The sequence below is a fragment of the Puia sp. genome, assembly GCF_036500295.1.
Lineage (GTDB): Bacteria > Bacteroidota > Bacteroidia > Chitinophagales > Chitinophagaceae > Puia.
Genome location: NZ_DASYCH010000071.1, coordinates 1 through 49,780, shown reverse-complemented (window position 1 = coordinate 49,780; position 49,780 = coordinate 1). Strand labels below are relative to the sequence as shown.

The 49,780-nt window shown below is 57.1% G+C and carries 40 protein-coding genes; 30 read left to right on the top strand and 10 right to left on the bottom strand.

What is annotated here, in order from left to right:
• The 4 genes from VGM48_RS14560 to VGM48_RS14545 all read left to right on the top strand — a co-directional run.
• Positions 1-786: NIPSNAP family protein (locus VGM48_RS14560; protein WP_331580315.1), on the top strand; the 786-nt coding region annotated here is incomplete at its 5' end.
• A gap of 16 nt (positions 787-802) precedes the next feature.
• Positions 803-3,556: an MG2 domain-containing protein gene (locus VGM48_RS14555; RefSeq protein ID WP_331580313.1), complete on the top strand. Its 2,754-nt coding sequence runs from the start codon at positions 803-805 to the stop codon at positions 3,554-3,556.
• 135 nt (positions 3,557-3,691) lie between these two features.
• Positions 3,692-6,151 (top strand): ABC transporter permease, encoded by a 2,460-nt coding sequence (locus VGM48_RS14550; RefSeq protein WP_331580312.1) that lies wholly within the window; start codon positions 3,692-3,694, stop codon positions 6,149-6,151.
• A gap of 70 nt (positions 6,152-6,221) precedes the next feature.
• A complete protein-coding gene (locus VGM48_RS14545) occupies positions 6,222-6,959 on the top strand; it encodes an ROK family protein (RefSeq protein WP_331580310.1) in 738 nt (245 codons plus the stop codon).
• A 26-nt stretch (positions 6,960-6,985) separates the two neighbouring features.
• Here VGM48_RS14545 and VGM48_RS14540 read toward each other — a convergent pair whose 3' ends face one another.
• Positions 6,986-7,879, bottom strand: coding sequence for a sugar phosphate isomerase/epimerase family protein (locus VGM48_RS14540; RefSeq protein ID WP_331580308.1), 894 nt, complete (start codon positions 7,877-7,879; stop codon positions 6,986-6,988).
• A gap of 73 nt (positions 7,880-7,952) precedes the next feature.
• On the opposite strand from VGM48_RS14540, the gene VGM48_RS14535 reads away from it, so the two are divergent.
• The 8 genes from VGM48_RS14535 (at position 7,953) to VGM48_RS14500 (ending at position 17,031) form a co-directional block, all read left to right on the top strand.
• Complete coding sequence (locus VGM48_RS14535) at positions 7,953-8,423, top strand: RidA family protein (RefSeq protein WP_331580306.1); 471 nt, start codon at positions 7,953-7,955, stop codon at positions 8,421-8,423.
• Positions 8,424-8,427: 4 nt separating this feature from the next.
• Complete coding sequence (locus VGM48_RS14530) at positions 8,428-9,519, top strand: D-TA family PLP-dependent enzyme (RefSeq protein WP_331580304.1); 1,092 nt, start codon at positions 8,428-8,430, stop codon at positions 9,517-9,519.
• A gap of 241 nt (positions 9,520-9,760) precedes the next feature.
• On the top strand, positions 9,761-11,077 hold the full coding sequence (locus tag VGM48_RS14525) for an inositol-3-phosphate synthase (protein ID WP_331580303.1): 1,317 nt from the start codon (positions 9,761-9,763) through the stop codon (positions 11,075-11,077).
• The gene (locus tag VGM48_RS14520) at positions 11,077-11,544 is read left to right on the top strand and encodes a phosphatidylglycerophosphatase A (RefSeq protein WP_331580302.1); all 468 of its coding nucleotides are present in this window, start codon (positions 11,077-11,079) and stop codon (positions 11,542-11,544) included. The genes VGM48_RS14525 and VGM48_RS14520 overlap by 1 nt, the downstream gene beginning before the upstream one ends.
• A 10-nt stretch (positions 11,545-11,554) precedes the next feature.
• Complete coding sequence (locus tag VGM48_RS14515) at positions 11,555-11,926, top strand: GtrA family protein (RefSeq protein ID WP_331580301.1); 372 nt, start codon at positions 11,555-11,557, stop codon at positions 11,924-11,926.
• 57 nt (positions 11,927-11,983) lie between these two features.
• Complete coding sequence (locus VGM48_RS14510; protein ID WP_331580299.1) at positions 11,984-14,476, top strand: DUF5686 family protein; 2,493 nt, start codon at positions 11,984-11,986, stop codon at positions 14,474-14,476.
• A gap of 24 nt (positions 14,477-14,500) precedes the next feature.
• The gene (locus VGM48_RS14505) at positions 14,501-15,973 is read left to right on the top strand and encodes a DUF4833 domain-containing protein (RefSeq protein WP_331580297.1); all 1,473 of its coding nucleotides are present in this window, start codon (positions 14,501-14,503) and stop codon (positions 15,971-15,973) included.
• A 5-nt stretch (positions 15,974-15,978) separates the two neighbouring features.
• Positions 15,979-17,031: a phosphatase PAP2 family protein gene (locus tag VGM48_RS14500; RefSeq protein WP_331580295.1), complete on the top strand. Its 1,053-nt coding sequence runs from the start codon at positions 15,979-15,981 to the stop codon at positions 17,029-17,031.
• 16 nt (positions 17,032-17,047) lie between these two features.
• On the opposite strand, the gene VGM48_RS14495 is transcribed toward VGM48_RS14500, so the two are convergent.
• Positions 17,048-17,650, bottom strand: coding sequence for a TetR/AcrR family transcriptional regulator (locus VGM48_RS14495; protein WP_331580293.1), 603 nt, complete (start codon positions 17,648-17,650; stop codon positions 17,048-17,050).
• A 146-nt stretch (positions 17,651-17,796) separates the two neighbouring features.
• On the opposite strand from VGM48_RS14495, the gene VGM48_RS14490 reads away from it, so the two are divergent.
• Complete coding sequence (locus VGM48_RS14490; protein ID WP_331580292.1) at positions 17,797-18,198, top strand: response regulator; 402 nt, start codon at positions 17,797-17,799, stop codon at positions 18,196-18,198.
• Positions 18,199-18,295: 97 nt separating this feature from the next.
• Here VGM48_RS14490 and VGM48_RS14485 read toward each other — a convergent pair whose 3' ends face one another.
• Complete coding sequence (locus VGM48_RS14485; protein ID WP_331580290.1) at positions 18,296-18,730, bottom strand: CBS domain-containing protein; 435 nt, start codon at positions 18,728-18,730, stop codon at positions 18,296-18,298.
• A 90-nt stretch (positions 18,731-18,820) separates the two neighbouring features.
• On the opposite strand from VGM48_RS14485, the gene VGM48_RS14480 reads away from it, so the two are divergent.
• Positions 18,821-20,695 carry a glycoside hydrolase family 9 protein gene (locus VGM48_RS14480; protein ID WP_331580288.1) on the top strand — a complete coding sequence of 625 codons (1,875 nt, stop codon included), beginning with the start codon at positions 18,821-18,823 and terminating at the stop codon, positions 20,693-20,695.
• A gap of 131 nt (positions 20,696-20,826) precedes the next feature.
• On the opposite strand, the gene VGM48_RS14475 is transcribed toward VGM48_RS14480, so the two are convergent.
• Positions 20,827-23,250, bottom strand: a complete 2,424-nt coding sequence (locus tag VGM48_RS14475) for an FtsX-like permease family protein (RefSeq protein WP_331580286.1) — start codon at positions 23,248-23,250, stop codon at positions 20,827-20,829.
• A gap of 225 nt (positions 23,251-23,475) precedes the next feature.
• Here VGM48_RS14475 and VGM48_RS14470 point away from each other — a divergent pair, with 225 nt between their 5' ends.
• From VGM48_RS14470 to VGM48_RS14460, 3 genes are all read left to right on the top strand, one after another.
• Positions 23,476-25,857, top strand: coding sequence for an ABC transporter permease (locus tag VGM48_RS14470; RefSeq protein WP_331580284.1), 2,382 nt, complete (start codon positions 23,476-23,478; stop codon positions 25,855-25,857).
• A 10-nt stretch (positions 25,858-25,867) separates the two neighbouring features.
• Positions 25,868-28,288, top strand: a complete 2,421-nt coding sequence (locus tag VGM48_RS14465) for an ABC transporter permease (RefSeq protein WP_331580282.1) — start codon at positions 25,868-25,870, stop codon at positions 28,286-28,288.
• Positions 28,289-28,723: 435 nt separating this feature from the next.
• Positions 28,724-29,608 carry a hypothetical protein gene (locus VGM48_RS14460; RefSeq protein ID WP_331580280.1) on the top strand — a complete coding sequence of 295 codons (885 nt, stop codon included), beginning with the start codon at positions 28,724-28,726 and terminating at the stop codon, positions 29,606-29,608.
• Positions 29,609-29,654: 46 nt separating this feature from the next.
• Here the strand turns inward: VGM48_RS14460 and VGM48_RS14455 are convergent, their stop codons facing one another.
• Positions 29,655-30,470: a DUF1080 domain-containing protein gene (locus tag VGM48_RS14455; RefSeq protein ID WP_331580278.1), complete on the bottom strand. Its 816-nt coding sequence runs from the start codon at positions 30,468-30,470 to the stop codon at positions 29,655-29,657.
• Positions 30,471-30,540: 70 nt separating this feature from the next.
• Between VGM48_RS14455 and VGM48_RS14450 the strand changes: the two genes are divergently transcribed.
• From VGM48_RS14450 to VGM48_RS14430, 5 genes are all read left to right on the top strand, one after another.
• Entirely contained in the window at positions 30,541-31,512 is a 972-nt protein-coding gene (locus VGM48_RS14450) for a class I SAM-dependent methyltransferase (RefSeq protein WP_331580276.1), read from the top strand.
• A gap of 211 nt (positions 31,513-31,723) precedes the next feature.
• Positions 31,724-32,515 (top strand): SDR family oxidoreductase, encoded by a 792-nt coding sequence (locus VGM48_RS14445; RefSeq protein WP_331580274.1) that lies wholly within the window; start codon positions 31,724-31,726, stop codon positions 32,513-32,515.
• 19 nt (positions 32,516-32,534) lie between these two features.
• Positions 32,535-33,251: an SDR family NAD(P)-dependent oxidoreductase gene (locus VGM48_RS14440; RefSeq protein WP_331580272.1), complete on the top strand. Its 717-nt coding sequence runs from the start codon at positions 32,535-32,537 to the stop codon at positions 33,249-33,251.
• 31 nt (positions 33,252-33,282) lie between these two features.
• Entirely contained in the window at positions 33,283-34,026 is a 744-nt protein-coding gene (locus VGM48_RS14435) for an isocitrate lyase/phosphoenolpyruvate mutase family protein (RefSeq protein ID WP_331580270.1), read from the top strand.
• A 48-nt stretch (positions 34,027-34,074) separates the two neighbouring features.
• Complete coding sequence (locus tag VGM48_RS14430) at positions 34,075-35,706, top strand: carboxylesterase/lipase family protein (protein WP_331580268.1); 1,632 nt, start codon at positions 34,075-34,077, stop codon at positions 35,704-35,706.
• A 48-nt stretch (positions 35,707-35,754) separates the two neighbouring features.
• Here the strand turns inward: VGM48_RS14430 and purE are convergent, their stop codons facing one another.
• Together purE and VGM48_RS14420 are read right to left on the bottom strand one after the other, a co-directional pair.
• Positions 35,755-36,273 carry a 5-(carboxyamino)imidazole ribonucleotide mutase gene (gene purE / locus VGM48_RS14425; protein ID WP_331580266.1) on the bottom strand — a complete coding sequence of 173 codons (519 nt, stop codon included), beginning with the start codon at positions 36,271-36,273 and terminating at the stop codon, positions 35,755-35,757.
• 24 nt (positions 36,274-36,297) lie between these two features.
• Entirely contained in the window at positions 36,298-37,509 is a 1,212-nt protein-coding gene (locus VGM48_RS14420; protein ID WP_331580264.1) for a 5-(carboxyamino)imidazole ribonucleotide synthase, read from the bottom strand.
• 379 nt (positions 37,510-37,888) lie between these two features.
• On the opposite strand from VGM48_RS14420, the gene hppD reads away from it, so the two are divergent.
• Positions 37,889-39,022, top strand: a complete 1,134-nt coding sequence (hppD, locus tag VGM48_RS14415) for a 4-hydroxyphenylpyruvate dioxygenase (protein WP_331580262.1) — start codon at positions 37,889-37,891, stop codon at positions 39,020-39,022.
• A 267-nt stretch (positions 39,023-39,289) separates the two neighbouring features.
• Positions 39,290-40,378 carry a L,D-transpeptidase family protein gene (locus tag VGM48_RS14410; RefSeq protein ID WP_331580260.1) on the top strand — a complete coding sequence of 363 codons (1,089 nt, stop codon included), beginning with the start codon at positions 39,290-39,292 and terminating at the stop codon, positions 40,376-40,378.
• A gap of 16 nt (positions 40,379-40,394) precedes the next feature.
• Here VGM48_RS14410 and VGM48_RS14405 read toward each other — a convergent pair whose 3' ends face one another.
• Positions 40,395-41,657 carry an aspartate kinase gene (locus VGM48_RS14405; RefSeq protein ID WP_331580258.1) on the bottom strand — a complete coding sequence of 421 codons (1,263 nt, stop codon included), beginning with the start codon at positions 41,655-41,657 and terminating at the stop codon, positions 40,395-40,397.
• Positions 41,658-41,714: 57 nt separating this feature from the next.
• Between VGM48_RS14405 and fbp the strand changes: the two genes are divergently transcribed.
• Positions 41,715-42,725, top strand: a complete 1,011-nt coding sequence (gene fbp / locus VGM48_RS14400) for a class 1 fructose-bisphosphatase (protein ID WP_331580256.1) — start codon at positions 41,715-41,717, stop codon at positions 42,723-42,725.
• A 117-nt stretch (positions 42,726-42,842) separates the two neighbouring features.
• Here the strand turns inward: fbp and VGM48_RS14395 are convergent, their stop codons facing one another.
• On the bottom strand, positions 42,843-43,523 hold the full coding sequence (locus VGM48_RS14395; RefSeq protein ID WP_331580255.1) for a GNAT family N-acetyltransferase: 681 nt from the start codon (positions 43,521-43,523) through the stop codon (positions 42,843-42,845).
• Between the two features lie 68 nt (positions 43,524-43,591).
• On the opposite strand from VGM48_RS14395, the gene VGM48_RS14390 reads away from it, so the two are divergent.
• The 5 genes from VGM48_RS14390 (at position 43,592) to VGM48_RS14370 (ending at position 48,750) form a co-directional block, all read left to right on the top strand.
• Positions 43,592-44,197 carry a CAP domain-containing protein gene (locus tag VGM48_RS14390; RefSeq protein WP_331580253.1) on the top strand — a complete coding sequence of 202 codons (606 nt, stop codon included), beginning with the start codon at positions 43,592-43,594 and terminating at the stop codon, positions 44,195-44,197.
• A 14-nt stretch (positions 44,198-44,211) separates the two neighbouring features.
• Positions 44,212-44,976 (top strand): ABC transporter ATP-binding protein, encoded by a 765-nt coding sequence (locus tag VGM48_RS14385; RefSeq protein WP_331580251.1) that lies wholly within the window; start codon positions 44,212-44,214, stop codon positions 44,974-44,976.
• Positions 44,977-44,992: 16 nt separating this feature from the next.
• A complete protein-coding gene (locus VGM48_RS14380) occupies positions 44,993-45,529 on the top strand; it encodes a YfiT family bacillithiol transferase (protein WP_331580249.1) in 537 nt (178 codons plus the stop codon).
• 56 nt (positions 45,530-45,585) lie between these two features.
• Positions 45,586-46,143, top strand: a complete 558-nt coding sequence (locus tag VGM48_RS14375) for an NUDIX hydrolase (RefSeq protein WP_331580247.1) — start codon at positions 45,586-45,588, stop codon at positions 46,141-46,143.
• 174 nt (positions 46,144-46,317) lie between these two features.
• Positions 46,318-48,750 (top strand): ABC transporter permease, encoded by a 2,433-nt coding sequence (locus tag VGM48_RS14370; protein ID WP_331580246.1) that lies wholly within the window; start codon positions 46,318-46,320, stop codon positions 48,748-48,750.
• A gap of 28 nt (positions 48,751-48,778) precedes the next feature.
• On the opposite strand, the gene VGM48_RS14365 is transcribed toward VGM48_RS14370, so the two are convergent.
• On the bottom strand, positions 48,779-49,780 hold a 1,002-nt coding region (locus tag VGM48_RS14365; protein ID WP_331580244.1), incomplete at its 5' end, for a bifunctional folylpolyglutamate synthase/dihydrofolate synthase.

Here is a 49,780-nt window from a genome sequence, read left to right as displayed (position 1 = left end):
AGCAACATGGACAATACCCGCGGCTCAAAACAACAATGGTACGAGCTCCGTACCTATACCTTCGCCGAAAACGCGCAGCGCGATCTCACCACCGCCTATCTCGAAAAAGCCCTGCTCCCCGCCCTCAACCGCGCCGGCTGCACCAACATCGGCGTCTTCAGCGAACTCCCCCCGCAACCCACTGCCCCGCAACCCGCCTCCGCCCAACCCGCCGCTCCGCAACCCGCCCAGCCCGAGTCGGCCATCGCGAAAATCTATCTCCTCATCCCCTTCAACTCCATCGACGACTTCACCGGCATCGCCCAAAAGCTCACCCGCGACACGGCCTACACCGAAGCCGCCGCCGCTTATCTCGACGCCCCGGCCACCGCCCCCGCCTACCAACGCATCGAAAGCTCCCTCTTCAAAGCCTTCGCCCATATGCCCGTCATCGAACCCCCCGCGAGGAAACCCCGGCTCTTCGAACTCCGCCGCTATGAAAGCCCGGGCGAAGCCGCCGGACAAAAGAAGATCGAAATGTTCAACGACGCCGGCGAGATCGACATCTTCAAAAGGGTAGGGGCCCGCCCCGTCTTCTTCGGCGAAGCCCTCATCGGCCAATATCGCCCCAACCTCACGTACATGCTCACCTTCGACGATATGGCCGACCACGATGCCCGCTGGAAAGCCTTCGGCAGCGACCCCGACTGGAAAACCATCAGCAAAAAACCCGAATACTCCGACGCCCGCCTCATCTCAAAAATTACTCGTATCTTCCTCACACCTGCCGCTTTTTCGCAGGTATAGCTCAAACAACCCGGTCATGGGTACAAAACTGCTTTTCACGGGCCTCCTTCTCGGCAGCCTCGGCATCCTGCCCCTCAAACACACCGTCCTGCCCGACACCGCCCGCATCGACAATGCACTGAGCGAATTCTATCATAAATACCCCCCGGAAAAAGTAGTCCTGCTCACCGATCGCGAAGCGTATAGCCCCGGCGAGACCATCTGGTTCAGCGGATATATTACCTGCCTGGGCAAGCCTTCCCCCGTCAGCAAAATACTTTATGTCCAACTCCTGGACCCCACCGGCCTCATCCTCCAACGGCTGACCCTTCCGGCCGAAACCGGCGCCGCCGCCGGCAGCCTCGCGCTGCCCGGCGATCTTTCCAACGGCCGCTACCATCTCCGCGCCTACACCAACTGGATGCTTAACTTCGATCCGCTGTTATTCTTCTACCAGGAGGTCCGCATCGATGATCCCACTGTCTCAACCCCCGGCACCGCCACGTCTCCAGTCGCCGCGTCTCCCGGCACCCCCGCGTCTCCCGTCGCCGCGTCTCCCGCCTCCGCGTCCGCCGGCGATTACCACCTCGACTTCTTCCCCGAAGGCGGCAACCTCGTCACCGGCCTCACCAGCAGGGTCGCCTTCCGCGCCCGCGGAGCGGACAACCTCCCCGTCGCCATCCACGGCATCCTCATCGATAGCTCCGGCAAACCGGTCCACCCATTCACCACCCTCCACGACGGCATGGGCAGCTTCGTCATCCACCCCGCCCCCGGCAACCCCTACACCGCCCGCATCGAATTCCCCGGCGGGATCAAAAAAGACTTCCCCCTGCCCACCCCTCAGCCCTCCGGCGTAGTCCTTTATGTAAATCATTTCCTCGCGCCCAACGGCGACGACAGCATCTACTTCCGCCTGTCCCGCAGCATCGCGGCAAAGGAAAAATACCAGCACCTCATCCTCTGCGCCGAGATGCAGGGAAAGGTCGACTATACGTATGTCAACTTCGACAACGACTTCGCCGGCAACTACAGCAACACCGTCCTCTCCGCGCCAAGCCCCCTCTCCCTCGACGGCTTCCCCGCAGGGGTCCTCCACCTCACCGTCTTCAATGACGCCGAGGAACCGCTGGCCCAACGCCTCGTCTATCTCCAGCGCACCCGCGGACAGCTATCCCCGACGCTTATCCGCGATACCGCGTCCACCCAACCGCGGGGCAGGAACAGCTTCCGCCTCAGCCTCCCCGGCGACGCCGGCGGCTCCTACACCGTCTGCGTCACCCATCAACCCACAAACTCCCCCGCAACCAACTCACCCGCCGCAAACTCCCCCGCAACCAACTCTCCCGCAAACTCTCCCGCAACCAACTCCCCCGCCGCAAACTCCGCAAACTCCGCGGGCAACCTCCTGTCCACCCTTCTCCTCTCCTCCGATATCCGCAACGACATAAAAGCCGGGTCCTGGTATTGCCGCAACGCAGACCCCGAAACCGTAGCCGCCCTCGACCTCCTCCTGCTCACCAGCCGCTGGGCCCGCTTCGACTGGCAAAAGATCCTCAACAACGAATACCCGCCCATCCGCTACTATGCCGAGCAATCCCTCACCCTCAAGGGCCAGGCCTTCTGGGGCAGCGGAACGAACAAAAAACCCATGCGCAACGGCGAATTCTCGTTGATGATAAAAGCCCCGCACGATTCCCTGTTCGATATGATAAAAGTCCCCGTCGACAGCGAAGGCCGCTTCTCCCTCATCAACCTCAACTTCCACGATACGGCCGCGGTCTATGTGCAGAACAACAATACAAAAAAGGGTAGGGAAGTGACGGTCCTCTTCGAACGCGATCCCCTCGATACCATCCACTTCGCCGCCTTCCCCGACGCCGCCGATCCATCCCATATCTTCACGCCATCCGCCAACACCACCACGCTCCGCGCCCGCGAAAACAACATGCGCACCGGCCTCCCCCCACTCGCCGGCCAGCGCAAACAAAAGGACACGACCATCCTCAGCACCGCCCTCGTCCGCGCCCATCGCAAAACAAGAGAAGACAGTGTCCTCGAAAACTATGCGACCGGGATGTTCGCCAATCCCAATGCCTGGGCCAAGACCCTCGACCTCACCCAGGACAGGTCCACCGATAATCTCTATGGCCTCAATGTCATCGACTACCTCGCGGGAAAGGTCGCCGGGCTCCTGGTCAACACCAGCTCGGCAAACGGCCTCCCGCTGGTCGCCTGGCGCATCTCCAACGGCCGGTTCATCGCCGGTACCGATATGGCAAAACTCTACCGGATGAATGCCCCCGCTTTCTTCCTCGACGAACAACTGCTCAGCGAGAACAGCGACAACTATGAATCGGCCATGTACCTGCTCACGGAGATCCCCATCGCCCAGGTGGCGATGATCCGCGTCTTCGAACCCGGTACCTTCGCCGGCGTCAGCGGCATGGCCCCCCACGGCGTGATCGCCATCTATACAAAGAACGGCAGCGAAGGCCGGCTCAGGAACATCCCGTCCAATTTCAACAAAACAAAAAAAACCGGCTATTCCCTCACCCAGCCCTTCCCCGCACCCGACTACGATCACCCGAAACCGCTCTCGCAAAACGCTCAACCCCCGCGCAGTCGCAAGACCCTCTACTGGGACCCCGCCCTGATCCCCGATTCCACCACGCACACCGCCACCTTCTCCTTCTTCAACGACGACCAGCCCGGCCCCTTCCATGTCTCCATCCAGGGACTCGACCGCAACGGCCGCCTCCTTCATATCGATACCGTCTTCTCAAAATAACCGGACAACACCCGTATCGAAACCGAACAGCGGCAAGGCCGCCATCGTCACCAACCCATTAAAGATCAAGGCGCAGAAAATCCGGCATCCTCTTGGCAGCAACCCTCTCAACAAAACCGCGTCAACAAAACCGCCATGCTGACAACATACCTTACCAACGCTACCCGCGTCTTCCGCCGCAGCCGGCTCTTCACCTTCATCAACATCCTCGGCCTCTCCATCGGCATCAGCGCCGCACTGGTAATCTTCTGGATCGCCGATTATGAACTTTCTTTCGATCGGTTTGAACCTGCCCGCGAGCGCATTTATAAGGTCGTCATGGAAGGCTCCTTCGACGGCAACATCGCCCATGCCTCCGCCGTCCCCGCCCCCCTCGGCGCTGCCGTGCAAACCGAAGGCACCGGTTTCCAACTCACCGTACCCTACTTCGGCTATCAGCGCGACGGCACCGCAAAAGTCACCGTCCCCGGGAACTCCCCCGCCGCAAACTCCGCCGCAAACACCAAACCAACGATCTACAATAAACAACCCCATATCATCTACGTCACCCCCGACTATTTCCGTCTCGTCCCCCACCAATGGCTCGTCGGCTCCCCACAAAGCTCGATGACCAACCCCTTCACCGTCGTCCTCACCGAAAGCCGCGCGCATCTGTACTTTCCCAACGAATCCCTCCCCGCCGTTGTCGGCCGCCAACTAACCTACGACAATACACCCATGACGGTCTCGGGTATCGTAAAAGACGAACGCGAACACACCGACCTCGGCGGCGCCGAATTCATCTCCCACGCGACCATCGCAAAGACGTGGCTGCAGGAAAATTTCATGATGACGGAATGGAACGACTGGATGGCCTACTCTAACCTGTTCCTCAAACTCGCTCCGGGCACCACCCCCGCCCGCGCCGAAGCCCAACTGAACGCCATCTATAAAAAATACTCAAAACCCCAACCAAATAACAAGGGCGGCTGGCAGATCAAACTCCTCCCGCTGAGCGACCTCCATTTTAACTCACTCTATCACACCTTTGGCCAACGCGTCGCCTCGAAGCCCACGCTGTATGGCCTGCTGGCCATCGCCGCCTTTCTGCTCCTGCTCGCTACCATCAACTTCGTCAACCTCTCCACCGCCCAGGCTACGCGCCGCGCAAAAGAGATCGGCGTTCGCAAGACGATGGGCGGCTCCCGTGGGCGCCTCATCCGCCAGTTCCTCGGCGAGACCTTCTTCGTCGTCCTGATCGCCACGTTGCTCTCCATGGCCCTCACACCCGTGCTCATGGAAGCCTTCGCGGGCTTCATCCCGGCCGATCTTCATGCCGACTGGTTTCACCACCCCGGCAGCCTCCTCTTCCTCGCGCTGCTGATCCCCATCCTCACCCTACTCGCCGGCGCCTGGCCCGCCTTCCTCCTCTCCGGCTTCAACCCCGTAAAGGTCCTCAAGGATCAACACTATACTCCCGGCAGCAACACCAGCGGCGCCCGCCTGCGCCGGACCCTCACCGTCGGGCAATTCGTCATCGCCCAATTCTTCGTCATCGCCACGCTGCTCGTCGCCAAACAGATCCATTTCGGTCTCACCCAGGACCTCGGCTTCCGTCGCACGGCCATCCTCAATTTCGAAACCCCCTGGGATAGCGTCAACGTCCACAAACAGCGGTTGCTCGATGACGTTAAATCCATCCCCGGGGTGGAAATGGCCAGCCGCGGGTTCTTCCCTCCCGGCGGCGAAGGTGGCGCATTCGGCGACATCAGCTTCAAACCCCGGCCCGATATCAAAGCCGGCGTCGTGACCCGCTGGGGCGACAGCAACTATCTCAGGCTTTATGATATAAAACTCCTCGCCGGCCGCAACGTCCGGGGCGGCGACACCATCAGCGAAGTGCTGATCAACAATACCTACGCCCGCCTCCTCGGCTTTGACGATCCCGCGGCGGCGCTCGGCAAGCGGCTCACCTATTATGGCAAAAAGGAGGTCCCGATCGTCGGTGTCATGGCCGACTTCCATGAAGAATCCATGCACGAGGCCATCCAACCGCTGGCATTCGCGGGTCAAAAAGGCGATATCTTCCATATCCGGCTCACCTCGCCAACGGTCGCCGCCGGCGTCATCGACAAACTGCAAAAAGCCTTTCACGCCGTCTATCCCGAGGCCGATTGGGAATATACCTTCCTCGATGACCGGATCGCCAACTGGTACAAAGCCGAACAGGATATCATGCACCTGCTCTACTGGGCCACCGCCCTCACCATCGGCATCAGCTGCCTCGGGCTGCTGGGACTCGTCGTCTATACCACCAACAGCCGCACAAAAGAGATCGGCATCCGCAAGGTCCTCGGCGCCACCGTCGGCAGCATCGTTCGCATCCTGTCAACGGAATTCCTGCGCCTCGTCCTCCTCGCCTCCGCCATCGCCATTCCCGTCGCCTGGTGGGCCGCCGACCGCTGGCTCAGCAACTTCGCCTATCGCACCCCGATGAGTGCATGGGTATTCGTAGCCGGCGGCGCACTGCTGCTGCTGGTCGCCCTCTTCACCCTCAGCTTCCAAACCATCAAAACCGCCCTCGCCAACCCGGTAAAGAGTCTTCGAACCGAATAACCAACGAATTGGGCCGCCCGAGGGGCGGCCCAATTGTTGCAAACCCGTACCTTTAAAAAAAAGTAAAAGCATGGACGGCAATATCCTCGCTATCGACATCGGCGGCTCTCATATCAAAGGCACCATCCTCAACGCCGCCGGCGACCCGCAAACCGAATACAAAAAGATCGTCACCCCGCCGCAGGCAACCGCCCCCATCGTCATCGACATCGTCCGGCAACTCGCCAAAGACATGCCCGCATACGACAAAGTCTCCGTCGGCTTCCCCGGCTATGTCCGCAACGGCATCGTATACACCGCTCCCAATCTCTTTCCCACCATCTCCGGCGAGATCCCCCTCGGCCAGCAGATTGCCGACCAACTGAAAAAACCCGTTCGCCTCGTCAACGACGCCGACCAGCTCGGCCTCGGCGTCGTCAGCGGCAAAGGCTTCGAACTCGCCGTCACCCTCGGCACCGGCTTCGGCACCGCCCTCCTCATCGACGGCTACCTCCTCCCGCATCTCGAACTCGCCCATCACCCCATCAGCAAGGGCCGGGACTATGATGTCTACATCGGAGCAAAAGCATTGACAAAGGCGGGAAAAAAGAAATGGAACAAACGGATGGTCAAAGTCCTCGCCGTACTAAAAACGGTGTTCAACTACGACCGGCTCTATATCGGCGGCGGCAATATCGACAAGCTCGAGATCCCCCTCGAAAACAACATCATCCGCTTCTCCAACCGCGACGGCATAAAAGGCGGCGCCCGCCTCTGGCAGCTCGATGATAAATATCATATTTCGACCAATCATCCCGCCGGCCATTAACCCCCGAACCGTGCGGCAAGCGTGGTTTATAATGCGCGAATATATTTTGCACTCCCCTCAAACGTCTCCCAATCCATCTCTACAAAGAAATTCTTCACCCCGCCGGTCTTCGCCGCGGAAAAGAATTCCTTCCAGTCGATAACGCCCTTACCGATCGGCACTTCTTTCTTATCCGCCGTCCAATCGCTTAAATGCGAAGAAATAAACCGGCCCGGATATTTATTGAAATAGGTCGCGGCCTTATATCCAAGATTGATCACCTCCGTCTGGAATTGCATCTTCACCAGCTTCGGATCGAAGGTCTTCATCAGCGCGTCATAGATCAACGAGCCGTCAAGCGTCGCAAACTCAAAATCATGGTTGTGAAAGCCGGCCTGCATCCCCGCCGCCCGGATCTTCTCCGCGGCCTTGTTCAGCTTCTCCGCCGAATCGGTATAATCCTTCAGCGTGCTCGTCTTCGGCAACCAGAACGTCGAACAGATCATCTGGCTAAGGCCAAGCGCATGCGCAAACTCGATGCTCTTGTCGATCTTGTCGGGCGCCAGCTCCCCAAACCCATAGTGACAACTCGGACATTCAAGCCCCGCATCGTTGATGATCGACTTGATCTCCTGCCCTGTCTTCCCTTTGAGAAAACCAAAGCCGATGGTCTCATACCCCACCGGCGAACAGAGCTCCGTCAGCCGGTATCCAAACCCGGCCATCGTCTTTAAGGTCCCCGGAAAATCCTTTCCCAGCCGGTCGCGGATCGGAAAGGTCTGAAAGCCCAGCGGGATATTCAGGAAGGCCGCAGCCTCCATCATGCGGGCCGCCTCATCGCCCGATATTCCTGCCATCGCGGAAATACGCCCCAGGCCAAACGCCGCACCAAGCGTCAGCGCCGTGCGGGAAATAAAAATTCTGCGGGATGTCTTTTTCATATGTTACAGCGTTATAGTTAGTGTCACTAAATATACTACATTCGCCTCCATTTTTTGGCACAATCCAGATAACATGAGCAACAACACACCCGAACAGAATTTCGCGGCCCTCAACCTGACCCTTCCCCCCGCCCCGACACCCATGGGCGTCTACAAACCCTGTCTCATCGACGGAAAATATTTATATGTCTCCGGTCACGGCCCGCTCCGCGACGACAAGACCCTCATCGTCGGCCGCGTCGGCCAGGACCTCGATGCCGAAGCCGGCAAACAAGCAGCCCGCCAGGTCGGCCTGGCCATTCTCGCAACGGTAAAGTCCCACCTGGGTAGCCTCGACAAGGTCCGCCGCGTGATCAAAACCCTCGGCATGGTCGGCTGCACCCCCGATTTCGAAAAACATCCCTACGTGATCAACGGCTGCAGCGAACTCTTCGCACAGGTATGGGGAACTGATAACGGCGTCGGTGTCCGCAGCGCCGTCGGCATGGGCTCACTGCCGGGTAACATCCCCGTCGAAATAGAAGTTATTTTTGAACTACATTAGTGGTATGGATTGGTATCATCTCACGCAGCCCGAAACGCTGGACACCCCGGCGCTGATCGTCTTCCCCGAAAGAGTAAAGGAGAATATCCGCCTGGCCATCGAAAGGGTCGGCAGCCCCGCACGGCTGCGCCCCCATGTCAAGACGCACAAAAGCCCCGACTGCACCCGCCTCCAGCTGGCCGCCGGGATCACCCGCTTCAAATGCGCCACCATCGCAGAGGCCGAAATGCTGGCCCTCGAAGCCGCGCCCGACGTGCTGCTCGCCTACCAGCCGATCGGCCCCAAGACCGCACGCCTCGCACAGCTGATAAAGAAATATCCCAACACCACCTTCTCCTGCCTCATCGATAATCCGCAGGCCGCCACCGCAATGGCCGCCACCTTTGCCGCCGCCGGCCTCACCGTTCCGGTTTATCTCGATATCAATGTCGGCATGGACCGCACCGGCATCGCTCCCGGTGACGAGGCCCTGCAGTTGTATAAGCTGGCCGCCCAAACGCCGGGTATCAACCCCATAGGCCTGCATGGCTACGACGGCCATATCCGCGACGCCGACCTCGCCGAACGCACCCGCAAATGCGACGAAGGGTTTGATTTAATCACCAGATTAAATCAAACCCTTGGCTTGCCCATCATCGCCGGCGGCTCCCCAACCTTCCCCATCCACGCAAAACGCGCAGCCGATATTCAATGCAGCCCCGGCACCTTCGTCTACTGGGACAAAGGCTACGCCGACGGCTTCCCCGATCAACCCTTCCAGCCCGCAGCCCTCGTCGTCACCCGCGTCATCTCCCTGCGCGGCGACACCCGCCTCTGCCTCGACCTCGGTCACAAATCCATCGCCCCCGAGAACGACCTCCCCCGCCGCGTCTCCTTCCTCAACGGCCCCCATCTAAATGCCGTCGGCCAAAGCGAAGAACATCTCGTCGTCGAAGCCGGCCCTAACCACGGATTCAGGATCGGCGACATTTTCTATGGCATCCCCTTCCACGTCTGCCCCACCATCGCCCTCTATGACCGTGCGCTCACGGTCGAGGCCGGCCGCATCACCGGGGCCTGGAAAAACACCGCCCGCGACCGCAGCATCTCCCTCTGATCCCGCGCCCCCCGCTGACCACCGGCCCCACCCGCGCGTTTGTCACCAAAAACCGGCCGTTCACCGACTTTAACTATCTTCGCTGCCCCGCTCCAATTATCTTGTGACCTACCCGATTGCCGGCCAGTGAACAAACATTTTAGCAAACTTTTCGACCAAAAAACAATTTTGTTCGAAAATTGATTATTTCGATAATTTTGTTCATTCAACTCTGCATTACTCAATCTAAAAACCAAGAAACATGGAAGTAAAAGAAGCGACTGGGCGTTTAGGCGTATTGCTCCCAGGCATGGGCGCAGTAGCAACTACCCTCATCGCAGGCGTAGAAGCCATTAAGAAAGGCATTGCACAACCGATCGGCTCTCTCACTCAAATGGGCAACATTCATTTGAATCGGAAATCAGGTAACAACTATCCAAAAATTAAGGAATTCGTTCCTCTCGCCGGTCTCAACGACCTTGTTTTTGGCGGTTGGGATGTATATGAAGAGAATGTATATGAGGCCGCAAGCCGCGCCAAGGTCCTCGAACCCGGCACCCTGTTCGCACTGAAAGCCGAACTCGAAGCCATCAAACCGATGAAGGCCGTCTTCGACAAATCGTATATCAAGAACCTCGACGGCACCCATATCAAACAGGCCGATACAAAAATGGCCCTGGCAAAAGCCGTCATGGACGATATGCTCAACTTCCAGGAGTCCCGCGGATGCGACCGCCTGGTCATCGTCTGGTGTGGCAGCACGGAAAAGTACATCGAGACCTCCAGCGTACACGAAACCCTGGCCGCCTTTGAAAAAGGCCTGAAGGAGAACGATCCGCGCATCGCCCCCAGCATGATCTATGCCTACGCCGCCCTGAAACTGGGTGTGCCCTTCCTCAATGGCGCCCCCAACCTGACGGTGGATATCCCCGCCCTGGTGGAACTCGCCGCACAGACCCAGGCCCCCATCGGCGGGAAAGACTTCAAGACGGGCCAGACCCTCATGAAGACGATCCTCGCCCCCGGTCTCCAGGCCCGCGCATTGGGTGTAAAAGGCTGGTTCAGTACCAACATCCTCGGCAACCGCGACGGCTATGTGCTCGACGAACCCGATAATTTCCGCACCAAGGAAGTCTCCAAACTCAGCGTCCTGGAAGACATCCTCCGCCCCGACCTCAGCCCCGACCTCTATGGCCAACTGTATCACAAGATCCGCATCAACTATTACCCGCCCCACGGCGATAATAAGGAATCCTGGGATAATATCGACATCTTCGGCTGGCTCGGCTACTCGATGCAGATAAAGATCAATTTCCTCTGCCGCGACTCGATCCTGGCAGCCCCCCTCGTTCTCGACCTGGCCCTGTTTGGCGACCTGGCCAAACGTTCAGGCCTCAGCGGCGTTCAGGAATGGCTGTCGTTCTACTTCAAGTCACCGCAGACCGCGCCCGGATTCCGTACCGAGCATGACATTTTCAAACAATTGACCGTACTGCAGAACGCCCTGCGAAAACTCATGGGTGAAGAATTGGTGAATCCCGAGGGCCTCACCTACGCGGAAGAAGAAATCACCGCCTGATGGGGTTGATCCATAGACTCATTTCCACTTGCCTGGGAATAGGCTATACTCCAAAAGGCGGGGGAACAATTGCCGCTGCCGTCTGTTGTATAGCCTGGTATTTTGCCTGGGCGGGTGGAAATGAGTATTTTAATATAGGGGCCGGGCAGTTGGGCGTCACCATCGTCCTGCTGATCATCGGCATCTGGAGTGCAAATAAAGTGGAAGCAGAGTGGGGGGAAGATAGCTACAGAGTTGTTATTGATGAGGTTGCCGGTATGTGCCTGACCCTTTGCTTCGTACCCGTTCGCTGGCCCTATATAATCGTCGGACTGGTTTTTTTTAGATTTTTTGATATCGTTAAACCATTGGGTATCCGCAAGATGGAACAGTTGAGAAGCGGATGGGGCGTTATGATGGACGATATGCTGGCAGGAGTGTATGCCAACCTTCTGCTGCAGATCGTCGTATTTATCAAGCCTTGGTAGTGTAGTATATATGATCACATTCACGAAAGCGCAGATCGCTTCCCTGCTGGCCACCGGTGTGGATTTCCTGGTGACTTTCCTGCTGGTCCGGCTTGCCGGAGCACCAATTGTGGCCGGCGGTGCAACGGGAACCATCTGTGGCGGTGTCACCCATTTTATGATCAGCCGTAATTGGGTATTTAGTGCACAGGAAGGAAAATGGGCAGCCCAGGTCAACCGTTATGTGTTGGTTTGGATCGGTAATTTCCTGCTCAACGTATCCGGGCTCTGGTTATTCACACATTACACGGAAATAAAAGATTTGTTGGCCAAGGTCATCGTAGCGGTGGCGGTGGCCGTATGTTATAACTACGTACTGCAGAAAAGATTTGTATTTAAATAAAAAAGGATGACACAGCCTGGATGTAGATTAAAAGCCTGGACCTTAATCTTGTTGATCATGACCTTCGCCTGGCGAACGCAGGCGCAGGACATCACATTGCGCGGAATTGTCAAAGACTCCGCAACCCAAACAGCCATCACCAACGCCAGCATCTCCATAAAAGGACTGCGCGGCGGCGCCCGCTCCAATCAGGAAGGCCGTTTTCGCATTCCCACGACCCAGCACGCCGCTGTCGTCACCGTCACCAGCGTCGGCTATAACTCGAAGACGATCCACCTCGATTCCATCCCCAATGCGGAGATCAGCTTCTCCCTCTCCCGGTCCTTCAAATCCCTTCAGGAAGCCCGCGTAACCAACAAGCGACAACGCTACCGCAACAAAGGCAACCCGGCAGTCGAACTCATCCGGCTCGTCATCGACCACAAGGACTCCAACCGCATGGAAGCCTACTCCTTCGCCACCTACCAGAAATATGAGAAACTGGTGGTCTCCGTGGATAAGGTCAACGACAAACTGTCGAAGAACAGCCTGCTCAAACCCTACCACTTTCTGGTCGAGAACAGCGATACCACCAAACTCGAAGGTCGCCGCCTTTCCCCCGTCTACCTCGAAGAAACCTATTCCAACAACTTCTACCGCAAAAGCCCGGAGAAGATCAAGTCGGTCATCACCGGCAAGCGAAATGTCGACTATGGCGAACTGATTGACATGAAAGGCATCAGTATGTACCTGAACCGCCTCTATCAGGACTTCAACATCTACGATAACAATATCTCCGTCTTCACCAATCTCTTTCTAAGTCCCATCGCCGAGTCGGCGCCCACCTTCTACATGTATTTCATCGAGGATACCACCCAGGTGGACAGCCAGAAACTGGTCCGGCTCAGCTTCCGCCCCCGGAACCCCAACGATCTGCTGTTCCGCGGGACCATGTGGATCACCCTCGACGGCCACTATGCCATCCAGAAATTGCGGCTCCTGGTCAGCAAAAGTATCAACTTCAACTTCGTCCGGGCGATGAACATCAACCAGGACTTCACCCGCCAGCCCGACGGGCGCTATCTGCTGACCAAGAGCGATGTCCTCGGGGACTTCGGCATCACAAAAGCAGGCACGGGCCTCTATGGAGAGCGGGAGGTCTCCTTCGTCAACTTCCAGGCCAATACCGCACTTTCGGATAGTCTGTTCAAAGGACCGCCAACCGAGATCCTCGACAGCGCCGAAACCCAGGCCGACTCATTCTGGGTCGTTCACCGCGCCGATACGCTGACCAAATACGAGAACAAAGTATACGCCAACGTGGACAGCCTGCGGAAAATGAAGTCCTTCCGCCGCCTCGTCGACTGGTCCACCTTCCTGCTGGCAGGATACAAACAGGCCGGCCCCATCGAGATCGGCCCCGCCAGCACCTTCTACAGCTTCAACCCCGTCGAAGGCTTCCGGCTTCGCCTCGGCGGCAGAACGACCACCCACTTCAGCACCCGCTATTATTCGGAAGCCTATGCAGCCTATGGATTTGGCGACCAGAAATGGAAATACTTCCTCAGCGGCACCTATTCGCTGAATAATAAATCGGTCTACGGCTTTCCCCAGCACTATATCCGCGCCTCCTATCAGAAAGAGACGCAGATCCCCGGACAGGCGCTGCAATTCGTACAGGAAGATAACTTCCTGCTTTCCTTCAAACGCGGCAACAACGACAAGTGGTTGTATAATGATAACTTCCGGCTAAACTACCTGCACGAACTGCGTAATCACCTCTCCTACGCCTTCGGCTTCCGCTGGTGGGAGCAAACCCCTGCGGGGACGATCTCTTACGTCGCAAAGAATGGCACTGACACCATCCGGCAGATCACCACCACGGAATTCTCCGGCGAGATCCGCTGGGCCCCCCATGAGCAATTCTATATCGGCAAGTTGTACCGGGTACCCATTATCAATAAATACCCCATCATCGACTTCTCCGTCACCCAGGGCGTAAAGAACGTCTTCCGGGGACAGTACAACTATACAAACCTCGACCTTAATTTTTACAAACGGTTTTACGAATCCTTCCTTGGCTATACCGATATCACCTTTGACTTCGGGTACGTCATCGGCAAGGTCCCGTTCCCCCTGCTCGACGTCCACCACGCCAACCAGAGCTATGCGTATCAACTGCAGTCGTACAATTTGATGAACTTCCTCGAATTCGTTAGCGACCACTACGCTACGGCCTATATCGACCACTATTTCAACGGCTTCTTTTTTAACAAGATCCCCCTGCTGAAAAAACTCAAATGGCGGGAAGTGGTCGAAGGCAAGATCCTGTTCGGCGGCGTCCGCAGCGAGAACGACCCCACCAAGAATCCGCAACTCGTAAAATATCCGATGACCAATGGCCAGATCGAAACATTCTCCCTCTCCAATACCCCGTATATCGAGGCAGGTTTCGGCATCGCCAATATTTTTAAACTGGTGCGCATCGATTTTATCAAGCGGTTCACCTATCTCAACCACCCCGAGATCCCCATGTGGGGAATCAGGGTACGGTCCAAATTTGATTTTTAAGTAAATTTGCCCGGTAACTGACCAATGAGCACTCGAAAAAAACTACAACTAGGCATCTATAAGGTCATCAATCCGCTTGTGCGGTTGTTGATCCGGATGGGGTTGACGCCCAATATGGTTACCACCATCGGGCTCATCCTCAACATCGGCGTGGCCATCATCTTCATCAGCGGAGCCGAAGAAGGTCGTCGCGGCGATCTCTCCTATGTCGGCTGGGCCGGCGCGCTCATCCTGTTCGCCGGACTCTTCGATATGCTCGATGGCCAGGTGGCCCGCCTCGGCAACATGAGCTCGCAATTCGGCGCCCTCTATGATTCCGTCCTCGATCGCTATAGCGAACTCATCCTCTTCCTGGGTATCTGCTACTACCTGGTCGCCCATCACTATTTCGTGAGCAGCCTGTTCGCCTTCATCGGCCTCATCGGCAGCATGATGGTCAGCTATACCCGCGCCCGCGCCGAAGGCCTCGGCATCGAATGCAAGGACGGCCTCATGCAACGGCCCGAACGCGTCATCATCATCGGCGTCTCCGCATTGGCCTGCGGCATCGCCTCCCGCTGGATGGGCGGTGACTATAAGATCGCCTGGCCCAATACCAACTTCCCGGTCTTCGAGACGATCTCCATCTTTACCATCCCGATCACCGTCATGGCCTTCCTCGCCAACGGCACCGCCATCGGCCGCCTCCGCGACGCAAAAAAGACCCTCGACGCCCGCGCCACCGCCAACGCAAACGCCGCCTCCGCCGCGAAACCCTCCAGCAACGGCAATGCCGCCTCCGGCAATGCCGCCTCCGGCAATGTTGCCCCCGGCCCCGCGACCACCCCCAATCCGGCCCCCACCAGTGCCCCCGCATCCCCAAAAAAACCTTCCCTGCCCGGCACAACGGTAATCCTCATTCTTATCGCCTCCCTCGTCGCCGGCCTCCCGACCGGCGCCCAAACCGCATCTGCCGCCGGTCACCCCATGATGTCCGTAAACTCACCCGGCGTCCTGCACTCCCGGCCGGCCGTCATCAGCGATCCGGTCGATACCTTCCCGATCCCGCCGAGCAATGTCAACTCATTATTTTATCTGCAACGCACCCCCAACGCCAATACCATCATCTGCGAACTCAACCTGAAGGATGGCATCCTCGACACCGACGAACCGGTAAAGGTCCTCTGGATCCGCTACACCGAACAACACCAACGGCAGGAACTCTCCTTCATCCAACGGCATTTCGCCTATGGCCTCAAAGAACGCGACCTCGGCAACGGCACCTTCGAACTCCGCTTCGTCTCCTATAAGAAAGTGCCCATGTACCTCATGCGGTCCCCCGTCGACAACCGGCATCACGTGTATGTAAATATCGACGGCCGCCAGGCGATCCTCAGCCGCGTATATATTCGCATCGACCCCGGCGGCACCTTCTGGTCCCCCAATGTCAAGTACCTCGAACTCAAAGGCGTCGACGTCCAAACCGGTAAAGAACTCACCCAACGGTTAAAAGTCTAACGGCCATGGATACCGCTCCGAATTCTCCCGGCGCCTCCCAGCCCGCCAACCCTGCCTCCCAGCCCGTCCCCGGCGCCTCTCGCCCCGCAGCCTCTCGCCCCGTCCCCCCAACCGGCACCCCACTCACCCTTCGCACCGCGCTGACCGCCCTCGGCATCTCCGCCGCCTACCTCCTGCTGGCCCGCTGGCTCCTCGGCTACAAACCCGACCAACTCTTCCTCGTCGGCCTGTTCAACATCCTCTTCTTCCTCTCAGGCCCCACCCGCCGCTTCATCCTCGGGTTTACCGTGTTCATCGTGTTCTGGGTGCTCTTCGATTCCATGAAACTCTTCCCCAACTATCGCTATAACCCGGTCCATATCGAAGGCCTCTACCACCTCGAAAAAAGCCTCTTCGGCATAAAAGGCGCCGCCGGCGCCGTCCTCACCCCAAACGAATTCTGGTTCGTCCACCGCAACACGTTCCTCGACATCCTCGCCGGCTGCTTCTATCTCTGCTGGATCCCGCTCCCCCTGGCCTTCGCCGGCTATCTGTTCTATAAGAACAAGGAAGCCTTCTTTCAATTCACCCTCAGCTTCCTCCTGGTGAACCTCGTCGGCTTCGTCGTCTACTATGCCTGTCCCGCCGCTCCCCCCTGGTATGTCCAATATCATGGGTTCGCCTTCAACGCCCATACCCCCGGTAATACCGCCGGACTGGGCCGCTGGGACGATTACTTCCATTTGCATGTCTTCGCCGGCCTCTATGCCAAAAGCTCAAACGTTTTTGCAGCCATGCCCTCCCTGCATGCCGCCTATCCGCTCACCGTTCTTGTCTATGGGTTGAAGTACCGGCTGCGCTGGATCAATCTCCTCTTCGCCACCATCACCGTCGGTATCTGGTTCTCCGCCGTCTATAGCAGCCACCACTACGTGCTGGACGTCCTCGCCGGCATCACCTGCGGCATCATCGGCATCAGCCTCTTTCAATATTTGTTTCGGAATGTCGGGTGGTTTACCCGTTTTGTGAAGCGCTATACCCGCGCCGTCGAGGCGCCTCAATCGCAAGTCGCCACGTAACCCCCGGCCCCGGCGGTCAGCGCCCAATCCCCTCAACCATGATATCCACGATCGAATCGATCTGCAGATCCAGCCTCGGGCTCCGGTTCTGACTCACCATCAACGGCACCGCCAAACCCCGGAAACTGCTCACCATCAGATAGGCGATCAGCTCGATATTATCCTCGTTTATCTTCTTGAATTCGCCATTGTGGATCCCCTCCGCCAATATCCCCTTCACAAGCTCTACGTGCGTCGTATCGAACCGGCTTTTCATCTCCGCCATAACGCAGTGCAACTCAGCAATTTCACTCTTCAGCGCATCGCTTAGATTGCAAAGCTGGCTCAACTTCTCCAGCCGGCACCGGCAATACGCCGTTAGTTTTTCCTTCGAACTCCTCGCCTTGGCCAGCGCACAGTGGATCTCATCCAGCAATTCGTCCATTTCGGCATAGATCACTGCCTCGAAAATGTCCTCCTTGCTGGGATAGTAATAGTATAAGGAACTCTTCGCCTTGCCCAGGCTCCTCGCAATGTCCCCCATCGTCGTTTTCTTGAACCCCGATTTCTTAAAAAGGGCCCTGGCCGTATCCACGATCTCCTTTACTATGATCTCATCCCGTTGAAGCGTTTCAGCCATAGGGGCAAATTTACACGTTTTCCGTCCTAAACCTGGTTAATAACTCGTGAATCTTGCATCTCTGCCCGACAATTGATACATTTGCAATACCCCTTCTGCCGCAGGCAAGACGACCCCGCCATTCTTCCATTCAACCCCTGTAAAACATGAGTATTCTACTTGACTGTATTCTCCTCATCGACGACGATGAACCAACCAATTTTCTAAACAAGATGACCCTCGAGCAGGCCGGCTGCAGCCGCCAGGTCCACGTCGCACAAAGCGGCCTCGAGGCCCTCGCCTTTCTCCAGGATACCACCATCCGCCCCGACCTCATCTTTCTCGACATCAATATGCCCGCCATGGACGGCTGGGAATTCCTCGAAAGATATCGCAACCTTCCACCCGCCCGCAAAGCCGATATCGTCCTCATCATGCTCACTACCTCACTCAATCCCGACGACGAAAAACGCACCCGGGCCATCCCCGAAGTAGCCGGCTTCGAGAACAAACCCCTCAGCCAGGAACAACTCGATTTCCTGCTGAAAAAATACTTCAGTGAAAGCTAGATGGCGAACCCCGCAATTCCCCGATCCCATGGCTGGCCCGCGAAAATGACTCGCCGTTGATCCGGCCGCCGCTGTGCCGTCCCGCGATAAATGCCCCCTACATCCCCGAATGTAAATAATCCTTCAAATGGGTGATCGTCTCCTCATGCCTCCGGATCGTCTCCCTGACGACATCGTTGATCGAAACGATCCCGCATAACCGCTCATTCTCGAAAACCGGCAGATAGCGGATGTTCTTGTCCGACATCAACTCCATGCAAAACTCCACCGTGTCGTTCGGCGACACACTCGGGAAATTCGTCGACATGATCTCGGCAACCGGGGTGTCCGTGGATGACTTCCCCTTGAGGATAACCTTCCGCGAATAATCCCGTTCCGTCATGATCCCAAGATATTGGGTGCCCTCCAATACCATCACGGAACCCATATTCTGATCGGCCATGATGCGAAGCGCTTCCAGTACCGTAGTCTGAGGGCCAACTGAAACGATGCGGGCTCCTTTGTGCGCGAGGATATCTGCTACTCTGTTCATATTTGCCTGGTTTTAGTCCATATATTTCAATTTACGAAATATTTACAAATTCCACGGCAATTCTATCTTTGCCTCCATTAACCACTTCCCATGCGCAAAGTCCTGTTGGTCCTTCTGTTGCTCCCAAATCTCCTTCTGCTGCTCCCAAACCTCCTTCCCGCCCAAACCCCGTCACCCGCCGCCGCGTCACCCGCCGCCGCGTCAACCGCGCCCCCTGCTGCCGTCCCGCCGCCGGCCATCGTTCTCAACCAATTAGGCTTTTATCCAAACGCCCCCAAGCAGGCCATCATCACCGGCCTCACCCTGAAAGATGTATTCTATCTCATTTCCATTGCCGATAACGCACCCTCCTGGCAAGGCCGCGTCGACACCGTCTTCTTTGGCCACCTCGGCCCCGTCACCCCCTCCGGCAACTCGTCGGTCACCACGCGACTGGCCGATTTTAGCGCCTTCCACCGCCCCGGCATCTATCGCCTCGTCGTTCCCAACCTTCCCAATAGCTATCCTTTCACCATCGGCGCCAACGCCTTCAGCCCCCTCGTGGCCGCCGCGTTGAAAGGCTACTACTACCAACGTTCCGATATCGCCCTCACCCCCGGCTATGCCGGCGCCTGGGCCCGTCCCGCCGGTCATCCGGATACCGTCGTCCTGATCCATCCTTCCGCCGCCAGCGCCCAACGGCCCGCCGGAAGCCACATCTCCTCTCCGGGCGGCTGGTACGACGCCGGGGATTATAACAAATACATCGTCAACTCCGGGATCACCATGGGAACCCTCTTCGACGCCTGGGAAGACTTTCCCCATCTTTTCGACACCCTCCGCACCAATATCCCGGCCCTCCCCATGCCCCCCGGCGCCCGCGACCGGGCCTCACATGTACCCTCACTCCTGAACGAAGCCCTCTATAACCTCCGTTGGATGCTTACCATGCAGGACCCCAACGACGGCGGAGTATATCATAAATGCACAAACGCCGTCTTCGATGGCATGGTGATGCCCGGCGTCACAAAAGCCCCCCGCTATGTCGTACAGAAAAGCACCGCCGCCGCCCTCGACTTCGCCGCCGTCACCGCTCAGGCCGCCCGCATCCTGCAAAAATTCAACCGCCAGCTGCCCGGCCTCGCCGACTCCTGCCGCCGCGCCGCCATCGCCGCATTTGCCTGGGCGCGGCAAAACCCGGACATCCTCTACGACCAGGAGGCGATGAACAAAGCGTTTACCCCCGCCGTTACCACCGGCGCCTACGGCGACCGCCATCCCGAAGACGAATTCTTCTGGGCCGCTGCCGAACTCCTGATCACCACGGCCGATACCCAATATCTCCCCACAGTCCGCCAACAACTCGGCATCCCCCTGACCCTGCCCGCCTGGGCCCATGTGGGAATGATGGGCGATTACTCCCTGCTTCGCCATCGCAAAAGCCTGCCCCAAACCCTCCAGCCCGCCCTCGACGCCCTCAAACAACAACTGCTGACGATGGCCGACGGGTATATAAAAAATTGGCCCACCACGGCTTTTCATACCGTCATGGGCCACACGCCAAATGACTTTATCTGGGGAAGTAATTCCGTGGCCGCCAACCAGGGCATGCTGCTGATCAATGCCTGGCTGCAGAAACAGGACCCGCTCTATCTCGCGGGAGCACTCGCCAACCTCGACTATCTCCTCGGCCGCAATGCACTGAATATATGTTTCGTAACGGGGATGGGCACCAGCTCGACCGGGCACCCGCATCATCGCCCCTCCATCGCCGACGGCATCGACGCCCCCGTACCCGGCCTCCTCGCCGGCGGACCCAACCCCGGCCGCCAGGATCATCAGAACTATCTCTATACCGAACCCGAAACCGCCTACCTCGACCAAAACGCAGCCTACGCCTCCAACGAGATCGCCATCAACTGGAACGCCCCGCTCGTCTATCTCGCCGCCGCCCTCGAAGCCTTACAATCGAATTTCGCGAAATAACCGCAGTAGGGTAGGGCGCCCCCTTCGGGCCGGGCTTTTCGCTTCAAGTCCTCGCCTCGCGGCTCCGGGCTTACCGCTGCAATCCCCGGCGCTGCTCATTCCGACCGCAACGCCTGGAGCCGCGGAGCGGCTCACTCGCTACGCAAAGCGGCAACCGGATTCTGCCGCGCGGCCCGCACCGTATTAAACCCGATCGTCACCAGCGCGAACCCGATCGCCACCACCCCAACCAACAAAAAATCCCCAAAGGTGACCCCGATCCGGTACGGGTAATGCTGGATCCAGCTATGTATCGCAAACCACGCGATCGGTGTCGCGATCACCACTGCCAACCCCACCAATCCGACAAACTCCCGCGACACGAGCAAAGAAATACTCCCTACACTGGCTCCCAGCACCTTCCGCACCCCGATCTCCTTCACCCGCTGCTGGATGATCAGCAACACCATCGCCAGCAGCCCGCTGCACGAAAGCAGGATGGCAATTCCCGCCGCGATACTAAAGATCATTGACGCCCCACGCTCATCCGAATACCAATCATTAACATTGTCATCCACAAAGCTGCCCTTGAATTCCTGCCCCGGCTCCAACTGCGCCATCTCCCGCTTCACGGCATCCATCGTCCCGATCAGATCCCTGCCGCTCGTCTTGATAAAGACATAGGGGATCTCGTCATTCAAATTTATCGTCAGCGTAAGCGGCTCCACCGCCTCCGCCATGGTATACAAATGATAATCCGGGAATACCCCCACCACATGCCACCCGGAATGCTTTGCACTGTCCAGCACGATCGTCTTGCCAACGATATCCTTCTCCTGTAATTGCTTCGCCATACTCTCCGAGATAACGACATTGTTCACCGTATCCGTGGCATACCCGGGTGCAAAATCCCGCCCGTCCAATAACTTCACGCCGATCGTTTTTAAATAGTCATAGTCCACCATCGCCCGCAGCGTATTAACGTCCCGGCCCTTATAGGTAAACCCGGTGCCGATATGCACGGTCCGGTGATCCGTTCCGCGTCCCAGGTTGATGTTGGCGCCGCTGACCGAAAGAATGCGCGGATCAACCGCCAGTCTCGTACGCAACTTCGCGATAACCTCATGGCCTTTTTCCGGAAAATGTAACGGAACGCTTATGACACCCTCCTTCACCATACCCAGATCGGCATGCCTTAAATATTGATACTGCTGGTACATGATGTAGGTACAGCTGATCATCACACAGGCGATGACAAACTGCAGCACGATCAAACTGCTGCGCAGCCCGCTCTTCCGGCTCAGGCTGACCCGCCCTTTCAGCGTTTCCACCGCCTTGAACCGGATCATTACCAGCGAAGGATAGCCGCCGGCCGCCAGCGAAACAAAAAGCAACAAGCCCAGCATCAGCGCGATAAATCCCGGCCGGAGGCGAATACTCTCCAACCCAAGCCGCGCCACCCGGAACGCGTCGACGGTATGCAACAGGATATTCACCAGCAACAGGCTGATGCCAAAGGCCACCACACAGACCATCAGGCTCTCACCCCAAAGCTGCAAAAAAAGCCTTCCCCTGCCCGCACCCAGGCATTTCCGCACCCCAACCTCCCTGCTCCGCGTGAAGGCACTGGCCAGGCTGATATTGACAAAATTGAAACAGGCGATCAGGATGATGAATAATCCCACCGACATCGAGAGCAGGATCTCCGACATCGGCTTGGCGCGATGGCCATTCACCTCGGTAGAAAAAGGCACTTCCTTCATCGGCAACAATCTCGTCGCCCAAAGATCCCCATAGACATCGGCCTTCGCTCCCTTCTTCGCCATATCCGTATATCGGTCAGGAACATGTTTCCGATCGATCTCCTTTAGCTGCAGCTCAGCCTGTCGCTGACTTGCCCCTTCCCTCAACTCGACATACAGCGAAAGGCCGCGGTCATCCCAACCCTTGTTCCTCGCCGCATAATCCGGTACGTTCTCCAGGCGGTACAGCAACCCGAACTTGACCGAACTATTCAGCGGATCCTTCACAACGGCCGATACCACCAGCTCCTGCAGCCGGGACCCGGCACTGACCCGGATATGCTTACCGATCGGATCCTCGTTGCCAAAGATCGTCTTCGCCGTTTCCTCGGTCACCACCGCATCGGTGAGTTCGCGCAACGCATCCGCCCCCCGGCCCTTCACCGACGGCACCGTAAACATCGAAAGAAAGTCGGCATCCACCGTCGTCACCGGGATGGTCAGCATCCGCCCTTTGTACTCCACCTGGTTGCCCCCGTCGCCGATCCGCGTCATTCTCTCTACAAGCGGCGCCTCCGCCTTATAGGCCGGCCCCGGTCCGAAAGCAAATGAATTGTCATAATGGTCCCCACCCGGGTTGTGAAAGACATCATACACCTCATACAGGCGCTTGCCGTTTACGTGCTGACTATTCACAGTAAGTTGCAGGTAAGTAATGAACAGCGTGGCGATCCCGATCGTAAATCCAATGATGAGCCCGCCGATATTGACGGCCGAATGCAGTTTATTGCGAAACAGATTCCGCCAGGCGATCTTCAGATAGTTTTGCAGCATAGACGTAGTGTTGAAGGCTCACGATCCTAAAACGATGCCTAATTGGTAGGCGGCTAAAAACCAACCGCTTATCCGCAGCTCCTCACCCCGCATTGTCCGTTTCCGATACACCCCCTGGTCGCAACCGTACAACCTACGAAAGCTCTGGTAGTGCAAGATGCTGAGCGCCAATTTGATAAATAATTGGTATCATCTTTAGTGCAACACCCCATACAACCAACCCGCATGCTCAAAAACTTCTTCACCATCGCCTGGCGCAACGTCCGGAAGAATAAGGTGTACGCCGGCATCAATATCCTCGGTCTTTCCCTCGGCATCGCCTGCAGCCTGCTCATTTTCGCCCTGGTCCACTTCCAACTCAGTTTCGACACCTTCCATCCTGATAAGGACCGGATCAGTCGCATCGTCACCGAATGGCACGATGAGATTGCCGATTCGTCGCAAGGGACGCCCACACCCCTTGGCAGAGCGGTCCGCAAAGATCTCGTGGGCCTGGAGCAGACAGCGCGCATTATCGATTACGACGGGCTGATCACCCTGCAGGGTAAAGCCGCAGCAACAAAATTCCAGGAAGGCTACGCTTTTGTCGAACCTTCCTTCTTCGACATCTTCCAATTCCCGCTGCTGCTTGGCGACAAATCCACCGCCCTCCACGCCCCTAACCAGGCGCTGCTCACTGAAAAACTCGCAAAGAAATATTTCGGCAGCGCCGCCACTGCCATGAGCAAGACCATCCGGGTAAACAACAAGTCCGACTTCCAGGTCGTCGGCATCCTGCGGGATATTCCCATCAATACGGATAGACGCCAGGAACTCTATCTCTCCTACGACAACCGGGTAGACCGCGACCCCCGCATGGCCGGTGACAGCAATTGGGGCAGCGTCTACAGTCAGGCCATGACCTTCGTCAAATTAAGATCCGGCGTAACACCCGCCCAAATCAACAAGGGACTGTCCATCATCAGCAAGAAATACCAGAAGGGTAGGGATGCCCAGACCGTCGTCTTCCGCCTCCAGCCTCTTGCCGATATCCACTTCAATGGCGGTTTCGACGGTTCAGCGGACAGGAAATACCTCTGGGCCCTGTCCTTCATCGGCCTGTTCATCATCATCACGGCCTGTGTCAACTTCATCAATCTCGCCACCGCTCAGGCGCTCAACCGCGGCACGGAAGTAGGCATCCGCAAGGTCCTCGGCGGCCTGAGCCGACAACTCTTCTGGCAATTCATCACCGAGACGGCCCTCATCGCTCTCTTTGCGATCATCGTCGGGTATATCCTCGCCACCATGTTCCTGCCCGCGATGAACAACCTGTTCCAAACGAAGATCGGCCTCCAGTTCCTCACCGACCCCGCAGCCATCGGCTTCAGTATCGGGCTACTGGTCCTCGTGATCCTCTTGTCTGGCTCCTGGCCCGGTCTTGTTCTGTCACGTTTCCGGCCCGTTGAGGCGCTTAAAAGCCGGATATCCCAAAAACAGGTGGGCGGCTTCTCCCTGCGTCGCATCCTCGTCGTCAGCCAGTTCGCGATTTCCCAGATGCTGATCATCGGCGCCATCGTCGTAGCCAGCCAACTGAATTTTGTCCGCAACACCGACCTCGGATTTGAAAAGGACGCCATTATCCTGCTTCCCCTCCCGCAAAATACCACTGGCAAACTCAGCACCTTAACTGCCCGCCTCCGCGAGATACCCGGCGTTGGGAACCTGTCCTTCTGCCAGAGTCCGCCGGCATCCATTGCCAATAACTCCACAAATGTCCACTTCGACAATCGCCCCAACGACGAACACTGGGAGGTCAATACCAAGATCGGCGACGACAAATATCTCAGCACCTTTGGTCTGAGACTCGTCACCGGCCGCAACTTTTTCGCAAGCGATTCCCTGGGGGCGTTCGTCGTAAATGAGACGATGGTTCGCCGTCTCGGCCTACGGTTTCCCGCCGAGACCGTAGGACATCAACTAACGGTCGCCGGCATCACCGGTCCGGTAATCGGGGTAGTCAGGGATTTCCACAACAATTCCCTTCACGAGACGATCAGCCCCATTGCCATCTTCGCAAAACCAAGCCGGTACACTACCTGCGCGGTGAAGATAAACCCTGCGCATATCCATGCAGACCTCGCTGCTATCGAAAAGGTCTGGACCGGGACCTTTCCCGATTACCTCTATTCCCATAGTTTTCTCGACGAAAGAATCGCCAGATTCTATCAGACCGATACCTCACTGCTCCGTGTCATCGAAGCCTTCGCCGTCATCGCCGTCTTCATCGGCTGTCTCGGTCTCTATGGCCTCACCTCGTTCATGGCCGTCCGCAAGACAAAAGAGATCGGCGTGCGGAAGGTGCTCGGCGCCGGTATCCCGGGTATCCTCTGGCTCTTCGGCCGCGAGTTCACCCGGCTGGTGGTCATCGCCTTTATCATCGCCGCACCCCTTGCCGGCTGGACGATGCACCGCTACCTCCAGGATTTCAAATACCGTATCCCCATCGGCCCGGGTATCTTCCTGCTCTCCATCGCCGCCACGGCCCTCATCGTGCTGCTGACGGTAAGCTATCAGTCCATCCGGTCCGCCTTCGCCAACCCCGTAAAAAGCCTTCGTTCCGAATAAAAACTGTCTTATGATAAAAAATTATCTAAAAACCGCCCTCCGCTTCCTGCGGAACAACAAGACCTTCACCTTTATCAATATCATCGGTCTCTCGCTCGGCACGCTCTGCTGTCTGTATATCCTGCTCTATATCCAACAGCAGTACAGCTACGACAAACACGAAGCCGGCGCCGCCGATATCTACCGCATCACCACCGATATGAAAATCGCGGGCTCTCGCCTGCACACCTCCTGGTCCTCCCCACCCATCGCCCCGGCAATGAAAAAGGACTTCCCCGAAGTGCTGCAGGTCACCCGGGCCTTCGATGCCTCCATCTTCGGCGCGGAGCAGCATCTGCTCATCTACAAAAAGCGGTCCTTCTTCGAAAAGGAAACCCTCTTCGTCGACTCCAACTTCTTCGACATCTTTACCTGCCATTTCCTGCAGGGCGATCCCGCCACGGCCCTGAGCCAACCGCGTACCATCGTGCTTAATAAAACCACCGCGGTCAAATTATTCGGCAGCGAAGATCCCCTCGGCAAGACCATCCGCATCAGCAACAAGGCCGGCGACGAAATGCTAAAGGTCACCGGCGTCGTCGATGAAAGTCTCGGCAGATCGCATTTGCAGGCAAACGCCTTCATCACGATGAACACCGGCCTCGTCGGGGACATCATCCTGCACCGGATGACCAACTGGGCCGGTGGTAATTTGATTTGGAGCTATGTAAAACTTCGGCCCGGCGCGGACGCCAAAGCACTGGCCGCCAAACTACCCGCCTTCCTCACCCGTCACGGTGGCCAGGACCTGAAGAATCTCGGGATCGAAAAGCAGCTCGGCCTCCAGCCCATCGCCAAAATTCACACGACAGCCGGCTTTGACCACGAACTAAAGGCGCCGGTGAGCCCCGCCTTTCTCGGTCTGCTCTTGCTCATCGCCGTTCTTATCCAGGTTATCGCCTGTATCAACTTCATGAACCTGTCGACTGCCCGCGCCTCCAAGCGGGCAAAGGAGGTCGGCGTTCGCAAGGTCATCGGCGCGGCGCGGGGCAATCTCATCCGCCAGTTTCTGGGTGAGTCCTTCCTGCTCTCCCTCATCGGTATCGCACTGGCCTTGCCGTTGCTGATCGGCTGCCTGCCATATCTCAATAGCGTCACTCATGCCGACATCACCGCATCCGCAATAAAGGACGGCCGTATCCTCCTGCTGCTCGCCGCTCTCGTCATCGGCACTGGGCTCCTGTCCGGCGGCTATCCCGCGTTCTATCTTTCGGCCTTCAACACCGTGAAGGTCATCAAGGGGAATTTCACCAATCGCGTCTCGGCCAGCGGCATCCGCCGCGCGCTGGTCGTCTTCCAATTCTCGCTCTCCATCATTCTGATCACCGGCATCGTCATCATCTACAGCCAGCTCAATTATATAAAGAATAGGGACCTCGGCTACAACACGAAGCAGATGCTCGTCTTCAACTCCTATGCGATGGGTGCCGACCTGAATGCCTTCTCCAATGGCCTCCGCGGCCTTTCCGGTATAAAGGATGTTTCCCGCACCGCGAGCGAACTCGGCAAACGTCCCATCCAGGACCAGGCCGTCTACCTCTACGGCAAGACCAGGGCGGATGAACAGATCGCCCAGAATTATGTCACCGACAAATATTTCCTTCGCACCACGGGTATCCAGCTGCTCGCCGGCCGCGACTTCCGCGACAACGATTCCGGTCGCATCCTCATCAATGCCACCCTCGCCTCGCGCCTCGGCATCGATCCGGCGAAGGCCCCCGGCATGAGACTCCATTCCAGTTATGATACGGCCACAACTTTTGAGATCGTCGGCGTAGTAAAGGATTTCAACTTCAGTTCCCTGCACGATGCCGTTAGCCCGTTTTTGCTCATCTACAACCCCGGCTTTTCCGGCAATTGCACCGTCACGGCCAGCTGCAACACCTCCGACTACCGGTCGCTGTTGACCCAAGTAGCCGCCATCTGGCATAATACCATGGGCGACGCCCCCTTCGAATATACTTTCCTCGACGATACGGTCCAGAAACAATACGAGGCCGAGATCACCCTGGCCAATATTATAAATGTCTTCACCTCGCTGGCGATCCTCATCTCCTCCCTCGGCCTCTTCGGTCTGGCCGCCTTCAGCGCCGAACAGCGCAGCAAGGAGATCGGCGTTCGCAAGGTCCTCGGCGCCACCGTCACCAGCGTCGTCCGTCTTCTCAGCGCCGACTTCCTCAAACTCGTCGCCCTCGCCCTGCTCATCTCCGTTCCCGTCTCCTGGTGGGCGATGCATAAATGGCTCCAGGGCTTCGCCTACCGAACCCCGATCCAATGGTGGATGTTCGCCCTCTCCGGCGCCCTCGCCGTTCTCATCGCCTTCCTGACCGTCAGCTTCCACACCATCCGCGCCGCCAACGCCAACCCCGTCCGCAGCCTTCGTTCCGAATAACAGGGCGGGCCGGAAGCCTTGCCACGAGAACTGGGAGAATATGCAGCCCGCTGAAAAAGGCCGCCATTGCATGGCCTGTCAGAAAACAGTCGTCGACTTCACCGGCATGAACGATGGCGACATCCTGCGGCATTTGAAAAGGGTAAGGGCCCACCGACCCGACACGCAGATCTGCGGCCGCTTCATGCCCGATCAGCTCAATCGCCAACTCATCCCGCCGCCGCCACCCCGGCCGACCCCAACCCTATACTGCCGAATTGATGGTCCGATAGAGCATAAAAAAGATCCCCCGCGTCAGCGGGGATTTTTTTTATTTATGTATCTTTACACCCTCTCTCCGCTGTTCCGTTTAACCAATCTAAAATAGGTTGTAGCAAAGATTCTCTCTCTTCATGGCCGGTGGATCAGGTAAATCAGTTACTAAAGTCCGGGCGCATGAAGCAGAGGAAAAGCGATAGTCTTTGGAAAGTAGTTATGGAGGATGTATTTCCCGATCTGTTAAGGTTCATCTTCCCCGACGCCGACGAAGTGTACAATATGGAACGAGGCTTCGAATTCCTTGATAAAGAACTGGCGGAACTGCATCCGCATCCCGACGAGGAAAAGGATTCCCGTTTTGCCGACAAACTCGTAAAGGTATATCACAGGGATGCAACGGAAGAGTGGGTGCTGTTACACATCGAGGTCCAGGGAGATAGCGACGGAAGAGAAGCCTTTGCCGAGCGGATGTTCACGTACTTCTATCGGATACGCGATCGCTACCATAAACCTGTTTCTGCTATAGCTATTTTCACCGGACGCGATGGCAAGAAAATGCCCAAGCTCTATTCATATGAATATCGGCACACACGGTTGATATATGAATATTCAGCGATTTCTATCCTGGATTATTCGGATGAAGAATTGGCCGCCAGTAACAATCCTTTCGCTCAGATCATCGCCGCCGCAAAACTCAGGTTGATGGAGGGAAAAGTGTTGGAAACTGAATTGATGAGTACTAAATTGTTGCTGGCCAAAAAGTTGCAATCCAAAGGATTTGAGGCAAAGAAGATCAGGGCGGTCTTTAACTTTTTACGCAACTACGTCCTTTTTGACAGTGCCGAGATGAATTGTAAATTTGATTCGTTATCTAAACAAACCAATAAAACGCCCATTATGAATACCGATGAATGGTTGAAAATGGAAGGTAGGGAAGAAGCCACCGAATCCATTGTCGAAAATCTCTTAAAAGGTACCGATTTCACTATCGAGAAGATCGCTTCTCTCACAAACGCCACGGTCGAATTCGTAAATGAAATTAGCGACAACTTAAAGAGATAAAAAAATCCCCCGCGTCAGCGGAGGATTTTTTTATCTATCGAAAAAACTATTTCAACGCCTCCAGCGGCCGCACCCAGATATTCCTAAAACTGATCGGCTCACTCTTATCCCCATGCGCCTGCAGCTTTATCGGCGAAGGCCCGTGCATCTTATAATACGGTTTCCCGATATACCGCGTCTGTCCCTTCAGCTCAAATCCGTTTTGTACCAGAACGCCGTTCAGAAAGGCCGTCACCTTCGCAGGTGAAGCCAGCGTTCCATCGCTGTTGAATACCGGCGCCGTCCAGACGACATCATAACTGGACCATTCGCCCGGTTTGCGGCTGGGATTGGCCAGCGGCACACTTTGCTTGTATACGCTTCCCACTTGCCCGTTAGTATAGGTCTTGTTGTTGTAGTTGTCGAGTATCTGCAACTCATATCCATCATCACCCTTACCCGTCGACGCAAGGAACAACCCGCTGTTCCCCCTTGCCTGATCCTCACCCGTTATACTGGCCGGGATCCGGAACTCCAGGTGCAACTGGTAGTTCGTAAAACTTTGTTTGGTCTGGATATTCCCCGCTTTCTTATTGACGGTAAGAATTCCATCGGAAACTACCCAGTCTGCCGGGGCGCCGTCGGCAACCCTTTCCCAGGCGTTCTCGTTCTTACCATCGAAGAGGATCACCGCATCGGAAGGCGGGGCGCCGACACTCGCAGCCGGTGACACCACCGGTGGGACGGGACTGTAAATTTCAGTAGCTCGGTGGTCGGTAGAATCGTACTGGGTCTGCGCCATCACCAGGGTAGTGCCCACCAGCAGGCTCATCGGCAACAGGACAAGCGCCTTGGTCAAAGAGGGACAAGCAAAATGAGTCATAAAAATCAAATATGGTTAAGAATGAATGGACAATTTAGGATAAAATTTTCACATTAACTTCCGGGGCCCAATGACAAGATCAGCCATCTCCCACGCCCTTCCCAACTGCCCCCTCTGCGGCAGCAAGCGGACAAAGGCCCGGTTCTTCCTCCCCGGAGGCGGTGTGGTTAACCGTTGCCGCGACTGTACCGTCGAGTTCCTCTCTCCCCAACCCGACGACACCCGGCTAAACCAGATCTATTCCGAAAGCTACTATGCCGCCTGGGGCCTCAGCGGACAGCAGGACAACGACGCCACGAGATCGATGAAACGAGCCACCTTCCGCCTCCGCCTCAACCTCATCCGCCGCCACCTCCAACCCGCCGCGGCATCCGCCACCAACTCCCCCGCCGCAACCTCCTCCGCCAGGCAGTCGTCCCCCGATCCCGCCACCCGCCCCCGCATCCTCGACGTCGGCTGCGCCACCGGCTACTTCCTCGAACTCGCCGAAGAAGAAGGCTTCCAACCTTTCGGTGTCGAATACTCCGCCTATGCCGCCGCCCGCGCGTCCCTGCGATTCGGCGCCGGCGCTATCTTTCAGGGAACCCTCGAGCAATCTTCCTTTCCCGCCGCATCCTTCTCCGCCATCGCGATGTCCGATCTCCTCGAGCACGTCCGCTCCCCGCTCACCACCCTCACCTGCGCCGAAACCCTGCTCACCCCCGGCGGCATCCTGCTGATCATGACCCCCGACACCTCCTCCCGCTCACGATGGCTCATGGGCCACCGCTGGACCCATTACAAACCCGAGCATCTTTTTTATTTCAACCGCCGCTGCCTCACCTGGCTCGCAAACCGCGCCGGCCTCCGCCTCACCCACTTCGAACGCTCCAAAAAAGCCCTCAATCTCGCCTATCTCTATACGCAGTTCTCCGTCTACCGGCACTGGCTCCTGACCCCCCTCGTCACCCTTGCCCATCGCCTCGCACCCAATGGCCTCCGCAACCGGAACTTCTATTTTAGCATCGGCGAAATGGTCGTCATCCTGGAAAAAAAGGCCTGATCTCCCCCGCAGCAAACTCCCCCCGCAAACTCCCCCGCGGCCCGTCTCCCCCCGCAGCAAACTTCCCGTCGCAAACTCCTTCGCAGCCCATCTCCGCCCGCGCACCCCCCGTCGCAAACTCCCCATGTCCAAAAATCCCCCTCAGAAAGTCCATTTCACATCCCTCGAGGGTGTTATTTAGACAATACCTTTGAGGTCCAAATAGCCACGAATGAAAAAATTAGCAAATAAAGTAGCCGTCATATACGGAGACGGCGCCACCGGCTCCGCCATAGCAAAAAAGTTCGCACGCGAAGGCGCAAACGTATTTTTCACCGGCCGTACAACATCAAAATTGAAAACCCTCGCCGATGAGATATTGTCCGGTGGCGGAACCATCGAGACCGCCCGTTTAGACGCCCTTGACGAGCAGGCAGTGGAAGCACATATGGAAGACGTCATCGGCAAAGCCGGCCGCATCGACATTTCTTATAACGCCATCGGCATTCCCCAAACAGGTGTCCAGGGCGTCACATTGACCCAACTGTCCTTAGAAGGTTTCCTGCGGCCATTTACCATCTATCCCCAGGCTCATTTTATCACGACGAAAGCCGCAGCCAAACGAATGATCGGGCAGGGGAGTGGAGTAATGATCATGCAAACCCCCACCCCAAGCAGGATAAGTCAGCCATTCATGGGCGGCATCGGCCCAACCTGGGCCGCATTGGAGGCGCTTTATCGCTCACTGTCGGTGGAATATGGCCGATATGGGGTAAGGTCGGTTTGCCTGCACACCACGGCAGTGCCCGAAACCCCGCTCATCGATGAGGTGTATGAGATCCACGGGAGTTCACATGGCACATCCTATGAGCAATTCAATGCCGTCATGGAAGGCAGAACACATCGCGGGCGGCTGACCACACTGGACGAACTGACCAACGCTGCCGTATTCGTGGCCTCCGATGAAGGCAGTGCTATCACCGGGACCATACTCAACCTGACGGCCGGGATGATCGTCGAATAAAACTCAAAAAAAAAAGAAAATGAAAAATAAGATCACAGGAAAGGTATTGTTAATAACCGGCGCAAATCGCGGCATCGGCCAGGCATTGGTAGAAGAAGCTCTAAGAAGAGGCGCGAAGCGTGTATACGCAGGAACCCGCGTTCCGATGTCTCACCCCGATCAGCGCGTCGTGCCGTTGATATTGGACATCACCCGCCCCGACCAGATCCGGCTGGCTGCAGAAAAGGCCGGCCAACTGGATATCCTCATCAACAATGCAGGCGTAGCATTCTATGACGATCTGGCCGACAGCTCGATCCTCGAACGACATCTTGCCGTCAACCTGTACGGCACTCAAAACATCACAAATGCCTTCCTCCCTGCGCTGAAAACCTCCCACGGAACCGTAGTCAACATCCTCTCCATACTCGCCCTCGCCCCACTACCACCCATCGCATCTTACTGTATCTCAAAGGCAGCCGCTTTCTCCATGACCCAATCCTTGCGCGCTTTTCTAAAAGGTCGCAACGTCAGCGTTCATGCGGTTTTGACCGGCCCCGTCGACACGGAAATGAGCCGCGGCCTGACCATACCCAAGGCCTCACCCGAATCGGTGGCTCACAACATCTTCGAAGGGGTGGAAAACAACCGCGAAGAAATCTTCCCCGACCCCATGTCGGCTTCCATGGAACAAAACTGGTACGACAGCGCCGCCAAGACTATGCAACGCCAGAACGCCCTGTCCATCCCCGAATAAATAGCATAACATTACATTCAAATAGCCGAATATGGATCAGTATAAAAATTTCGTCGACCTCCACCACCAGGACACCCCCCTCATCATCGCCAATGTATGGAACGTCAAAAGTGCCCAGCTAATGCAAACCAACGGCTATAACGCCATCGCAACCTCAAGCGGCGCCATCGCCCATTCACTCGGCTATGAAGACGGTGAAAAGATACCGTTTAGCCAACTCCTCTACATCATCCAGCGAATCAAATCGTGTACCACTATCCCACTGTCCGTCGACCTCGAAACCGGCTACTCCAACGATCTCCCCCAACTAAATGACAATATCCAAAAATTGATCGATATCGGTGTCGTGGGCATCAACATCGAAGACTCCCAGGGCGAAGAAATATACCTAAAGAAGCTAAACAGTATCAAGACGCATCTGACAAAAACCAATCAGCAGCTTTTTATCAACGCCCGAACAGATGGCTTCCTGCAAAAACTCGACTCCCCATTGGAAACTACGCTAAAAAGAGCAACGCTCTATAAGGATGCAGGCGCCGACGGACTCTTCGTCACAGCCGTTCAGGATCCCGCCGTCATCAAAACGATCACCTCCGCCGTCGCGCTTCCGATAAATGTGGTCGGCGTGCCGAAACTCGCATCCATCAGGACCCTGGCGGAATGCGGCGTAAAGCGGATCAGTATGGCCGTCTTCCTGTTCCGGGCAGCTTATAACCACCTGGATGCCGTTGCCAGGGCCGTTCAAAGCGAACAGTCATTTTCGCCATTGTATTAAATTCCTGAAAAAAACGCTTAAATTGGGATTACACCAAATATCCCGCACATGAGACGGCTTGCATTGGTTTCCCTCACCCTGCTGTGTACAGCAGCCTATCTTTCGTCTCCCGCTCAACCCTCCGCCGCGCAAACTCCCCCGGCGCAGTCGTCTCCCGCGCAAACTGCCGCGCCGTCTTCCGGAACGCAGTCGTCCGCGTCGCAAACCGCGCCGTCCCCCCGCGTAAAAGTCTCCGGCGGCATCCTCGAAGGCCTCACCGAACCAAGCGGCGTCCGCTCCTATAAAGGGATCCCCTTCGCAGCCCCGCCCATCGGCAACCTCCGCTGGCGCGAACCCCATCCCGCCGCAAGCTGGACCGGCGTCCGTAAAGCCGACCACTTCGCCGCAAAAGCCATGCAACTCCCGATCTACAGCGACATGCAATTCCGCGCCTCCGGCACCAGCGAAGACTGTCTCTATCTCAACGTCTGGCAACCCCTCGAAACCGGAAAGCAACTCCTTCCCGTCCTCGTATACTTTTATGGCGGCGGCTATGTCGCCGGCGACGGCTCCGAATACCGCTATGACGGCGAAAGCATGGCGACAAAGGGCATCGTCACCATTACCGTCAACTATCGTCTCGGCATCTTCGGCTTCTTCAGCCATCCCGAACTGACAAAAGAATCCCCCCATCACGCCTCCGGCAACTACGGCCTCCTCGACCAGGCCGCGGCCATAAAATGGGTGCAGGAAAATAGTAGGGCCTTCGGCGGCGATCCGCAGAAGATCACCATCGCCGGTGAATCCGCCGGCTCCACTTCCGTCTCCGCGCAGATGGCTTCCCCCTTGTCCCGCAAGCTCATCGCCGGCGCGATAGGGGAGAGCGGCTCCCTCCTCGGAACCCTTACCCCCATTCCCCTCGCCAGGGCCGAAGAGAACGGTGAAGCATTCGCAAAAAGCGCAGGCGTCAGCAACCTCGCCGGCCTCCGCGCCATGACGCCGGAGCAGATCTTCGATATCCTGAAAAAAGAGAAAAACTTTCGTTTCTCCGTCGACGTCGACGGCTACTTCTTTCCAAAAAGTCCCTATGCCATCTTCTCCGCCGGCGAGCAGGCGCATGTTCCGCTCCTGGCCGGATGGAACGCCGAAGAAGGCAACTATCGCTCTATTATCGGCGCCGACGCACAGCCCACCCGCGCAGGTTTCGAAAGCGGCGTCAGAAGACTGTATGGCCCCGCCGCCGACTCTATCCTCGAAGTGTATAATCCCGCCGGCGATGGCGATGTCCCCGCCGTCGGCAACGACCTCGCATCCGATCGGTTCATCGCCTTCAGCACCTGGAAGTGGACCGATCTGCAAATAAAAACCGGTGGAGGAAAACCCGTGTATCGGTATCACTATGAACGCGCCCGTCCCGGCGCCGCCGCATCGCATTCCGCGGAGATCGAATATGCGCTGGGCAACCTTCCCACCAACAAAGTCTATAACTGGACCCCCGACGACTACAAGGTCTCGGCGACCATGCAGGGCTTCTTCGCCAACTTCGTAAAAACCGGCAACCCCAATGGCCCCGGCCTCCCCGAATGGCCCGCGGCCAACAACGCCGGCACGCCCGTCATGCACATCGACGTCGATAGCAAGGCGCGTCCCGAAGTACACCGCGACCGGTATCTCTTACTCGACAGCCGCGTCGGCTGGTGATAAAATTCTCAAATTCATCCGCGTGCAAAATCGCTCATTGGCGGCAGCCTATACATCAAACCCATTCCCCCATCCCGATTCCTTCAGCTTATCCACCTTCGCCAACACCTCCTGCTCCAGCAGCTTCTTGTAAGCGGTTACCTTCGCACTGACGAGCGGATCGAAGGCCCCGAGGATCTCCGCCGCCAGGATCCCCGCATTCTTTCCCCCGTTCAATGCAACCGTCGCCACCGGCACCCCGCCCGGCATCTGCAGGATCGAAAGGATCGAATCCCAGCCGTCGATCGAGTTGGCTGACTTCACCGGCACGCCGATCACCGGCAACGCCGTCAACGCAGCCACCATCCCCGGCAAATGCGCAGCCCCGCCGGCCCCGGCAATAATAACCTTCAGCCCCCGGTCCGCAGCCTGGACGGCATATTGCACCATCCGCAGCGGCGTCCGATGCGCCGAAACCACCGTCAATTCAAAGGGAATTCCAAACTCTTCCAGCATGTCGCCAGCCGGCTTCATCACCTGCAGATCGCTGTCGCTGCCCATTATAATACCTATCAAAGGATTGCTCATAATATTTTTTTTTGGCGTTCCCCTCTACCGTCCCCCGGACGTCAACGCCCTCGCATCCCTCGCCTCCTCCTCACTCCTCGTCACCGCATCCGCCGCCAACTGCGCCGCCGCCGCCTTATTGATCACCTTCATCGTGTTCTTGATCTTATGCGCCTTATAGATAAGGTCCTGCTTCTCCCGGCTGATGATCGTCACATGCCCCATCTTCCGCCCCGGCTTCGTCTCCTTCTTGCCATAGATATGCACAAACACATTATCCATCTGCAACACCTCCTCCAACCCCTCATAATGTACCTCCCCCTCACAACCCGCCGCACCGATCAGATTGACGATCGCCGCAGGAAGTATCGCCTCGGTATTCCCCAGCGGATAACCCAGGATGACCCTCCACAGCATATCAAACTGTGAACTGTAATTCCCCTCGATCGTATGATGCCCGCTATTGTGAACCCGCGGCGCCGTTTCATTCACATATACCTCACCCCCCTTCGTCACCAGCAACTCCACCGCAAAGATCCCCGGACTCTTCAGCTCCTTGACCGCCCGCAGCGAAATAGCCTCCACCTTCCACATCAGGTTCTGCGGCAACTCCGCCGGCGCGATCTGATAGTCCAGCAGGTTCAGCCGCTGATCGAAGACCATATCCACCGGCGGATAGATCGCCGTCTCCCCCTTCTCACCGATCGCAATGATCTGCGCGATCTCCTTGTCGATGACGATCATCTTCTCCAACACCCCCGGCTGATCAAATCCCTTCTCGATGTCTTCCTTCGTCCGGATCATCTGCACCCCCTTGCCATCGTACCCTCCCTGTCCAATCTTATGCACCGCCGGAAGCAGATCCTGCCTTCCCCTCACTCCATCCAGATTTTGCGTCACGATATACTCCGCCGTCGGAATACTATGCTCCGTGTAATACTGTTTTTGCGTGATCTTATTCTTGATCGTCCGCAACGCCGAAGTCCGCGGATACACCTTCACCCCCTCCGCCTCCAATCGCTCCAACGCCTCCTCATTGACCGACTCGATCTCGATCGTCAGCGCATCCAACCCCTTCCCAAACCGGTAGACGTCATCAAAATTGCGGATATCACCCTTAACAAACGTGTGACACAGATGTCCCGCCGGGCATTCCTCATCGTTCTCCATCACAAACGTCTCCACAGGGTAGTTGGCCGCTGCCTGCAATAACATCCTTCCTAACTGGCCTCCGCCTAAGATACCTACCTTTAACATGGGTCATCCGTTTGTTGAAAATCGAAGATAGACAAAACTCGTTTCCCAATTCCGAAAACCCAGCGTCCCATCGTAAAAACCCTCGACCCGACCGGAAAAATACGGTTTTGGTCCCGCCCCCCGGGGCCCCGTCCAAAAAACCGCAAGGTTCATCCACCCCCATTGACAATTGTCAAAATAAAGATTACCTTTAGTTGCAATAATCATGCGCCCGGATTACTCGCATAAAATTTTCGGAGACAAGCGATTGCGTTACTTCTTCCAAATGGAGGCACTGACCCGTACCCGTTCCTGAACACCCATACCCCCACGCTCTTTACCCCGATCCGCCCAAGGACCTTATCCTCCATTACTTAAATCACCTAAATTCGTTCTCACCATGTCTATCGCCCCCGCTTCAGACATTCGCAAACCGGCCGCCGCCGCGGACTTCCTGCCCCTTCAGGGTACCGATTATGTCGAATTTTATGTAGGCAACGCCAAACAGGCCGCACACTTCTACAAGACCGCATTCGGATTCCAGTCCCTCGCATATAGCGGCCCTGAAACCGGCAACAAGGAAAAGGTCAGCTATGTCGTCCGCCAGAACAAACTCACCTTCGTATTCACCACCGCCCTGCGGCCCGAACACCCCATCGCCGAACACACCCACCTCCATGGAGACGGCATCAAGGTCATCGCCCTGCGCGTCGACGACGCCGCCGGCGCCTGGCGCGAAACCACCTCGCGAGGCGGCACAAGCTATATGGAACCGATCTCCATCGCCGACAAATGGGGCGACGTCACCCTCAGCGGGATCCACACCTACGGCGAGACCGTCCACCTTTTTATCGAACGCAATAACTACCGCGGCGCCTTCATGCCCGGCTTCCGCGAATGGCCTTCGAATTACAACCCGCCATCCACCGGCCTGCTCTATGTCGATCATTGCGTCGGCAACGTCGGCTGGAACCAGATGAACCCCTGGGTCGGCTTCTACGAGAACGTCATGGGCTTCAGCAACATCCTCTCCTTCGACGATAAGGACATCTCCACCGAATACTCGGCCCTCATGAGCAAGGTCATGAGCAACGGCAACGGATTCGTAAAATTCCCCATCAACGAACCCGCCGAAGGAAAGAAAAAATCCCAGGTCGAAGAATACCTCGAATTCTATAAAGGAGAAGGCGTCCAGCACGTCGCGCTCGCCACCGCCGATATCATCGATACCGTGACCCAGCTGCGCGACCGCGGCGTCGAATTCCTCCAGGTCCCCCCCAGCTACTATGAAGAACTGCTCGGCAGGGTAGGGGCGATAGACGAAGATCTCCAACCACTCAGGCAGCTCGGCATCCTCGTCGACCGGGATGAGGAAGGGTACCTGTTGCAAATTTTCACCAAACCCGTGGAAGACCGGCCCACCGTCTTCTTCGAGATCATCCAGCGCAAGGGCGCAAAAAGCTTTGGAAAAGGAAATTTCAAGGCGCTCTTCGAAGCCATCGAACGCGAACAATCCGCAAGGGGAAACCTATAGGCCCGCTGGGTAACAACCGCAGAACACCCGCGGCAAACCCGTATACGACTACCAAAAAATCGTTATTGTCACCTGCCATACTATAAAATATGGCAGGTTTTTTGTTTCTTGCAAGTACCCTATTGTATGTATGTAAAAAATCACTTCGTCGCACTACTGTTGATAGTTCTCGCAGGTTTGTTCCCGGCTGGCCCGCTTGACGCCCAAAATTCCGCCTCCCAGATTCATTTTATTGATTACCAGCGGTCTATTCCGAAAATCGGCGACATGCTCCGCCGCAAGGAAGACACCCTGATGAAACAGTTCAAAGAGAAAGGTCTCGCCTGGCCCGCCCGATTTATATATATCCGCAGCTTCAAATATGATAGCCAGCTGGAAGTCTGGATAAAGAATACAAAAGAACAACGGTATAAGCTCTTCAAGACCTATAAGATCTGCGCCCTCGCCGGAACCCTCGGCCCGAAGCGGATGGCCGGCGACTTCCAGGTGCCGGAAGGATTTTACTACATCAACGAATTCAACCCGCGCAGCGAATATCATCTGTCGCTTGGCCTCAATTATCCCAATGCGTCGGATCGCATCCTCAGCGACTCGCTGCAACCCGGAAAGGATATCTATATCCATGGAAGTTGCGTGACGACAGGCTGCATACCCATTACGGACACCCAGATTGAAGAACTGTATATTCTCGCTGCCCACGCCAAAGACCTGGGCGAGGACTTTATCCCGGTGCATATCTTCCCGGTCAACTTCAACAACAACCGCAGCGTTGAATACCTCAACAAATACCTGCAAACCTTCTCGGAATATACGCCCTTCGCCAAAAGCATGCGCAACGCTTTTTACTATTTCGAAAAATACCGCGAAGTGCCCTTTGTCATGGTCAATGGAAAAGGGGAATATGTCACCGAAGAGGTGGCCCCCGCCGAAGCCCTGGTAAAGATCCCCAATGTCGAGCCCGTGCTGACAGCATCCCCCGCGACGGTCCGGACGCATGTGTCCACCCGCCCCGTTCGCGTCAACCCGATCCCTGAGGAAGCCCTCGCGCATTCGGTGGATCATCTCCCGGTGTATCCCGGCGGCAACGATGCGTTCCAGGTCTTTCTGAATAAGTTAGGGAAAGACGAAGTAAAAGATCTCGACCAGGGGCAGACAAAGGCCTTTATCATGGTCGAATACGTCATCGACTCGGTCGGCAAACCCGTTTATGCCAGGGTCATCCGCGGCGGCAACGACGGCCTCAATACAAAGATCGAAGACGCCTTCCTCGGCATGCCGCAATGGTCTCCCGCCGCCCACTCCGGCGTCCGCGTCCCCATCCGCCTCAAACAAACGGTGATGATCGGGATTAATTAGTCGGCCACCAAAGCCGTCAGTGCATCAGGATCTGCACCGTCTCCATCGTCTGCTGTCTCAGCACTTCCTTTCGTCCCGTCGTCAGCCGCCCCAGCACCGCCGCATCATAATGCCGGATCGTCAGCAGCGTCAATCCGCGTTCCACTACGACGTCAAAAAGATCGGCCGCCGCCAGCGCCAGCCGCTCGACCTTCGCCGGCCGGTCATCCAGGCAAACCTGGATACTCACCGCTCCACTCTGGATCAGGTTCGGCTTCACCCGCACCTGCCCGAAAAGCGCATACAGCCCCGCCGTTCCCGTCTCGCCGACAAAAGAAAAGTCTTTCGAATGCAGTTGCACCAGCACCTGCTCGGGCTTCAGCACGATGATAGGCGGCAGCCCCTTCAACGATTTATTATGGATCACCGTCCCCGGCAGCGAAGCATCCAAAAAGCATTTGACAAACAGCGGGATGCCCTTGTTCTGAAGCGGCTTGATCGTCTTCGGATGGATCACCTGGGCCCCGTAATAGGCCATCTCGATCACCTCGTCATAGTTCAGCTCGCTGATCAGCCGGGCATCGGGGAATTGTTTGGGGTCGGCGTTCATCACCCCCTCCACGTCCTTCCAGATCGTCAGGCCTTCCGCGTCCAGCAGGTTGGCAAAAACCGCCGCCGTGTAGTCACTCCCTTCCCGGCCAAGCGTCGTGCTCTCGTTGTCCGAGGTCGCGCCGATGAACCCCTGGGTCAGGACCAGGTCGTCCTCACCAAACAACGGCAATAGTTCCTCGCGCACCTTGCGGCCCGTCACGTCCCAGTCGATGGCCGCATCGCGGAAATTGGCGTCCGTCCTGATAATATCTCTGACGTCGATCCATTGATTCCCGATACCCGACTCGGCCAGGTACGCACTCATAATCGACGTGGACAGCAGTTCCCCCACACAGACCACCTGGTCATAGTAATAGTCGAAATCCCGTACGGGCTTGTCGTGAAGCAGCCACTCCACCTCCGTGAAAAAGTCTTTCAGCTGGGCCTCGGCCGCCAGATAGTTCTTCACCAGCAGGTACTTCGCCGTCGTCAGGTGTTGCTCCCTGATCTGTGCAAACAGCTGCAGCGCCTCCTCGCGATGACCGGAGTAAAACGCCTCCGCCACCTTCTCCAGGGCATTGGTCGTTTTGCCCATCGCCGAGATCACCACCAGCATCTTTTCCCCGGCAAACTGCCGGAGGATGACCGGGACCTGCCGGATGCGATCCACGCTGTTCACGCTGGCCCCGCCAAACTTAAAAATAATCATGGCGCAAATATAAACTTCCCCCCTTACTTTTGTCAGGTAAAAATCGCCCGCCCATTTATGAATGTCAATAGAAAAGTACTCACCCTCGACGAATTTACCCTCCAGCAGCTGCGCAACTTCCCCAACGCAACGGGCGAACTCAGCAACCTCCTCCGGGACATCGGCCTTGCTGCCAAACGGATAAATGTCGAGGTCAACAAAGCCGGCCTCGTGGACATCCTCGGCGACGCCGGTACCGTCAACGTCCAGGGCGAAGATGTGAAGAAGCTCGACATCTATGCCAATGACCAGTTCATGGGCGTTCTCCGGCATGGCATCAGCTGCGCCGGCATCGGCAGCGAAGAACTCGACGACAGCGTCATCTTCGACGACGAGATCAGCAACAACTCCAAATACGTTTGCCTTTTCGACCCCCTCGACGGCAGCGGCAATATCGACGTCAACGTGTCGATCGGCACCATCTTCGGCGTTTACCGCCGCACCAGCGAAAAGGGGAAGCCCTGCACAAAGGCCGATTTCCTCCAGCCCGGCCGTAACCAGGTGGCCGCAGGTTATATCGTCTATGGGTCGTCGACGATGATGGTCTATGCCACCCGCCGCGGCGTCAACGGCTTCACCCTCGATCCCTCCATCGGCGAGTTCACCCTCAGCCATCCCAATATCAAATGCCCCGAGAGCGGCAAGATCTACTCGGTCAATCACGGCAACTTCTTCCAGTTTGACGCAAAGGTGCAGGCCTATATCGATGCCTGCCAGAAGCGGAATAAAGATAACGGGGGGCCATATACGCAGCGCTACATCGGCAGCATGGTCTCCGATGTCCATCGCAATCTCATCAAGGGTGGTATTTTCATGTATCCCGGCACGACCAACCGCCCCGGCGGCAAACTGCGGCTGTTGTATGAGTGCAACCCCTTCGCCTTCATCGCCGAGGTCGCCGGCGGCAAGGCTACCGACGGCCGGCAACGCATCCTCGACATCCAGCCGACCACCCTGCACCAGCGCAGCCCCTTCTTCATCGGCAGCCGCCTGATGATGGAAGAGCTGGAAGGCTATCTCAGCCGCTAACCGCAGCGCCCGCAGAATGTCTCCGCCGCTGATGGAAAAGCCCGCAGAATGTCTCACCCGCTGATGGAAAAGCCCGGAGAATGTCTCACCCGCTGATGGAAAAGCCCGCAGAATGGCTTATCCGCTGATCTTTTTTATCCGCCAGAACGAAATATCGCGCCGGTGCCGGAACCCGAGATGCTCGTAGAGCCGCAGCGCCCGCTCATTGGCCTTCGATACGTGCAGAAAGGATCTGACCCCCGCTGCCGCCTGCCGGTTGCAAACCCTCGCCATCAGCTGCTGCGCATACCCGCGACCGGTATATCCCGGCAGCGTGCAGACCGCGCTGATCTCGCTAAAGCCGCTGATCCGTATCCGTTCGCCCGCCATGGCGACAAGTTTTCCTTCCTTGCGGAGCCCGTAATAATTTCCCAGCTGACGCGTATCGGGATGATAGTAGCCCGGTTGCACCCCCGTGATCAGCCGGTACATCTCCTCCTTGTCTTCTTCCCGCAGCGTGATCAGCTCCTCCGTGATGGGGGGTAGCGCCCGGAGATCCTCCGGCGCAAGCAACTGGGCACAGGGTAACTCGAATTCCAGTGTCCAGTTCTCCGGCAGCCGCGGCAGGCGGCCGACGATATAAAAATTCTCGCCCGTGGTGATAAACGGGTCCACCAGCAACGCCTCTGCTTCCAGCGCAAACCCCACAAAGGGCAATACCTCGGGTTTGTATCTTTTGGCTCTGTCGGTGCCAAGTGCAAAGCCGGCCTGTGCCGTATTCAAGGCCGACCACACGGGATTGTCTAAGACGCTTTCCATAGTAGTAATGTCAGATTAGCTTTGTAAAGCTATGGGGTTTCTGGCACCATTTTGGCATTTTTTGGGATATGTTGTCCACCCGGATATTATTTTTATTTGTTCTGTTGGCCGTTACGCTGTATGCCGCGCCGGCGCCATCAAATGCCCCTTCCATCACGATCGGCGCCCTCGCCCGGGCCACCCACCTGCCTTCCACCGCCACCCGTTCCTCGTCCGTCGTACAGCCGTCCCCGGTCCCCGCCACCCGTTCCTCGTCCGTCGTACAGCCGTCCCCGGTCCCCGCAACCCGCCCCCCGGCGGCCTCCATGTCCACCGAGATCCTCCGCCTCGTCAACCAACACCGCCGCGCCATCGGCCGCCCCCCGCTGCAACCCAATTCTTTTATCTCCTCCGTAGCCCTGGGGCATAGCCGCGATATGCTGTCGGGACGATCCCCCTTCGGGCATGACGGCTTCCACGACCGCATCGACCGCATCCGCAAAAAGCTCGGCCCCCTCCATATCGCCGCCGAGAATGTCGCCTCCGGCCCCATGTCCGCACACGAGGTCGTCGACGGCTGGCTCCATAGCCCCGGCCACCGCCGCAATATCGAAGGCGACTTCCGCCTCACCGGCATCGGCCTCGCCTTCGGCCGCAATGGGAACATCTTCTTTACCCAGATCTTTGCCAAATAGCGTAACTTGCGACTATGGCAAAGACCATCATTTCTGTTAAGGATCTCACAAAAAAATATGGCGACTTCGAGGCGGTGAAAGGCATCAGCTTCGACGTGGCGGAAGGTGAGATCTTCGGCTTACTGGGACCCAACGGCGCCGGGAAATCCACTTCCCTGGAGATCATCGAAACACTCCGCGACAAAACCAGCGGCAAGGTGACGGTGGACGGCTTCGACCTTGACAAAGACCCCGGCGAAATAAAGAAGATCATCGGCGTGCAGCTGCAGACCTCCGGCTACTATCCCGGCCTCAACCTGACCGAACTCATCCAGCTCTTCGGCGGCCTCTATAACCGGACGGTTCACCCGCTCGAAGTCCTCGACCGCGTCAACCTCCGAGACAAGGCAAAGGCTAAGTTCAAGGAACTCAGCGGCGGCCAGAAACAGCGCTTCTCCATCGCGACCACCCTCATCAACCAGCCGCGGATCATCTTCCTCGACGAACCGACCACGGGCCTCGACCCCCAGGCGCGTCGAAACCTTTGGCAACTGATAAAAGAGATTCGCGCCAAAGGCACGACCGTCATCATCACGACCCACTATATGGACGAAGCGGAGATCCTCTGCGACCGCGTCGCGATCATCGACTCGGGAAAGATCATTGCCCTGGAATCGCCCGACCGGCTGATCGACAACCTCGTGGCCGCCGGTTTCGAACGCCCCAGGGAGGTCAAAAAGGCCAACCTGGAAGATGTATTCATCCAGCTCACCGGGCACGACCTGCGAGCGGAACACTAAAATCAAGCATTCCGATATGAGCACAACCACTACAGATCTGCGTTATCCCGTCGGGCAGTATGAACCGAAGCCTTACTCCGAACACCAGAAACAGGCATGGCTCAACGATATCCGGTTCCTTCCCCAGTCCCTGGAGAATTCCATCCTCAATCTCGACGAAGCCCAATTGCTCACCCCCTACCGGGATGGCGGCTGGACCGTGCAGCAGCTGGTGCATCATGTCGCGGACAGCCACATGAATGCCTATTGCCGCTTCCGCCTGGGCCTGACCGAGAACAAACCCGCCATCCGCCCCTACGATGAAAAGTCCTGGGCCCTGCTCAAGGATGTGCAGATCATCCCGATCAACGTCTCCATCACGCTGCTTTACGCCTTGCACACGCGGTGGTATGCGACCATCAGCGACCTGACGCTCGCGGAATGGGAACGCGAGGTCTATCACCCCGAAGCCGATAAGGTCATGACGCTCTGGTTCCTGCTGGGCATGTACGCCTGGCACAGCCGCCATCACGTCGCCCATATAACCAGCCTGCGGGAACGAAATAACTGGTAAGCGCCCGCTGCGCCAATGTCCCGCATAAGCGCGGGCGCCTCAAACAAAAACTCCCGATGAAAGATCTCAGCTGGAAAACGCTCTCCTCCGAATACCTCTTTAAAGATACCTGGTTCACGCTTCGCAGCGACACCTGCGAAACCCGCGATGGGCGGATCATCAAACCCTATTACGTCTACGAATTCCCCACCTGGGTCATCGCCGTCGCCCTCACCGCCGACGGCAAGTTCATTCTCGAACGCCAGTACCGTCATGCCCTCGGCGTCACCAATCTCGAACTCCCCGGCGGCTGTGTCGACCCCACCGACCCCACCCTCGAGTCGGCCCTGCGCCGCGAACTCGCCGAAGAAACCGGCTACTCCTTCGACACCGTCGAATATATCGGCAAAACCTCCGCCAACCCCTCCACCAACAACAACTGGGCGCATTTCTATCTCGCCACCGGCGGCAGGAAAGAGCAGGAGCAGCACCTCGACTTCAACGAAGAGATCGAGGTCTATCTGTACAGCGCTGACGAACTAAAGCAACTCCTCCGCGAAAACGGCATCGTCCAAAGCATGCACGTCACCGCCCTGCTCTACGCCCTTACCCGCCTCGGCCTCCTTCAGTGGTAACGCCCCGGCCCATCTGCCCCCCAAACAATCCCCCAAGGCACTGACCCTGAAAAAACAATCCCCCCAAACCCGCTCCCCCAAAAAAATTACCCTTCCAAGCGCCGCCTAAAAAAATAAACGAAATATTTCGTACTTAAACGAAAACATTCGTAGATTGGCCCCAAAACCAATTCTATGCTCCGGCACTATATCCGCATCGCGATCCGCAGTCTGTCCAAACAAAAAGTCCTTTCGATCATCAACGTCTCCGGTCTCTCCATCGGCCTCGCCTGCTTCAGTCTCATCCTCTTTTTCGCCATCAGCGAATTCAGCTTCGATAAATTCAACGCCAACGCCGACCGCATCTATCGCCTGACCACCCGCTATACCCGCGATGACGGCCAGGACCTGGCCACCGCTGAAGTCAACGTCGCACTCGTGCCGGCGATGAAAAAGGCCTTCCCCGACATAGCGGAAGCCGTACGCGTTTCTCAGGGTGATAAGAAATTCATGCGGGGCAACAACGGCATCACGCAGATCGGGATGGTTTTTGCCGATGACGGGTTCTTTAACGTCTTCTCTTTTCCTCTCCTCGCCGGCAATCCCGGGCAGGCACTGAAGGACCCATACTCCGTGGTCATCACCCGCAGCAAGGCCAAACAACTCTTTGCAACCGAAGACGCCGTTGGCAAAATACTCCCCATAAAGACGGACAGCGGTTTTCACCCCTTCACCGTCTCGGCCGTCGCCGAGGATATCCCCTTCAACAGCAGCATCTCCTTCGACGTATTGGGAAGCTATCAATATCTCGAAAAAACGGATACCACACGTCTCAACTCCTCCGCCAACTGGCACATGATCTTCGGCGACCAGGCCTTCGTCCTCCTGCGGCCCGGCAGCCGCCTGCCCCGGCAAAGCCAAAGCCTCGCGGAGTTCCGCCGCCAGCATTTTCCAGAAGAGAACCAGGACTATCGCAAGGCAAAAAAGGTAGCAGCGCGTTATGTCCTGCAGCCCCTGCTCAACATGCATACGGATGTCACCGTGAAAGACGGTGAAAACACCACCGACCCAAAGAATATCTGGATCCTGATCGGCATCGCCACCGGCATCCTCGTCATCGCATCCATCAATTTTACCACCCTGGCCATCGCCCGCAGTGCAGGCCGGGCAAGGGAAGTGGGGGTTCGGAAGGTCTTTGGCGGCTTCCGTCGTCAGTTGATAGGGCAGTTCCTCACCGAATCGGTATTGCTCAGCATTCTCTCGACTCTCATCGGCTGCGGCCTGGCCCTGATCCTGTTACCCTGGTTCAGCCAGCTGGCCGGCCGGCATCTCGAACTCTCGCTCCGGCTCTTTCCGCAGTTTGGCTGGATGTTGACCGGGCTCACCCTGCTGGTCGGGCTGCTCGCCGGTTTCTATCCCGCGCTGGTCCTCTCGGGCTTTAATACCGTGGAAGTGCTGAAGGCAAAGATCAAACTGGGCGGCTCCAATCTGTTTACAAAAAGTCTGGTCACGGTTCAATTCGTGTTATCCATCGGCCTGATCATCGCCACCGCCGTCATGATCCGGCAGGTGAATTTCATGCGGAACCGGGATCTGGGGTTGATAAAGGAGAATACCGTGATGATCCATGCGGACGAGATCGGTGCAAACGCCGCCTACCCCTTGTTCCGGGAGACGCTGGCCGGCGACCGGGCCATCATGGGCATCGCCGCCTCTGAGCTGGGGCTTGGCGAAGGCCAGGGATATATGGGCGGGGGATATGATTTCAATGGAAAAAAGAAAAGCGTGATCGAATACCCCGTCGACGAACATTTTTTACCGGTGATGGGCATGCGCCTGATCGCCGGCCGCAACTTCAACAGCGCGATCACATCCGATACCGTGGGAAATGTCATCGTCAACGAGACGCTTGCGCGGGAGGACCTGGGCGTGGCGCCACAGCAGGCCATCGGTCAGCAGCTGAAAACAATGGCCCGGCCGGGACGGCCGCAACAGTATAAGACCATCATTGGGGTGGTCCGGGACTTTAATTTCGAACGCCTGAACAAAAAAGTCCGCCCCCAGTTATTCTCCATGCCCGCCAGTTTCAATCCATCGGTCTTCTTCATCCACCTTCGCGCCGGCGACCCCTCTGCCGTGCTGAACAAAATGGCCACCGCCTGGCGGCGGATAAACCCGGAGATTCCTTTTCGTTATAACTTCCTCGACGAGCAATTGGATCGCTTTTACAGATCCGAGACCCGCTGGGGGAATATCATCGCCTGCGCCGGCGGCATCTCTATCTTCCTGGCCTGTCTGGGATTGTTCGGGCTGGCTGCGCTCTCGGCCACCAACCGGCTAAAGGAGATCGGTATCCGCCGGATCCTCGGGGCGTCCACCGCCACCATCGTCGGCCTGCTGACCGGCGGATTCCTGCGTCTCGTGGGAGTCGCGGCTGTCATTGCCACGCCCATCGCCTGGATGATCATGAATAAATGGCTGCGGGATTTCGCCTATCGCATCGAGGTGGGGTGGTGGGTCTTTGCCGTCACCGCCTTCGCCGCATTGGCAATCTCCTTCCTCACCATCGGCATCCAGGCCTGGCGGGCGGCAAGGGTCAACCCCGTCGACAACCTCCGCGTGGAGTAGAACCTGTTTCCGTGTGGAATAGCGCCTGTCAAACTTCTGCCACGACGAACACGCTGCCGCAGACGATCACAAGGTCGCGCGGCCGGGCATGTCCCCGTGCCGCGGCAACCGCCTCGGCGACGGTAGGGTAGGCATGTCCTCGTAACCCGACGGCGCTAGCCTGAGCCGCCAGTTCCTCTTCCGGCAACGCCCGAGGGATCTGCGCCCGCGTAAAATAGTAGGTCGCCTGCCGCGGGAGTATGCTCAACACGGTGTCTATGGCCTTGTCCTTTACCATGCCCAGGACGATATGCAGTTCTTCGTGGTCTGTCACCTCGATCTGTCGGAGCAGCTGGCGGATGCCGTCTTCGTTGTGCGCGACATCCAGTACTACGTCGGGATGCTCATGGATCACTTCCCAGCGGCCATGGAGTCCTGTTAGCTTTTTCACTTTTGTCAGTGCCCGGGCCACCGTCTTGTGATCCAGTTTCCAGCCTTTGCCGGACAGTAGTGTGACTGCTTCAAGCACCGTCACGAGATTCTTCGTCTGATAGATCCCTGCGAGGTCAAGGGTATAGAAGGTCACATCGTTCGCCACCGGCGAGGTCGTCACCTCGGCCACGAGGGTATGCCGCTGATATTTCCAGTCCGTGACATAGCGTTGTTGGTCGGCAAAGCGGATGGGCGCCTCCTCTTCATGGGCGCGCTGTTGGAAGATGGGGGCGGTCTCGGGATGATGTTCGCCGATGACCACCGGGATCCCTTTTTTGATGATCCCCGCCTTTTCGAAGGCGATGGCCGAAAGGGTATTTCCCAGCAGGTTCATATGATCCATGCCGATATTGGTGATGACCGATAGTTCGGGGATGATGATATTGGTGCTGTCGAGCCGGCCGCCAAGCCCCACTTCTACGATGGCGATATCCACCTGCTGCGCAGCGAAGTAGTCGAAGGCCATGACCACGGTCATCTCGAAAAAGGAGGGGTCCATCTGGTCCGACACCGCGCGGATGCGCCGCACAAAGTCCACCACGAATGATTCGTGGATCAT

What these genes read in the sequence shown, in the direction of transcription:
- VGM48_RS14555 (WP_331580313.1), top strand. Translation starts at nt 803, where the DNA reads ATGGGTACAAAACTGCTTTTCACGGGCCTCCTTCTCGGCAGCCTCGGC.
- VGM48_RS14550 (WP_331580312.1), top strand. Translation starts at nt 3,692, where the DNA reads ATGCTGACAACATACCTTACCAACGCTACCCGCGTCTTCCGCCGCAGC.
- VGM48_RS14545 (WP_331580310.1), top strand. Translation starts at nt 6,222, where the DNA reads ATGGACGGCAATATCCTCGCTATCGACATCGGCGGCTCTCATATCAAA.
- VGM48_RS14540 (WP_331580308.1), bottom strand. Translation starts at nt 7,879, where the DNA reads ATGAAAAAGACATCCCGCAGAATTTTTATTTCCCGCACGGCGCTGACG.
- VGM48_RS14535 (WP_331580306.1), top strand. Translation starts at nt 7,953, where the DNA reads ATGAGCAACAACACACCCGAACAGAATTTCGCGGCCCTCAACCTGACC.
- VGM48_RS14530 (WP_331580304.1), top strand. Translation starts at nt 8,428, where the DNA reads ATGGATTGGTATCATCTCACGCAGCCCGAAACGCTGGACACCCCGGCG.
- VGM48_RS14525 (WP_331580303.1), top strand. Translation starts at nt 9,761, where the DNA reads ATGGAAGTAAAAGAAGCGACTGGGCGTTTAGGCGTATTGCTCCCAGGC.
- VGM48_RS14520 (WP_331580302.1), top strand. Translation starts at nt 11,077, where the DNA reads ATGGGGTTGATCCATAGACTCATTTCCACTTGCCTGGGAATAGGCTAT.
- VGM48_RS14515 (WP_331580301.1), top strand. Translation starts at nt 11,555, where the DNA reads ATGATCACATTCACGAAAGCGCAGATCGCTTCCCTGCTGGCCACCGGT.
- VGM48_RS14510 (WP_331580299.1), top strand. Translation starts at nt 11,984, where the DNA reads ATGACCTTCGCCTGGCGAACGCAGGCGCAGGACATCACATTGCGCGGA.
- VGM48_RS14505 (WP_331580297.1), top strand. Translation starts at nt 14,501, where the DNA reads ATGAGCACTCGAAAAAAACTACAACTAGGCATCTATAAGGTCATCAAT.
- VGM48_RS14500 (WP_331580295.1), top strand. Translation starts at nt 15,979, where the DNA reads ATGGATACCGCTCCGAATTCTCCCGGCGCCTCCCAGCCCGCCAACCCT.
- VGM48_RS14495 (WP_331580293.1), bottom strand. Translation starts at nt 17,650, where the DNA reads ATGGCTGAAACGCTTCAACGGGATGAGATCATAGTAAAGGAGATCGTG.
- VGM48_RS14490 (WP_331580292.1), top strand. Translation starts at nt 17,797, where the DNA reads ATGAGTATTCTACTTGACTGTATTCTCCTCATCGACGACGATGAACCA.
- VGM48_RS14485 (WP_331580290.1), bottom strand. Translation starts at nt 18,730, where the DNA reads ATGAACAGAGTAGCAGATATCCTCGCGCACAAAGGAGCCCGCATCGTT.
- VGM48_RS14480 (WP_331580288.1), top strand. Translation starts at nt 18,821, where the DNA reads ATGCGCAAAGTCCTGTTGGTCCTTCTGTTGCTCCCAAATCTCCTTCTG.
- VGM48_RS14475 (WP_331580286.1), bottom strand. Translation starts at nt 23,250, where the DNA reads ATGCTGCAAAACTATCTGAAGATCGCCTGGCGGAATCTGTTTCGCAAT.
- VGM48_RS14470 (WP_331580284.1), top strand. Translation starts at nt 23,476, where the DNA reads ATGCTCAAAAACTTCTTCACCATCGCCTGGCGCAACGTCCGGAAGAAT.
- VGM48_RS14465 (WP_331580282.1), top strand. Translation starts at nt 25,868, where the DNA reads ATGATAAAAAATTATCTAAAAACCGCCCTCCGCTTCCTGCGGAACAAC.
- VGM48_RS14460 (WP_331580280.1), top strand. Translation starts at nt 28,724, where the DNA reads ATGAAGCAGAGGAAAAGCGATAGTCTTTGGAAAGTAGTTATGGAGGAT.
- VGM48_RS14455 (WP_331580278.1), bottom strand. Translation starts at nt 30,470, where the DNA reads ATGACTCATTTTGCTTGTCCCTCTTTGACCAAGGCGCTTGTCCTGTTG.
- VGM48_RS14450 (WP_331580276.1), top strand. Translation starts at nt 30,541, where the DNA reads ATGACAAGATCAGCCATCTCCCACGCCCTTCCCAACTGCCCCCTCTGC.
- VGM48_RS14445 (WP_331580274.1), top strand. Translation starts at nt 31,724, where the DNA reads ATGAAAAAATTAGCAAATAAAGTAGCCGTCATATACGGAGACGGCGCC.
- VGM48_RS14440 (WP_331580272.1), top strand. Translation starts at nt 32,535, where the DNA reads ATGAAAAATAAGATCACAGGAAAGGTATTGTTAATAACCGGCGCAAAT.
- VGM48_RS14435 (WP_331580270.1), top strand. Translation starts at nt 33,283, where the DNA reads ATGGATCAGTATAAAAATTTCGTCGACCTCCACCACCAGGACACCCCC.
- VGM48_RS14430 (WP_331580268.1), top strand. Translation starts at nt 34,075, where the DNA reads ATGAGACGGCTTGCATTGGTTTCCCTCACCCTGCTGTGTACAGCAGCC.
- purE (WP_331580266.1), bottom strand. Translation starts at nt 36,273, where the DNA reads ATGAGCAATCCTTTGATAGGTATTATAATGGGCAGCGACAGCGATCTG.
- VGM48_RS14420 (WP_331580264.1), bottom strand. Translation starts at nt 37,509, where the DNA reads ATGTTAAAGGTAGGTATCTTAGGCGGAGGCCAGTTAGGAAGGATGTTA.
- hppD (WP_331580262.1), top strand. Translation starts at nt 37,889, where the DNA reads ATGTCTATCGCCCCCGCTTCAGACATTCGCAAACCGGCCGCCGCCGCG.
- VGM48_RS14410 (WP_331580260.1), top strand. Translation starts at nt 39,290, where the DNA reads ATGCTCCGCCGCAAGGAAGACACCCTGATGAAACAGTTCAAAGAGAAA.
- VGM48_RS14405 (WP_331580258.1), bottom strand. Translation starts at nt 41,657, where the DNA reads ATGATTATTTTTAAGTTTGGCGGGGCCAGCGTGAACAGCGTGGATCGC.
- fbp (WP_331580256.1), top strand. Translation starts at nt 41,715, where the DNA reads ATGAATGTCAATAGAAAAGTACTCACCCTCGACGAATTTACCCTCCAG.
- VGM48_RS14395 (WP_331580255.1), bottom strand. Translation starts at nt 43,523, where the DNA reads ATGGAAAGCGTCTTAGACAATCCCGTGTGGTCGGCCTTGAATACGGCA.
- VGM48_RS14390 (WP_331580253.1), top strand. Translation starts at nt 43,592, where the DNA reads ATGTTGTCCACCCGGATATTATTTTTATTTGTTCTGTTGGCCGTTACG.
- VGM48_RS14385 (WP_331580251.1), top strand. Translation starts at nt 44,212, where the DNA reads ATGGCAAAGACCATCATTTCTGTTAAGGATCTCACAAAAAAATATGGC.
- VGM48_RS14380 (WP_331580249.1), top strand. Translation starts at nt 44,993, where the DNA reads ATGAGCACAACCACTACAGATCTGCGTTATCCCGTCGGGCAGTATGAA.
- VGM48_RS14375 (WP_331580247.1), top strand. Translation starts at nt 45,586, where the DNA reads ATGAAAGATCTCAGCTGGAAAACGCTCTCCTCCGAATACCTCTTTAAA.
- VGM48_RS14370 (WP_331580246.1), top strand. Translation starts at nt 46,318, where the DNA reads ATGCTCCGGCACTATATCCGCATCGCGATCCGCAGTCTGTCCAAACAA.